Here is a 57671-nt window from a genome sequence, read left to right on the forward strand (position 1 = left end):
ATAAGCGGCGATCAGCAGGTGACACTTCACCAATAAGGAACATTTTTGAAGTATCGCCGTGGTAACCATCTTTGATTACTGTAATGTCAATATTGACGATATCACCATCTTTTAAAATGGCTGGTTTGTAGACGTTACCGTTCGCATCAAGTTCATCGGTATCGCTAGGAATACCATGACATACAACGTGGTTAACTGAAGTACAAATTGATTTTGGGAAACCGTGATAATTCAAAGGGGCAGGGATAGCGCCTTGCACTTCGGTAATGAATTTGTGACAGATCTGATCGAGCTCTTCTGTTGATACACCCACTTGAACATGAGGGGCGATCATTTCTAAAACGTCAGCAGCTAATTTACCAGCGACACGCATTTTTTCTATTTCATCGGCAGTTTTGATTTTGATAGACATATTTTTTTGGCCTGTATTAACTTTGCTATTAGTGTATTCAGTGATGCGTCTGATCGCAATTGAAATCCGTTTTCATTTGGCATCTTAGCGGAAGTTAATCAATACTTAGAAGGTTTGTTGATTAAAAGTCGAGTGAAAGGTGGCTGTTTTTCTGGTGTTTTGACATGCTTTTGTGGTATAAAGCGCACCGAAATCCATAACTCCTGTCTCTACTTGTTAGCGAAGTTGTGTGGGTTTCACATACTTATTTCTTAAATCACACACATTCCGACACGTGATCCGGGGTGCTCTTTTACGCTAATTTTATAGTGAAAGGGTCGGTATCATGGGGGGTGTGGAGGCCTAACCCCATATAGAGGATTATATAATGGCAACTGTATCAATGCGCGATATGCTTAAAGCTGGTGTTCACTTTGGTCACCAAACTCGTTACTGGAACCCAAAAATGAAGCCTTTCATCTTTGGTGCTCGTAACAAAGTTCATATCATCAACCTAGAACAAACAGTTCCTATGTTCAACGATGCACTAGCTGAGCTAGGCAAAATCGGTGAGCGTAAAGGTAAAGTACTTTTCGTAGGTACTAAGCGTGCTGCTTCTGAATCAGTAAAAGAAGCTGCAATTGCAAGCAACCAGTACTACGTGAACAACCGCTGGTTAGGCGGCATGTTGACTAACTACAAAACTGTTCGTCAATCAATCAAACGTCTTAAAGATTTCGAAGCTCAAGCTCAAGACGGCACTTTTGAAAAACTAACTAAGAAAGAAGCTCTAATGCGTACCCGCGATATGGATAAGCTAGAGAAATCACTTGGTGGTATTAAAAACATGGGTGGCCTTCCTGATGCATTGTTCGTAATCGACGCTGATCACGAGCACATTGCTATTAAAGAAGCAAACAACTTAGGTATCCCAGTATTTGCTGTTGTTGATACTAACTCTGACCCAGATGGCGTTGATTTCATTATCCCTGGTAATGATGATGCTATCCGTGCAGTACAACTTTACCTAAACGCTGCAGCTCAAGCTGTAACTGAAGGTCGTAACAAAGACGTAGTTGTAGCTTCAGATAAAGACGCTTTCGTAGAAGAAGCTTAATATCTTAGCTCCTTGTCACTTAGCTTGTCTGTCATCATTGAGTAGTCAAGCTAAGCTATAGTTACAAATAGGGGCCATGCTTTTAATGAAAAATTAGGCTGGCCCTTGTTTTTACCATTTTTGGAATCAATCGAGGATTAAACCATGGCAACAGTAACTGCTGCTCTAGTTAAAGAATTGCGTGAGCGTACTGGCGCAGGCATGATGGATTGTAAAAAAGCGCTTGTTGAAGCAAATGCTGATATTGAATTAGCAATTGAAAACATGCGTAAAAGCGGTGCAGCTAAAGCAGCTAAAAAAGCGGGTAACGTTGCTGCTGAAGGTACTATCTTAGTGAAAGAAGCTGAAGGTTTTGCAGCACTTCTAGAAGTGAACTGCCAAACTGACTTCGTTGCTAAAGATGCAAGTTTCCTAGCATTCGCTAACTCTGTTCTTGACGCAGCTCTAACTGAGCGTTTAGACGTTGAGGCACTTCAAGCTAAATTTGAAGAAGAGCGTATCGCTCTAGTTGCTAAAATCGGTGAGAACATCGGCATCCGTCGCGTAGTTTACATCGAAGGCGCTAAAGTAGGTTCATACCGTCACGGCGAGCGCATTGGCGTTGTTGTTGCGGGTGACGCTGACGAAGAAACAATTAAGCACGTTGCAATGCACGTTGCTGCTTCTCGTCCAGAGTACGTGAACCCTGAAGATGTTCCAGCTGACGTGGTTGCTAAAGAGAAAGCGGTTCAAGTTGAAATCGCAATGAACGAAGGCAAACCACAAGAAATCGCTGAGAAGATGGTTGTAGGTCGTATGAAGAAGTTCACTGGTGAGGTTTCTCTTACTGGTCAACCATTCATCATGGAACCTAAGAAAACAGTTGGCGAATTCTTGAAAGAGAAAGGCGCTTCTGTGACTAGCTTCATTCGTTTAGAAGTTGGTGAAGGCATCGAAAAAGCTGCTGAAATGAGCTTTGCTGATGAAGTTGCAGCGGTACAAAAAGGTTAATTCCTACTTTGTATAGCTAATCTAAAGGACCGTAGCCATGCTGCGGTCTTTTTGTGAATAAGGTCAGCGAGTCTCATTGTTTGAGCTATTCGCAACGTTAATTGTTATCAATAGATATTACACTCAATTTATTTAGAACCGTTCTTACTTGAGTAGCTAACTAAGTGTTGCTAGTAACAACAATCTAAGTAACGTCTATCCATAACAGTTAATCAAAAACACTTTTTGAAAGGTAATCCCCATGACAACAAATCCTAAGCCAGCATATCAACGTATTTTGTTAAAACTTAGTGGTGAGGCCCTACAGGGCGCAGAAGGTTTTGGTATCGATCCAACGGTCTTAGATCGAATGGCTCAAGAAGTGAAAGAGTTGGTTGAACTTGGTGTTCAAGTTGGTGTGGTTATCGGTGGTGGTAACTTATTCCGTGGCGCAGGTCTTGCTGAAGCTGGAATGAACCGTGTGGTTGGAGATCATATGGGGATGTTAGCAACGGTAATGAATGGTTTAGCAATGCGTGATGCACTACATCGTGCTTATGTTAATGCGCGTGTTATGTCTGCCATTCCATTAAAAGGTGTGTGTGATGATTATAATTGGGCGGATGCAATTAGCCAGTTACGTCAAGGTCGTGTTGTGATTTTCTCAGCAGGTACAGGTAATCCATTCTTCACAACCGATTCAGCCGCATGTCTTCGTGGTATTGAAATTGAAGCGGATGTTGTTTTAAAAGCAACCAAAGTGGACGGTGTTTATACTGCTGACCCAGTTGCTAACCCTGATGCGATTTTGTGTGATAAACTCAGCTACAACAGTGTGCTTGAAAAAGAATTAAAAGTGATGGACTTAGCTGCTTTCACTTTGGCTCGAGACCACAAAATGCCTATCCGCGTATTTAATATGAACAAGCCGGGTGCACTACGTCGCGTTGTAATGGGTGAGCAAGAAGGCACACTGATTAGCGACCAAGCTGAATAAGTTATCGTTAATAATTTAAGCTTGTTGATATTATGACTTCTTAGGTTATAACTATTGAATCATTCAAAGAGAGTTGGTTATGTTTACGCCAACTTCATCCAGACAATAAAACACAAGGTGATATTGTGATTAACGACATTAAACAAGACGCTCAAGAGCGCATGGCAAAGAGTGTTGATGCTCTTAAAACTAACTTGTCAAAAATTCGTACTGGCCGTGCACACCCAAGTATTTTACAAGGTATTTCTGTAGAGTATTACGGAGCACCTACACCATTAAGCCAAGTTGCTAACATTATTGCTGAAGATGCGCGTACATTAGCGATTACGGTTTTTGATAAAGAATTAACACCCGCTGTTGAAAAAGCCATTATGAAATCTGATCTGGGTTTAAACCCAATGTCAGCAGGTACGGTTATCCGTGTACCTCTTCCCCCTTTAACGGAAGAACGTCGTAAAGATCTTGTGAAAATTGTTCGCGCTGAAGCTGAAGGCGGCCGTGTCGCGGTTCGTAATATTCGTCGTGATGCGAATGCTGATTTTAAATCTCTTTTGAAAGACAAAGACATTTCAGAAGATGAAGATCGTAAAGCACAAGATGAAATCCAAAAAATCACCGATGCAGCAGTAAAAAACATCGATGAAATGCTTGCGGTTAAAGAAAAAGAGTTAATGGAAGTTTAATTTCATTTTTCTGATTAAAAACGCTGTGCTGGACAGCACAGCGTTTTTTTATGCAAATTTTCTCTACAACAATGAATACAATAATGCCTAACTCCCAATTCTCATCAGATTTTTTGCCACAACATATCGCCGTCATTATGGATGGCAACGGACGTTGGGCTAAAAAACAAGGTAAACCGCGTTTATATGGCCACCGAATGGCGGTTAAATCCGTCAGAGAAACCATTAGCACAGCAAGTCGCTTAGGCATTAAAGCGATAACCTTGTTTGCATTTAGTAGCGAAAATTGGAAGCGTCCTGAAGAAGAAGTTAATTTGTTGATGGATCTGTTCATCACTGTCCTGACTCGTGAAGTCAAAAAATTACATAAAAATAATTTAAAATTACGCATCATTGGCGATAAAACTCGTTTTGGACAAGTATTACAGCAAAAAATTGCAGCGGCTGAAGAGCTAACAAAAGAGAATACGGGTACTGTCATTAATATCGCCGCTAATTACGGCGGGAAGTGGGATATTACTGAAGCGGTTAAAAAAGTAGCCGCTCAAGTAGCCGATGGTGAGTTAACGCCAGAGCAAATAGGCGAAAATACCATTTCTCAGCATCTCTCAATGGCCGATTTACCCGATGTCGATTTGATGATACGCACCAGCGGCGAATGCCGTATTAGTAATTTTATGCTTTGGCAAATGGCATATGCTGAATTGTATTTTACGGAATTATTTTGGCCTGAATTTAATGAACAAGCGTTGTTAGATGCGATTACTTGGTTTATTAATCGGGAAAGACGATTCGGTTGCACCAGCGAGCAACTTCAATCGCTGATGAAACAAAAATAAAGGAAGAAAGTTTGAAACAAAGAATTATTACAGCGTTAATATTAGCCCCACTTGTTGTTTGGGGTGTGTTTGAGCTTTCAATCCCTTTTTTCATTATTGCGCTGACAGCGGTAACGGTTATTGGCTTTTGGGAATGGACCCAATTTGTTGAGCCAAAATCACGCCAAGTAAGTTTAATACCTTCTTTGTTGGTACTTGCGCTCAGTTTTCTGATTTTTCCTTTTGACACCCTTCATTTATCAATGGTCATGCAGAGTCACTTATGGGTTCTGGCTGCGGGTAGTATTTGGTGGGTTTGTGCCAGTATATTAGCTCTTACTTATCCTAAAACGATCAGTATATGGCATGGCCGTATATCATTAAGACATGCATTTGGTATGTTGTCCTTGATTCCCTTTTTGTGGGCAGTGTTCTTGTTAAGAGCACAAGATTACGCCATCAATCCCTATCACGGTGCTAAACTGGTTATGTTTGTATGTCTACTTGTATGGGCTGCCGATACTGGTGCCTATTTTACTGGCAAGGCGATTGGTAAACATAAAATGGCGCCAAATGTCAGCCCAAATAAAACGCTTGAAGGACTATTTGGTGGTGTCGTGTTAGCGATGATCGTTGGTTGGTTTGGCTCTCAACTACTAAATATTCATTTCTCTAGTTTATTCGCTATGCTGGCGATTACTTTTATTACGGTTGTGATTTCGGTATTAGGCGATTTGGTTGAAAGTATGCTGAAACGAGTTTCAAATATTAAAGACAGCAGTAACATCATCCCTGGTCATGGTGGCATATTAGATCGTATTGATAGTTTAATGGCTGCTTTTCCTGTTTTTGCGTTGTTGTATTTTATTTGCCAATAACACTATCTTTTCTATACGTTCAAATCTAAGTGGTTAATTTTATATGCAAAAGATAACGATTCTTGGCGCGACTGGATCTATAGGCGCAAGTACATTGTCGGTCATTGCGCAAAATTCTAATGATTTTTCTGTTTATGCTCTAGCCGCAAATTCAAATGTCGAAAAGCTGTATCAGTTGTGCCTTGAGTGGCAACCTGAATACGCTGCAATGGCAGATAAATCAGCTGCATTTCAACTGGAAAAGAAACTGGCTTTAGTAAATAGCACTACGTCGGTTTTAGCGGGTACAGAAGGTTTATGCGAGATATCTTCTGCTTCATCGGTTGATATGGTGATGGCGGCCATTGTTGGTGCATCGGGTTTGCTGCCTACTATGTCGGCTGTGAAAGCAGGCAAGCGTATTTTATTGGCTAATAAAGAGTCATTGGTGATGTCTGGCCAGTTCTTCATTGATGCAGCTAAAGAATATGGTGCGCAAATTTTACCCGTTGATAGTGAGCATAATGCAATTTTTCAATGCTTATCTCAAACAGTGCAAACCGATCTTGGTTATTGTGATTTGAAAGAAAATGGCGTGGAATCAATACTATTAACAGGATCAGGCGGCCCATTTCGATACACTGATATTTCCACGTTATCTCAAGTTACCCCTGAAATGGCGATAGCACACCCCAATTGGTCTATGGGGCCAAAGATTTCAGTTGATTCAGCGACTATGATGAATAAAGGGCTTGAATTTATTGAAGCTAAGTGGTTGTTTAATGCTAAACAAGAACAGCTTAAAGTGTTAATCCACCCTCAGTCGGTAATTCATTCGATGGTTCAATATGTTGATGGCTCGGTGATAGCGCAACTTGGTGAACCGGATATGTGTACGCCGATAGCACTTTCTATGTCTTACCCAGATCGAATTCCATCAGGTGTTCAACCATTAGACTTTACTAAGATCGCGGATTTGACATTTTTAGCACCTGATCTGTCGCGTTACCCTTGCCTAAAGTTAGCTATGGAAGCTTGCTATATTGGGCAGCATGCGACAACAGCGATCAATGCTGCGAATGAAGTGTCGGTAGAGGCCTTCTTAGAGCACAAATTGAAATTTACTGATATTGCGATAATTAATGATAGAGTAATGTCTAAAGTGTGTGGTTTATCGACTCTTAATACAGAGAGTTTGGAAAGCTTACTTGAGCTAGATAGAATAGCTCGAATCTATGCAGAAGAATTAGTAGCAGAGCGTACGTAATGACAAGCATATTATGGAATTTAGCTTCATTTATTGTTGCACTTGGTGTTCTGGTTGCCGTGCATGAGTTTGGTCATTTTTGGGTCGCACGTCGATGCGGCGTTAAAGTCGAAAAATTTTCCATTGGTTTTGGTAAATCACTATGGAGTCGTACAGGGAAAGATGGTGTTGAATATTCAATATCCATGATTCCTCTTGGTGGTTTTGTTAAGATGCTTGATTCTCGTGTGGATGAAGTCCCTGAAGATCAAAAGCACCTAGCCTTCAATCATAAAAGTTTATGGAAACGTAGCGCCATTGTTGCTGCAGGCCCTGCTTTTAATTTCTTCTTTGCTATTTTTGCCTATTGGCTTGTTTTTATGATCGGTGTGCCTGCGGTAAAACCGGTTATTGGAGAAGTGACACCAAATTCGATTGTTGCAAAAGCAGGAATTGAATCTGGCATGGAACTAAAAGAAATTTCGGGCATCCAAACCACAGATTGGGACTCGGTTAATATGGCCTTAGTTTCACATATAGGCGATGAATCGATTACTTTGAAAGTGAGTTCACCTCAAGATGTTGGTGTTCAGCGAACGGTCACTTTAGACACTAATGAATGGAAGTTTGATCCAGAAGTTGATTCGGCAATGGCGACATTAGGCTTTCAACCTTACCGGCCAGAAATCATTTCTATTATTTCAAACGTCAGTAAAGGCAGTGCAGCGGAAAAAGCTGGTTTTGCCGTTGGTGATAAACTTCTTTCTATTGATGGTAAAGAGGTCGACGATTGGCAAGAGTTTGTGGATGCAGTTAAAGCCAAACCGTCACAGCCACTTGATTTACAAATAGAACGAGACGGTAATGAACAAACCATTACATTGATCCCTGAGAGTAAAACTTTAAAAAATGGTGACACAATAGGGTTTGCAGGTATTGCACCATCAATGGGACAATGGCCAGATACCTATAGATTTGAACAAAAGTTCGGCTTTTTTGAATCAATACCTAAAGCAGTAGAAAAAACAGGTCAGATTATTAATTTAACACTGACCATGGTGAAGAAATTATTCACTGGTGATGTCGGTATTAAAAATTTAAGTGGCCCTATAACTATTGCAAAAGGCGCTGGTACCACAGCTGACTATGGTTTAGTGTACTTCCTCGGTTTTCTGGCTTTAATCAGTGTTAACTTAGGTATTATCAATTTGATGCCATTACCTGTTTTGGATGGTGGACATTTATTATTTTTTGCAATTGAAGCGATTATTCGTCGCCCAATACCAGAAAAAGTTCAAGAAGTCGGGTATAAGATTGGCAGTGCAGCTATCTTTTCACTGATGTTAATTGCAATTTTTAATGATTTTGCTCGTTTGTAATGCCCGCAGTGGTTTAACAAGACCAAGAAGTATAAAGGATTAATAAGAACATTTATGGCGATCAAGCGTTTATGGATTACGACCTTGCTGATGATCAGCTCGGTTGCACAGGCTGAATCTTTCGAAGTTTCAGATATCAAAATCGAAGGCTTACAGCGTGTTGCTCTTGGTGCAGTGCTATTAAAAATGCCTGTTCGAGTAGGAGATACCGTTGATGAGCAAGATGCTTCATCTATTATTCAAGCACTGTACGCTTCGGGTAATTTTGAAGATGTGAAAGTGTATCGTGATGGCGATGTTTTACTTGTTAAAGTGAAAGAACGCCCAACGATTGCCGATATTTCATTTTCTGGTAATAAAGCAATTAAAGACGAGCAACTTACACAAAATTTGGATGCTTCAAGCATTCGTGTGGGTGAAGCTCTTGACCGAACAAAGCTCAGTACTATTGAAAAAGGCTTAGAGGACTTTTACTACAGTGTTGGTAAATATAACGCGACAGTAAAAGCAGTGGTAACACCTCTTCCTCGTAACCGTTCAGACCTTAAATTTGTCTTTACGGAAGGCGTTTCAGCTAAAATCCAACAAATCAACTTTATCGGTAATACAGCATATACTGATGATGAACTCCTTTCTCGTTTTGATTTAAACGCTGATGTACCGTGGTGGAATTTCTTAGCTGATGAGAAATACCAAAAACAAGTTTTAGCGGGTGATATCGAAAAATTACGTAGTTATTATTTCGATCGTGGCTATTTGAAATTTCAAGTGACCTCGACCCAAGTATCGATTTCTCCGGATAAGAAAGGTGTTTATATTACCTTGAATCTAGATGAAGGCGAACCGTATACCGTTAAGTCTGTTAACTTCCGTGGTGATCTGATTGGCAAAGATGATGACTTTAAGGCAATGGTGCCTTTTCAGGTTGGTGATACCTATAACGGCTCTTTAGTTACAGGCCTTGAAGATAGTATTAAGAAAACGTTAGGTGAATCTGGATATGCGTATCCAAAGGTACAAACCATTCCTGAGTTTGATGACGTTAGTAAAGAGGTGAAATTAACGGTTCAGGTGGATCCTGGTAGCCGTATTTACGTACGAGATATTCGTTTTACTGGTAATAACATTACTAAAGATGAAGTGTTACGCCGTGAAATGCGCCAAATGGAAAGTGGCTGGCTGAACTCTAAATCAATTGAAACCGGTAAAGCTCGTCTAAACCGACTAGGCTACTTTGAAACGGTTGATGTTCAGACACAACGCGTCCCAGGAACGGATGATCAAGTTGATGTTATCTATAACGTTAAAGAAGCCAATTCGGGTAGTGTGAACTTTGGTGTGGGTTATGGCACTGAATCCGGTATTAGTTTCCAAGTCGGCTTGCAACAAGACAACTTCTTAGGTTCAGGTGATCGCATCGGTATTAATGCGATGACCAATGATTATCAAAAAAATATCAGTTTAGACTACCGAGATCCATATTGGACACTCGATGGTGTGAGCCTTGGTGGTAAAATATTTTACAATGAATTTGAAGCTTCAGAAGCGGGTATTGTTGACTATACCAACCAAAGTTATGGTACAGATTTAACGTGGGGCTTCCCGATTGATGAGCTTAACTTTATCGAGCTTGGTATTGGATACACTCACAATAAAATCTCTAACGTTGATCCCTATGTTCAGAACCAAGGGTTCCTAGATACACAAAAAAGTGCTGGGAATTATGACACTGAAACAGGTGAGTTAAATGTAAATGATTTTGATATTAACATCGCTTGGACACGTAATAACTTAAATAAAGGTTATTTTCCAACAGCGGGTAACCATCAACGTGCAACTTTTAAAATTACCGTACCTGGCTCTGACGTACCGTATTATAAAATGCAATATGATGCGAAACAGTATATCCCACTGACGAAGAAACAAGATTTTACACTCTTACTTCGCGGTCGATTAGGGTATGGTAATGGTTATGGTTCAACGAATGGCAATGATAATTTATTCCCATTCTATGAAAACTATTATGCTGGTGGTTTCTCTTCATTACGTGGTTTTGGGTCGAACTCAGCAGGGCCTAAAGCAGTGTATGATGAAGGCGGTGCTAATGGTGGTAATAATCCAAATTATGTTGCTACAGATGAATCTGTCGGTGGTAATGCAACTGCAACGGCAAGTGTCGAACTGATAGTGCCAACGCCATTTGCATCAGAAGAGTTGCAAAATTCATTACGAACCAGTGTGTTTGTGGATCTAGCAAGTGTTTGGGATACAGAGTTTAATTATCGCGAAGCTGATGCGAATATGGCTGGTAAGGATTATTACTATGATTATTCAGATCCGCTGACATACCGCTCGTCATATGGTATCGCGTTACAATGGGTATCGCCTATGGGGCCTTTAGTGTTCTCTATGGCAAAACCAATTAAAATTTATGAAGGTGATGATGAAGAATTCTTTACCTTTACGATTGGTCGAACGTTCTAATTTTAAGCCTTTTTTTGTAAGGAAATGATAGTGAAAAAATTTATTAAAGTCGCTGGTATCAGCTTAGTTATCTTAACGTCTTCTTTAGCTGCTACTGCAGCACAAGCCGCTGAAAAAGTGGGTTATGTAAATACAGCTAAAGTCTTCCAAACGTTGCCACAACGTGAAGCTATCGCTAAAAAGCTTCAATCTGAATTTAAAGATCAAAAAGCTCAATTAGATTCGATTCAGAAAAAAATTCAAACTAAGATGGATAAAGCTCGTCGCGACGGCCAACTTCTAAGTGAAGATGATATGCGTAAGCTGCAAATTGAAATCGGTACACTTCAAGCTGAATACAAAGTTAAAGGCCAAGCGTTAGAGCGTGATGCTCAGAAACGTGAAGGTGCAGAAAAGCAAAAGCTGTTTGTTAAAATCCAAGATGCAGTTAAAAAAGTATCTGAGCAGCAAGGTTACGACATGATTATTGATGCACAAGCACTTCAATATGCAAAACCTGGTTCAGATATCACTGATTCCGTAATCAAAGCACTTAAATAATAGAATTCAATGATGCCAAAACTTACTCTTGCTGAATTAGCAGCAATTACGGGCGGCGAATTGCATGGAAACGGTGATCTTACCGTTTCTACTATTGCTGCTATGGATAAAGCAAGTGAAGGTCAAATTACTTTTTTGACCAATGCCAAATACCGTAAGCATTTGAGCGAATGTAAAGCGACCGCTGTCTTGATTAAGTCAAGTGAGTTGGAACTTTGCCAAACCAATGCGATTGTGGTTGATGACCCGTATTTAGCGTTTGCTCTTGTAGCGCAAGCATTAGATACAACACCTGAACCGGCGAGTTGTATCGAAGCTTCAGCCTATATTGCTGAAGACGTCGTTCTAGGTGAAGGTGTTTGTGTTGGTCATAATGCAGTGATTGAATCTGGTGCTACATTAGGTGATAACGTCGTTATTGGCGCAGGATGCTTTATTGGTAAGAACACCACTATTGGTGCTAATACGAAAATGTGGGCGAATGTGAGCATTTATCATAATGTTGTGATTGGTGAGTCTTGCTTAATTCAGTCTAATACCGTTATTGGTGCTGATGGGTTTGGTTACGCCAATACCAAAGGTGAATGGGTGAAAATCCCTCAACTTGGCTCTGTTACCATTGGGAATCGTGTTGAGATTGGTTCTTGTACTACGATTGACCGTGGTGCCATTGATGATACTGTAATTGAAGATAATGTGATCATCGATAATCACTTGCAGATTGCTCATAATGTTCATGTTGGTTATGGAACGGCTCTTGCTGGTTCTACCACTATCGCCGGCAGTGTGAAAATTGGTAAGTACTGTATTATAGGTGGAGCATCTGTTTTAAATGGTCATATTGAAATTGCAGATGGTGTGACTATCACAGGTATGGGCATGGTAATGCGTAGCATTCCTGAGAAAGGCATTTATTCATCAGGTATTCCACTGCAAACCAATAAAGAATGGCGTAAAACGGCTGCTCGCACTCTTAAGATCGATGATATGCATAAGCGATTAAAAACGTTAGAAAAGAAATTTGAAGATTAAGTCGGTCTGACTTTTATAAAGGCCTGCCCATTGCAGGCCTTTTTCGTTTATAATCGGCATCGATGTTATTTTTAAGATTATTCATAGGATAATGATTTTGACTACAGAAAATAAAACACTAAATATTACTGAAATCAGGGAACTACTACCTCATCGCTACCCATTCCTATTGATTGATCGAGTAACAGATTACCAAGAAGGTAAATATCTTATTGGTTTAAAAAACGTTTCAGTAAACGAACCGCAATTTACCGGCCATTTTCCACAATTACCGATTTTCCCAGGTGTGCTTATTTTAGAAGCGATGGCACAAGCGACTGGTCTATTAGCATTTAAATCATTTGGTGCTCCGACTGAAAATGAATTGTATTATTTTGCCAGTATCGACAATGCAAAATTCCGTAAACCAGTAGTGCCAGGTGATCAACTGATTATCGAAGTCGAATTTCTAAAAGAACGCCGTGGTATCGCATTATTTAATGGTGTTGCAAAAGTTGATGGTGATGTTGTTTGTTCAGCAGAACTAAAATGCGCACGCCGCGAATTCTAAAGAGTTAATATGTCTATGATCCATGAAACTGCTCAAATTCACCCTGCAGCTGTGGTCGAAGAAGGCGCGATAATTGGCGCGAATGTAACCGTCGGCCCTTTTACTTATATCACTTCAACGGTAGAAATCGGTGAAGGTACCGAGATCATGTCACATGTGGTGATCAAAGGTCATACTGTTATTGGTAAAGATAACCGTATTTTCCCACAAGCTGTGATTGGTGAAGAAAACCAAGATAAGAAATATGGTGGAGAAATCACCAAAGTTATCGTTGGTGATCGCAATGTGATCCGTGAAAGTGTTCAGATCCACCGTGGTACCACCCAAGATAAAGCACAGACTGTTGTCGGTAATGATAATTTATTGTGTGTGAATGCGCATATTGCTCATGATGTTATTGTGGGAAATCATACGCATATTGGCAACAATGCCATTCTAGGTGGCCATGTAACGGTTGGCGATTACGCAGGTGTGATGGCTCTATCAGCTATTCACCCATTCTGTACGGTTGGTGCTTACGCTTATGTGGGTGGGTGTTCTGCTGTAGTGCAAGATATTCCTGCGTATGTTTTAGCTCAAGGTAACCATGCTTCTCCATTTGGCCTAAACCTTGTTGGTTTGAAACGTAATGGCTTTGAAAAGCCGGAAATTCGCGCCTTACAAAAAGCTTATAAAGAAATTTACCGTACAGGTAAAACACTTGAAGAAGTGAAGCCTATTTTAAAAGAAATGGCAAAAGAGTGGCCTTCAGTTGCTCGTTTCTCTGAGATGTTGGAAACAACTGAGCGCGGTATCATTCGTTAGAATTCAGGCTAGCGAGTGTGATACAGTTTGTCATTGAAAGGTCTAAATTGCTTAGGCCTTTTTTATTGAAGTGATTTTATTGATTAAGCCAAAGGTATGATATGTCTCGTCCATTAAGAATTGGTGTGATTGCTGGAGAATTATCAGGTGATACGTTAGGTGCAGGCCTGATCAAAGCGATCAAGGATCTTCATCCTGATGCAGAATTTGTTGGTATTGGTGGTCCACAAATGATGGCAGAAGGTTGTCAGTCGTTATTTGAAATGGAAGAACTATCTGTTATGGGCTTAGTGGAAGTGCTGGGTCGATTGCCACGTTTACTTAAAGTCAAAAAAACGATTGTTGAGCACTTTAAACAAACCCCACCGGATGTCTTTATTGGGATTGATGCACCTGATTTTAATCTGCGCGTTGAGTTAGACTTAAAGCGTGCTGGGATTAAAACCGTCCATTATGTTAGTCCATCCGTTTGGGCTTGGCGTCAAAACCGTATTCATGGCATCGCAGAAGCAACCAATTTAGTATTGGCTTTCTTGCCATTTGAAAAAGCTTTTTACGATAAATTTGATGTCCCATGTGAATTTATTGGGCACACTTTGGCAGATACCATACCACTTGAAACCGATAAAACTGCCGCGCGTGAAGCACTAGGTTTAGATCAAAGTAAAACATGGCTTGCTGTCCTTCCTGGAAGCCGTGGTTCGGAATTAAAAATGCTGTGTGAGCCCTTCATACAAACTTGTCAAAAGCTTGCACAGAAGCATCCTGAACTTGGCTTTGTCGTGGCGTTAGTCAATCAAAAGCGCCGTGAGCAATTTGAAGCCGCATGGCAATCTATTGCGCCAGAGCTTCACTTTGAATTGATTGATGGTACCGCTCGAACGGTTATGGAGGCTTCAGATGCAGTTATGCTAGCTTCAGGCACCGTAGCGTTAGAGTGTATGCTTGTTAACCGTCCAATGGTCGTCGGATATCGGGTGAATGCCTTAACCGCATTTATTGCAAGACGTATGTTAAAAACGCCTTATGTATCATTACCCAATATTCTGGCGGATAAAGAATTAGTAAAAGAACTTCTTCAAGAAAATTGTACACCAGAAAATTTAACTCAAGAAATAGAGCGTTTACTGTCGGAAGAAGGGCAAGAGATGCAAGCTGCTTTCCATGAAATGCATCAATGGATCCGTAAAGATGCCGATGTTCAAGCGGCACAAGCGGTATTACGTTTAATTGACCCGACATTAATTGCTACTGACCATGAGAATGCCCAATGAGTGTGATATTACCTGATTTTGAATACCCCCAAGGTTATCAGATTTTTGCTGGGGTCGATGAAGTGGGGCGTGGCCCGCTAGTCGGCGCAGTGGTGACCGCAGCTGTTATTTTGGATCCGAATAATCCAATTGAAGGATTAAACGATTCTAAAAAATTATCTGAAAAAAAACGTTTAGCCTTATTACCTGAAATAAAGGAAAAATCTTTATCGTGGTCTTTAGGTCGCTGTGAAGCTCATGAAATTGATGAGCTCAATATTCTGCAAGCGACCATGGTTGCAATGCAAAGAGCGATTGCAGGGCTGTCGATCTCTCCTGAGTTTGTGCTTATTGATGGTAATCGTGTCCCTGCACTTCCTATGCCAAGTTTAGCGGTCGTGAAAGGGGACTTACGCGTGGCCGAAATAAGCGCAGCTTCGATTATTGCCAAAGTGGCAAGAGATGAAGAAATGAAGCAATTGGATAGTAAGTACCCTGAGTTTGGTTTTGCTAAACATAATGGTTATCCTACCAAAGCACATCTAGCCGCCATTGAACAGCATGGTATTAGCGACCACCCTGAATTATTGGCGCAATATAGAAAAAGCTACAAACCCGTCAAAAAAGTGCTGGGTATAACTGAATAAAATATATCTCCAAGTTACTTGGAGATAAAAACATTAAAATGATTGTTGCACCTTCGTTTAGCCCTTACACTTTCACCAATAATGGTTAAAAACAGTAAATCTATGTCCGATCCTAAGTTTGTACATCTTCGCGTCCACAGTGATTATTCCATGGTTGATGGCCTGTCAAAAGTGCCGCCCTTGGTAAAAAAAGTTGCCGAATATGGCATGCCAGCGATGGCCTTGACCGATTTTACGAACTTATGTGGCTTGGTTAAGTTTTACAGTACAGCCCATTCATGTGGGATCAAGCCAATCATCGGGGCTGATTTTACCCTTCAATCACCAGATTTTGGTGATGAACTCACCAAAGTGACAATTCTGGCGAAAAATAACGCTGGGTATAACAACCTGACATTATTGATTTCAGAAGCCTATCAACGTGGTCATGTACAGCATCAACCTGTTATAGATAAAGAATGGTTAGTGAATCACAAAGAAGGATTAATCATCCTATCGGGTGGGCGTGTCGGAGAGGTCGGGCGTGCCTTACTGAAAGGAAATCAGCCTTTAGTTGAGCGTTGTATTGATTTCTATCAAGAGCACTTTCCTGAGCATTTCTATCTTGAGCTTACCCGTACGGGGCGTGCCGATGAAGAAAGTTATTTGCATTTCGCCCTTGATGTTGCTGAGCAATATGATTTACCTGTGGTGGCGACCAATGAAGTGGTTTTCTTAACCCCTGATCAATTTGATGCGCATGAAATACGTGTCGCTATTCATGATGGATTTACTCTTGAAGATCCAAGGCGGCCTAAAAACTACAGTGCTCAGCAATATTTACGCACTGAAGATGAAATGTGCGCACTGTTCAAAGATATTCCAGAAGCGCTACAAAATAGTGTTGAAATAGCAAAACGCTGTAATGTTACGGTTCGTTTAGGCGAATACTTCTTACCTAACTTCCCAACGGAAGGTCTTTCTATAGAAGACTTCTTGGTGAAAAAATCACAAGAAGGTTTAGAAGATCGTCTTGAATTTTTATTCCCAGATGAAAAAGTGCGTTTAGAGCGTAGACCCGATTATGATGAGCGTCTGCAAATTGAACTCGACGTGATTAACCAGATGGGGTTTCCCGGCTACTTCTTGATCGTAATGGAATTCATCCAATGGTCTAAAGATAATGATATTCCAGTTGGCCCAGGCCGTGGTTCTGGTGCGGGTTCGTTAGTCGCTTATGCGCTAAAAATCACCGATCTTGATCCATTAGAATATGACTTACTGTTCGAACGCTTCTTGAACCCAGAACGTGTTTCCATGCCCGATTTTGATATCGACTTTTGTATGGATAAGCGTGACCGAGTTATAGACCACGTTGCTGAAATGTACGGTCGTGATGCGGTATCGCAGATCATCACATTTGGTACCATGGCAGCAAAAGCGGTTATTCGTGATGTTGGTCGTGTCCTTGGTCATCCTTATGGCTTTGTTGATCGTATTTCAAAGTTAGTGCCGCCTGATCCTGGCATGACGCTGGCTAAGGCATTTGATGCCGAGCCGCAGCTACCTGAAATTTATGCTGCTGATGAAGACGTTAAAGAACTCATCGATATGTGTCGTATTTTGGAAGGTTGTACCCGAAACGCGGGTAAGCACGCTGGTGGCGTGGTGATTTCACCCACCACTATTACTGACTTTGCGCCTATTTATTGTGATTCGGATGGTAACTTCCCGGTAACACAATTTGATAAAAATGATGTAGAAACTGCTGGTTTAGTTAAATTCGACTTCTTAGGGCTTCGTACTTTAACCATTATTGATTGGGCCTTGGGGCTGGTGAATCCAAGATTACAAAAAGAAGGGAAAGATCCAATTCGAATTGAATCGATTCCTTTAGATGATCCTGCGTCATTTCGAGTTCTACAAAATTCTGAAACCACTGCGGTATTCCAACTTGAATCACGCGGTATGAAAGACTTGATTAAACGTCTTCAGCCGGACTGTTTTGAAGATATCATTGCACTGGTGGCATTATTTCGCCCAGGCCCCTTACAGTCAGGCATGGTAGATAACTTTATAGACCGTAAACATGGTCGAGAAGAGGTGTCTTACCCTGATTCCACTTGGCAACATGAGTCACTAAAAGAAACGCTGGAACCGACTTACGGCATCATCCTGTACCAAGAACAGGTTATGCAAATTGCTCAGATTCTTGCCGGTTATACCTTAGGTGGCGCTGATATGCTGCGCCGCGCAATGGGTAAGAAAAAGCCAGAAGAAATGGCTAAACAGCGTTCTATATTCAAATCGGGCGCTGAAAGCATTGGTGTTGATGGCGAGTTATCGATGAAAATCTTTGACTTGGTGGAAAAATTTGCCGGTTATGGATTTAACAAATCACACTCAGCAGCTTATGCACTTGTTTCCTATCAAACCTTATGGTTAAAAACTCACTACCCGGCTGAGTTCATGGCAGCAGTAATGACCGCCGATATGGATAACACTGAAAAAGTCGTCGGGTTGGTGGATGAATGTTTACGCATGAATTTAAAAGTGCTGCCACCGGATGTCAATTCAGGTTTATACCGCTTTAACGTGAATGAAGATGGTGCCATTGTTTATGGTATCGGTGCGATTAAAGGGGTGGGTGAAGGTCCGATTGAAAATATTATTGCTTGCCGTGAAAAAGGTGGTCATTTTAAAGATTTATTTGATTTTTGTGCCCGTGTTGATCTAAAAAAATGTAACAAACGGGTAACAGAAAAATTAATTCAAGCTGGAGCACTTGATCGTTTAGGTCCACATCGAGCTGCCATGATGGCATCTTTAGATGAAGCGGTAAAAGCGGCTGGGCAATTTCACCAAGCGGAATCTTTTGGTCAGTCGGATATGTTTGGCGTATTAACGGAAGCACCGGAAGAAGTTGAACAAGCGTATGCTCAAGTGCCGAAATGGCCTGAAAAAGTATGGCTAGAAGGTGAAAGATCAACCTTAGGTCTATATTTAACAGGGCATCCAGTGAATGCGTACCTGAAAGAGTTAGGCAAATACACTCAGTGCCGTTTAAATGATTTACAACCAACTCGCCGTGATCAATCGATGACGGTTGCCGGTTTAGTGATTGCTTCTCGGGTTATGACCACCAAACGTGGGACTCGAATTGGCTTAATGACATTAGATGATCGCTCTGGTCGTTTAGAAGTTATGCTGTTTTCAGATGCCTTAGACAGGTATGCTGAATTGCTAGAACAAGATAAAATTGTGGTGGTTTCCGGACAGGTCAGCTTTGATGACTTCAATGGTGGGCTTAAAATGTCGGCCCGTGAAGTCATGAGCTTAGCGGATGCGCGTGAAAAGTATGCCAGAGGATTGTCGATTTCCATTGATGAGTCTCAAATTGATGGTAAGTTTTTTGAAAAGTTTGGCCGTATTTTAGAGCCTTATCGTGCAGGAACTGTCCCTGTAAATATTTATTATCAACGCCAAAACGCGAGAGCAAAACTAGCGTTAGGGGTTGAATGGCGGGTAACGCCAGAAGATGATTTAATCGACGAATTGAAACTTCTTATTGGTTCTAAGCAAGTAGAACTCGAATTTAACTAAAGAACAGGGCATTATTAGACGTTATTATTCATGGAATTGATTGTCGTTGTGTTGACACAACCTATATCAATGTTCATTTAGAATATTTATTCGCCATGCTCTGAACTGCTTTTTATTGCACCTAATCTGCGATGAAAAATTAAAATGATATAAAGGATCCATTGATGAGCCTAGATTTTCTTGAATTTGAAAAACCCATTGTTGAACTTGAAGCTAAAATTGAAGCTTTACGTGAAGTTTCACGTCATGGTGGTGATACCTCTGTTGATTTGGGTAAAGAGATCAGCCAATTAGAAGCCAAAAGCTTAGAGCTGAAGAAAAAAATCTTTGGTGATTTAGGCGCATGGCAAGTTGCCCAATTAGCACGTCACCCAAAGCGTCCATATACGCTTGATTACATTGAGCATGTTTTTACTGAGTTTGATGAATTAGCGGGTGATCGAGCTTATGCCGATGACAAAGCGATTGTTGGTGGCCTTGCACGCTTAGAAGGTCGTCCTGTAATGGTGATTGGTCATCAAAAAGGTCGTGAAACCAAAGAAAAAGTACGTCGTAACTTTGGCATGCCTCGCCCTGAAGGCTACCGTAAAGCTTTGCGACTCATGGAAATGGCAGAGCGCTTTAATATTCCTATTATTACTTTCATTGATACTGCTGGTGCTTACCCTGGTGTGGGTGCAGAAGAGCGTGGGCAATCTGAAGCGATCGCACGCAACTTAAAAGTAATGTCTGGCCTTAAAGTACCGGTGATTTGTAACGTTGTTGGTGAAGGTGGTTCAGGTGGTGCGCTGGCAATAGGCGTGGGCGATTATGTCAACATGTTGCAATACTCAACCTATTCAGTTATTTCACCAGAAGGTTGTGCCTCTATTTTATGGCGTGATTCGGATAAAGCACCACAAGCGGCAGAAGCGATGGGCTTAGTTGCACCTCGTCTAAAAGAGCTTGGTTTGATTGATTCGATCATCGAAGAGCCATTAGGTGGCGCTCACCGTGATTATATAGGTATGGCTGCTAATATGAAATCGACTCTACTCGCTCAACTTGAAGAGCTAGAACCGTTAGATAACGATAACTTGCTTGAGCGTCGTTACCAGCGTTTAATGAGTTACGGTTACTGCTAAGCTCAGAAGTTTAATGCCATCGTTTAAGTGAACTTATCTAAGTGAACTGAATAGGCGAGTAAGATAAAGCGGGCTGAGGCTCGCTTTATTTGTTTTTGTTTTCCGCATAATTGTTTTATACCAATATCTTTATGATCAGCCGTTGGCTGGAACTGGTATAACACTTGCAAATAGGAACCACATGCTCTATCCATTTTTTTCTCAGCAATTGAATCAACATGCCTCTGTAGGTACGCATTTTGTTGTGGCGTTGAGTGGTGGGTTAGACTCGCGTGTGCTACTGCATCTGTTAGGACGCTTTAAACAAGAACATCCTCAGTTTACCTACCAAGCGGTACATATTCATCATGGTTTAAGCTCTAACGCTGATCACTGGCTTACATCTTGCCAAAAATGGGCAAAGCAAGCCGACATTCCATTTTCTTATGAAAAAGTGAAGGTAGAACAGGGATCCAGAGTGAGCCTTGAGCAAGCGGCTCGTAACGCTCGCTATCAAGCCTTAGATAATTATATTGATGATAATAGTATTCTACTTACTGGGCAGCATGCGACGGATCAGCTTGAAACATTCTTGTTGGCACTAAAGCGAGGAAGTGGCCCTAAAGGTTTATCCGCCATGCCAAAATTTTCATCATTTTCCAATGGGTATATTATGCGACCCTTCTTGAGTATCCCTCGAAAAGAGATGGAAACTTATGCTCAACAAATTGGATTGCAATGGGCCGAAGATGAAAGCAATCAAGATACTCGGTTTGATCGAAACTTTATTCGACATCAAGTGACTCCTATTTTACAAGAACGCTGGCCAAATATAGAAAAAACCATCGCGAGAAGTGCGTCGTTATGTGCAGAACAAGAGTTATTGCTGCAAGAGCTTCTAAATGAGCGTTACAGAGGCATGATTGCAAATGATGGGTCGATATCGATTGATAAGTTAAAGAACCAATCAGAGGCGGCTAAAGTCGCTTTAATTCGAATGTGGTTAGAGGAACAAGATCAATTGATGCCGAGCGCTAAGCAAATGGAACATATTTGGCAAGATGTTGCGTTAGCAAAAACAGATTCTGCTCCTGTTTTTCGGTATGGGCAAACCCAAATTGGCCGGTTAAAAGAACGACTGTATGCTTTTAAGCAAACCCAAGATCTGTCTTCAGTGACCTTAGAATGGGATATTCAAACCCCACTGAATTTACCTGATAATTTAGGGCAGCTTGTTTTAAAACCGGTTACTAAAGATTGTGTATTTTCAGCTGAGCATTTATCGGCAAAAAGTATTCAAACTTTGTCTTTGCCTTGCGAAGTTCATACGGTGTTGGTGATATTTAATGCCGCGGGAATTCACGCTCACCCAGAGTCTCGCACACATGGACGAGCATTAACGAAATTATTAAAAGAGCATCCTATTCCAACGTGGTTGCGTCATCGTATTCCATTTATTGTAGATGGCAGTGAATTGATTGCTGCTGCTGGTCTTTGGGTTGGGCAGTCTTATTCTGGCAGTCAATACCAGTTAATTTGGTTAGATAAGAAGCCACAGCGATAAAATTCTCTTCTCAATAATCTTAGGTTAGAAGCAGAGGCTTTTCTCAATCTGAGTTGAGGGGTATACTCAGATTAATTTCAGTGTTTTAGGGATAGGAACCAATGAAAAAAATAGAAGCAATTATCAAACCATTCAAGCTCGATGATGTACGTGAAGCTCTTGCCGAAGTGGGTATTACTGGCATGACAGTCTCTGAAGTGAAAGGTTTTGGTCGTCAAAAAGGCCATACTGAGCTTTATCGTGGTGCAGAGTATATGGTGGATTTCTTACCTAAAGTAAAATTGGAAATTGTCGTGTCTGATGATGTGTTAGATGCTTGCATTGATTGCATTATGCAAACCGCACAAACTGGCAAAATCGGCGATGGTAAGATTTTCGTTAGTGAAGTGGAACGCGTTATCCGAATTCGTACTGGTGAAGAAGACGACGAAGCGGTATAAATCACGTCAATTGAAAGGAGGCTTCGGCTTCCTTTTTTGTTGGTGACAATCGTCAGGATCATGCATGAAAATAAAGCACTATTCATTCCTCTTACTTGCGATCATTGCAGGTTTAACTATTGGTTACTTTAGCGTGTTTACGGTTCCGAAAACGCCTGAACTTATCTCAATTAATCAATCAGACATTCAAACCGATTGGTATTGTCGCCAACCATCTAATATCACTTCAGAGCCTATTGATAAGAATGGAGAGTTCAATCTGGTTGTTTGGAATATTCATAAACAAGGCGATGCTGGTTGGCAATCCACTTTGGAAGATTATGGTAAAAACACGCAGTTATTGATGTTACAAGAAGCCACCTTGACGGAAAGCTTTCAAAAATGGTTGGCGAGTCAAGAGTGGGTAGCCAATCAAGTGAATGCGTTTAAAGTCTTTGGTGAAAGCGCTGGTGTGCTGAATCTTTCGAGTGTTTTACCTAATAGAGCGTGTGCTTATACGGCGGTAGAACCATGGATTTTACTGCCTAAATCGGCTTTGTATGCTCGTTACCGTTTATCGAATGGGCAAGAACTTGTGACAATTAACTTACATGCTATTAATTTCACGTTAGGGACAGAAGACTTTCAAACTCAGATTAATCATTTAGAGCGAGCAGTTAAAAAACATGAAGGCCCAATGATTATTGCTGGTGATTTTAATACATGGAGTGAAGGGCGGTGGCAGGAGGTTCGTTATATTATGGCGAAACTCTTCATGCAAGAAGTGACGTTTAAGCCCGATCACCGCCGTCGCTTTATTAATGACTTAGCCTTTGATCATGTGTTTTATCGTGATTTGAATGTTTTGGAAGCTTCCTCACTAGTAACGACCGCTTCTGATCATAACCCTATGATGGTGAAGTTTAGCCTATAAGTAATGACTTCGTCTTCGAGCGTAAACAAAAGAGCCTCTGATTTATCATCAGAGGCTCTGTTATTTTCGGGTTATTCATTAAAGACTAAGCAACGAAACATAAAAGCGTTAAGCATTTGTTTCAGACTCGTTGATATACAACTTTAATTTTTGCCCGGGCTTTAAGTAATCTTTATGGCTTAAATCATTCCAACTTAATACATCAGCGGTTTTTACTTTGAATTTTTGAGCAATTGCACCCACTGTGTCACCAGATCGAACGTTATAAAATACAGTGCGAAGTGTTGAGCTGTTTTTGCTATCCGTCCAAATAACGAGCTTTTGGCCAATGCGCAATGAGTCTTTTGATGACATGCTATTCCAGCTTGCTAATGTATTTGTCGAAATATGATTCTTTTTCGCGATACTCCACAAGCTATCACCACTTCTTACCGTGTAAGAGGATTTAGCTTTATTACTTGGCGTCGATTTCGCTAAACGAGTATTAGAACTACGCCCATAAGACGGATTCTGTTGGGCCGATTTTGGCACCATCAAAAGCTGTCCAATACGAATATTGGTGGATTTAAGGCCATTCGCTTTTTGGATAACTTGTGAGGTTGTTTGATTGTTTCTAGCAATCACGCTTAATGTATCACCCGCTTTGACTTTATAGCGGATCAGCTTAATGCCTTTACCTCTGTTTTTAGTCGCCTGCTGCTCAAAATGTTCAGCTTTATCGATAGGGATAAGGAAGCTATACGGACCAGTTGGTGAAGTCGCCCACTTTTTGAAGCCTGGATTATAACTTTGCAATTCTTTAACAGATATTCCAGCATACTGGGCTGCTATCGTTAAATCCAGTTGCTCTTTAGGGTTTACCGACGTTAATACTGGTTTATTGGCAATAGTGGGTATTTCAATACCATAGGCTTTGCTGTTTGCGATAACATCAGCCAGTGCCAACAATTTTGGTACGTATTGACGAGTTTCTTTTGGTAAATCTAAAGAAAAGAAATCGGTCGGCTTGCCCGCTTTCTTGTTTTTTCGAATAGCGCTTGATACTCGGCCACCGCCACTGTTGTAAGCTGCGATTGCATTATCCCAACTACCATCAAAACGTTGCCCAAGTAAAGACATATAATCTAACGCGGCATCAGTAGATGCACTGACATCGCGACGGCCGTCATACCAATAATTACGTTCAAGACCAAAACGCTCAGCAGTTACAGGCATAAATTGCCATAACCCAGCTGCACTGCCTCCGCCATAAGAATAAGCAAATGGGTCAAAAGAACTTTCCACAACAGGAAGTAGCGCTAACTCCAATGGTAAGTTACGCTCTTCTATACGAGTCGTTATCATATAAAGAAAAGGTGCAGCCCTCTCAGATACTGTTTTTAAATGTTCAGGGTGTTTTAAATACCAAGTTCGATAATAATCAACTTGTGGATCATCTGGGACTTCAAGTTTAAATTGCATGGAAATCCGGTCCCACAAATTTTCTTGTTGCTGTGGTGTGAGTTCGGCCGGTTTTGAACGAGTAATTGGTTTTTTAACCGATTTAGTTGGGGCTACTTTCGGAACTGGAGCTACTTCAGGGGTAACTGATACAGTTTGGGTAGCTTCCGATCCATCGGTTTTTGATTCTGTAGATGTCGGTGTATTTTGGCAACCAGCGAGTAGAAGCGCCAAAACCCAAATGTATTTTGAAGTCATTTATGCAGCCTTTGTTAAAATCAGCTGCGAATAATACTGGTGAAATGGAAGGGCTGGCAAGCAACAAATAGTCTAAAACCGCTAATAAAGCACCCAAAAGTAAGGCTTAAAAGACAGTTTTAGAAAAATTTATCAGTGATTTTATTGTTTTAGCTGTATTTTTTTTATACAAATAAAACGTAACAATTCGTTAAAAATCATTCTTCCACTCTCGAAGCGCCGTAAATACCGATAATTCGGACAGTTCATCGGTTCGTGTTGCCACAGCTTTCATCACACTTGGTTCTTGGCAGCGTAGAAACGGATTGATCCATTTCTCTTGGCGTATAGTTGTTGGAATGGTAGATTTTTCTTGTGCCCTTAAGCGATTCACTTCATCTCTATATTCATGTAGTAACTCGTTATCTGGTTCAACCGCTAAAGCAAAAGATAAGTTGGCAGATGTGTATTCATGGGCGCAGTACACCTCTGTTTCTTGCGGAAGTGAGGCGAGTTTTTGCAGAGAATCAAACATTTGTTGGTAAGTGCCTTCAAATACACGGCCACAACCAGCAGAAAATAATACGTCGCCACAAAATAATTTACCATCACCTACATAGGCAATATGACCTTTGGTATGACCTGGGACATCAATAACTAAGAAGTCTTCACCAAATATTGTAATGTGATCACCGCCCATGACAGATTGGCTTAACATCATCACTGGGTCGTTGCTTGGTCCAATGACTTTTGCTTTTGGGTAGTGTCGAAGTAACTCTGCCACGCCGCCAACATGGTCAGCATGGTGATGAGTGATTAAAATAAAGTCTAACTCCAGTTGATCTTGTTGTAATCGTGCGAGAACTGGCGCCGCTTCACCCGGATCAACCAAGACACAATGCTGGCAATTATTTTGGATCAGCCAGATGTAATTATCATTAAATGCAGGTATGCTTTTTACCGTTAATCCTGAAGTGTTTTTATCAGTTAACATTATGGATCTCCAATCCGACCGCGAGAGATAGTTAAGCTATGAAGCCAGCTCGAATTCAAAAAACATTTGTTCAACCCCATTCTTGGCAGCAATTGAAAAATGGTCAATGGGTTTTTGAATCGATTCAAACTCGCCTTGATGAGTGGTGCCCTAAATTATTTGGTTACCACATGCTTAAACTCGGTGGTTTAAGCTGTGAGTTAGTGACACATAACTGCAATATCAAACATCAAGTCAATGTGGATACTCTGAACCCATTACATAATGTTATTGCTGATGCTTATGACCTTCCGTTTGTCGAAAAAAGTATTGATACCGCATTAGTGTGTCATCAGCTTGACTATTGTAGCGATCCTCATCGCTTGTTGCGAGAAGTAGATAGAATAATTATTGATGACGGTTACATGATTTTGACGGGCTTTAATCCAGTGAGTCTAACCGGTATTTCAAGCCTTATGCCTTGGCGAAAAAATAATTTACCGTGGAGTGGGCGCATGTTTAGCCCGTATCGCATTAAAGATTGGCTTGGACTGCTTAATTATGAAGTGATGCATTGTGATACTTATGCGCTCTTTCCTGTCAAAAAGGGGAAGGCGATCACCACTTGGCTTGAACACAGCCTTGGAGGGTGCGCTTCTGCCTTTGGAAGTGTGTATTTTATTGTTGCAAAGAAACGGACTTATCCATTGCGCCCGATAAAGCCACACTGGAAACTAAAGCGAGGCAATTTATCACCTGCCAGTGTCGGCTTTAACAAGCAAGCGTCAGAGAAAACCAATAAACAAGCCAGTTCCAAACTAAGGTAAAGTTTTGCCTTTTATTTGGAACTGGATGCAAGGCAAGTTTTAGATACTTACTTCAATGTATTTTACCCTTCAAATCCTTGATCATCTCGGGTTGGTGATTCGGCAGCAGTGCGAGCTAAATCATCACAGATCTCATTTTCACGGTGCCCTGCATGGCCTTTTACCCATTTCCATTCGACTTCATGGCGCGCGGTTTCAGCATCGAGCTGTTTCCATAAGTCGACATTTTTGACTGGTTTTTTCGCCGAGGTTTGCCAGTTTTTCTTTTTCCAGCCATGAATCCATTGTGTGATGCCTTGGCGCACGTATTGGCTGTCTGTGGTCAGTACAACTTGGCAAGGTTCAGTTAACGCTTTTAAAGCGACAACTGCGGCCATCATTTCCATTCGGTTATTAGTCGTTAGATTAAAGCCTTCAGATAAATACTTTTCTTTGCCTTTATAGCGAAGCACAATACCATAGCCACCAGGTCCCGGGTTGCCTAAACACGAACCATCCGTGAAAATCTCAACTTGTTTTGCCATCATTTGGTACTATTACCTTAATTCTTTACTAACATCTCATTAGTCTGACATAGAGTTTATTATGAATACCACCAATTCTTCTCATGATCGCATCATTGTACTCGATACTGAAACCACCGGTATGAACCGTGAAGGTGGCCCTGTGTATATGGGGCATCGAATTATTGAAATTGGTGCAGTGGAAATTATCGACCGTAAACTGACGGGGAAACATTTTCATGTGTACATCAAACCTGATCGAGAAATCGATCCAGAAGCGATTGCAGTTCATGGTATTACGGATGAATTTTTAGTTGATAAACCTGAATATAAGGCAGTACATCAGGAGTTTTTAGATTTCATTAAAGGCGCTGAGCTGGTGGCTCACAACGCATCGTTTGATGTGGGCTTTATGGATTATGAATTCCAGCTAGCTTCACACAGAGTCAAAACATCGGAAATCTGCAAAATTACCGATACCTTAGCGATGGCGAAGAAAATCTTTCCGGGTAAACGAAATAACCTTGATATTTTATGTGATCGCTATGGAATAGATAACTCTCACCGCACCTTGCACGGCGCATTACTCGATGCCGAAATACTTGCCGATGTTTACTTGTTAATGACAGGTGGACAGACGGCAATGCAATTTAATGCAGGGCAAGCCAAAGAAGGCGAGACAGGTGAAACCATTAAACGCGTTCAGGGCCGAAAAGCATTAAAGGTATTAAGAGCTAGCGATGAAGAATTGCAGCAACATGAAGATCGATTAGATGTGTTTGCAAAAAAAGGGACTTGTTTGTGGCGTTGTGATACTGAGTCAGTATAACCATCATTTCATTTATAGATAAAAAAGCCCGACTTCATTGTTGTGAAGTCAGGCTAAACTTTGCCTATAACCTAGAATTAAGCCACTTTACTTACTTGAGCGTCTGACTTCTTTACAATAAGCTCGTTTGGGTCAAAGTCATCAACATTGATGGTTTCTAAACGATAGAATTCGGCATCACGTAGAATCGTAGCTTCTTCCTCGCTAATCCAACCATTTTCTAAGCCAATTTCAGCCACTTTGTCTAATTGTACAAATGGGCGACGTTTTTCTAGCTTCTTACAAATCTCATTGAAAATAGGTTCAGCTTTTAGAATGACGTCTAAAGCGCGTTCTATTTTGCCTGCCGGATTGTGCTCTGTTGGGGCTAGGTACTGATTACGACCTAAGCGTGAACGAGTCTCTGAAGGGGTTTGAAGAATAAGAGCCACTTCATTGTCTAGTTGATCACTTGGTGCTTTACGCACTGTGCCAAATGGCAGCATTACGATACGAAGCATACGAGCCACACCACGAGCAGGGAAGTTCTGCAATAAATCATCAATGGCTTCTTCAGCTTGGCGTAAACTGTCTTGAAGTCCCCAATGGACTAATGGTAAATCCGCTTCTTGGTAGCCTTCCATTTCAAAACGTTTTAGCGTTGCTGAGCTTAAGTATAACTGACTTAGCACATCACCAAGACGAGCGGATAAGCGTTCTTTACGTTTTAAAGAACCACCCAATACCGCCATCGATACATCCGATAACAATGCAATGTTGGCGCTATAACGGTTTAGTTTTTGGTAGTAGCCTTTAATTTGATCATGAACGATACCATTGAAGTTTGGATCATTAGGAACAGCATAGTCTGAACCACGGCCATCGGTCATCCCAAGCCAGAAACTGCGAACGGCGTTACTCATGCTAAAACCAATGTGGCCGAAAATAGCGGAATCAAAACGTTCAAGAGCATTGCTATCTGATGAATGCGCGGCATCCATTTCTTCAAGAACAAAAGGATGACAACGAATGGCACCTTGACCATAAATGATCATAGAGCGTGTTAAAATGTTGGCACCTTCTACCGTAATGGCAATAGGTGAACCTTGATAACCACGAGCAAGGAAGTTCGCAGGCCCCATACAAACACCTTTACCACCAACGATGTCCATCGCATCAATTACGCAACGTTGACCACGATGGGTACAGTGGTATTTTACAATAGCTGAAATGACCGATGGTTTTTCACCTAAGTCGATACCGGCAACCGTTAACTGGCTTGCTGCATCCATTACATAAGTATTACCGGCAATGCGTGCAAGAGGCTCTTCGATACCTTCCATGTGTCCAATAGGTTGTTTAAATTGACGACGAATACGTGCATAAGCACCGGTCGCAAGAGCTGCCGATTTTGTGCCGCCAGTTGAGTTTGACGGTAAGGTAATGCCCCGACCAACAGAAAGACATTCCACCAGCATGCGCCATCCTTGACCAGCCATGCTTGGTCCACCGATGATATAGTCTAAAGGAACAAAGATGTCCTCCCCTTGAGTCGGGCCATTTTGGAACGGGATATTCAGTGGAAAGTGTCGACGACCAATTTTCACACCGTCCGTATCTGTTGGGATCAACGCACAAGTGATCCCAATATCTTTTTTATCACTGCCATCTTCGGTTTTAAGGCCGAGCAATCCATCAGGATCTTGCAGTTTAAATGCTAACCCTAGAACGGTAGCAACAGGAGCAAGAGTGATATAACGTTTATTCCAAGTTAAGCGCATACCAAGTACTTCTTCACCTTGCCATTCGCCTTTACAAACGATACCAAAGTCAGGGATAGCACCCGCATCTGAACCAGCTTCAGGGCTAGTTAAAGCAAAACATGGGATTTCTTTACCTTCAGCAAGGCGAGGTAAGTAATGATCTTGTTGTTCTTTGGTGCCGTAGTGTTGCAACAGTTCACCTGGGCCTAATGAGTTCGGTACGCCGACGGTTGAAGACAAAACACTCGATACGCCGGTGAGTTTTTGCAAAACAATCGATTGAGCGTAAGCAGAAAACTCTAGACCGCCATATTTCTTCTTAATGATCATCGCGAAGAATTTGTGATCTTTTAGATATTGCCAAATTTCAGGAGGTAAATCGGCCAACTCATGGGTGATTTCAAAATCATTTGCCATTGCACATACTTCATTAACAGGGCCATCAATGAAAGCTTGTTCTTCTGCGCTAAGTGTTGGCGCTTCGATATCCGACAGTTTTTTCCAATCAGGCTTACCTTTAAATAGTTCTGCTTCCCACCATACGGTACCTGCATCGATTGCTTCTTTCTCTGTTTGTGACATTTCAGGAAGAATTTTTCTAAACACTTTCAGCGCCGGTTGGCTGAAAAGAGGACGACGAATCGCAGGGACTGCAATTAAAGCAGAAATAATAACAAACAGCCCGAATAAGATAATGGAAAAACCACCTAGTAATGTTGAAAGCAGCATTATCCCAGCCATTGTGCTGAGAGTGATTGTTTGTGAATAGCGGTGGTATAAACAGAAACCGAATACGACAAGCGTAACGATTATGGTTAACAGGATGGTCATCTTTGTCTTCCTTATTATGATGGGTGATATGACGACGTTTTTTTGTTATAGCCCATGTTGTTATCAACAGAGTTGCGATGACACAAAAACAAGTGGTCGTACCAGATTGATTCATTGTAATCGGCTTGTTGTTCAATTGTAAAACAGCAATGTAGTTGAAAAGTGATCTCAAGCATAAAATTAGTCTTTTATTTAACCATTCTATTTTTAAAGATAGTTGTTTTGTCATTGCAATGGCAAAGAATCCATCAATGAGAGAATATTTACATCGAATTGGTCGACAGGCTTTTAGATTTATAGGTACACTCATTGTCTGATAACTCTCAAAAAATAGGGAACTCCCATGTATCAAGATTTGATTCGAAGTGAATTGACGGAAGCGGCTCAAGTATTAAATGCTTTTTTAAGTGATGATAAGAATCTTCAAGATATTGAATCAGCAGCAAAAATGATCGCTGATTCTTTTAAGCAAGGTGGCAAAGTTCTATCTTGTGGTAATGGGGGATCTCATTGTGATGCTATGCATTTTGCTGAAGAGCTTACCGGACGCTACCGTGAAAATCGCCCTGGATATCCAGGGATTGCCATTTCAGATCCAAGCCACTTGTCTTGTGTGAGTAATGATTTTGGTTATGAGTATGTCTTCTCTCGTTATCTAGAAGCGGTTGGTAGCAAAGGTGATGTGTTATTTGGCTTATCGACTTCTGGTAATTCTGGCAATATTTTAAAAGCGATGGAAGCGGCCAAAGCAAAAGGCATGAAGACGATTGCGCTGACGGGTAAGGATGGCGGTAAAATGGCAGGTATTGCCGATGTGGAAATTCGTGTTCCTCATTTTGGTTATGCTGATCGCATCCAAGAGATCCACATCAAAATTATTCACATTGTTATTCAGTTAATTGAAAAAGAAATGGAAGCTTAATTTTTCTGTTCGTAAAGTGACCATTTTAAGATGATGTTGTAAGCAAGAAAGGATAGTTGAATGTGTGAACTACTCGGTATGAGTGCAAATGTCCCCACCGATATTTGTTTTAGTTTTACTGGTTTAATTCAAAGGGGGGGCAAAACAGGGCCTCACCGAGATGGTTGGGGGATCACCTTTTATGAAGGTAAAGGATGTCGTAATTTTAAAGATCCAAAACCAAGCTGCCATTCTAAAATTGCCGAACTAGTTCAAAACTATCCGATCAAAAGTTGTGCGGTGATTAGTCATATTCGCCAGGCGAACCGTGGCGAAGTGAACCTTGAAAATACCCATCCATTTACGCGTGAGCTATGGGGTAAAAACTGGACGTTTGCTCATAATGGTCAACTCAGTGATTATCAAGATTTAGACACCGGACGACACCGACCGATTGGCGAAACCGATAGCGAACTTTCATTTTGTTGGATCTTAAAGCAGTTAGAAGACCGTTATCCAGAGCCTCCGCATACAAGGCAAATGCAAGAAGTGTTCGAGTACATCGCACAATGTTGTGATGAGCTAAAGAAGCTTGGTGTATTTAATATGCTATTAAGCGATGGTGAGTATGTGATGATGTACTGTACCAATAATTTGCATTGGATTACTCGCCGAGCGCCATTTGGTAAAGCGTCATTAATTGATGAAGAGGTTACGATCGACTTTCAAGAAGAAACCACTCCTAATGATGTGGTGTCAGTGATTGCAACTCAACCGCTGACCGATAACGAGCGTTGGCATAAAATGAAACCAAGTGAATACGGTGTATTTCAATTTGGTGAGTTGATTTTAGATAACAGCTTGTCGTTGATCGATGAGCCGTTTGCAAAATAGACGTTAGAACGCTTAGTGAACCAAAAAGGCTCGATCATAAGATGATCGAGCCTTTTTCTTGTAACGAGTTCCGTTTTTCCGAACCTCGAATTTTTAATCTTCCGCATACCCATGCATGCCCAACGGCTTACCATCTAAATAAGCTTGTTGGTTTCTCATATCTAATCGCCCTTCAATAAACCACTGAGTGACAATTGGGTAAATACTGTGTTCTTGTACTAATACTCGCTCAGCTAAGCTAGTTGCATCATCATCTTCAAATACGGGCACTTTGGCTTGCAAAATAACGGGGCCTCCATCGAGCTCTTCAGTCACAAAGTGCACACTGGTGCCATGCTCACTATCACCTGCATCAATCGCGCGTTGATGAGTATGTAAACCCGCGTATTTAGGTAATAAAGAAGGGTGGATATTTACCATTTTTCCTAAATAGTGGGCTACAAATGAAGGGCTGAGAATTCTCATGTAACCAGCAAGGATCACTAAGTCGGGTTGATATTTATCGATTTGTTTCATTAAGTGGGCATCAAAGGCTTCACGATCTGGTTTGCCTTGCGCGTCTAAAAACATATGGGCAGAAATAGAATGGGCGTTGATATTGTGGCTTCTTGCTCTTTCAAGGCCATAAGCATCCGCTTTATTGGAGAAGACAGCGGTAATTTTTGCGTTAATATGTTTTTTTTCACAAGCATCGATAATAGCTTGTAAATTACTGCCGCTACCTGAAACAAGTACAACAATATTTTTCATGATAAAAACCTTGAACCAATTAAAATGAGCAGATAAAAAATAGGCCCCTAGTTAATTACTCTAGAGGCCAAATTGCAAGACAATTAGTGACTAAGCTTAATCGTTAATAACGACTTGCTCTTCGCCTGCTTCTGCGCTTGCGACAGCACCGATAATCCAAGCGTTTTCGCCTTCAGCGTTCAGTAGGTCAACAGCGGCTTGCGCTTGATCTTGCGGCAATGCCACAATCAGACCAACACCACAGTTGAAAGTACGGTACATTTCGTAAGTTTCAACATTACCTTTTTGTTGTAACCAAGAGAAAATAGCCGGCCATTCCCAACTGTTACCATCGATAACCGCTTTGGTGCCTTCCGGTAATACGCGAGGGATATTTTCCCAGAAACCACCACCTGTGATGTGTGAGATTGCATGAATGTCATGCTGCTCAATCATTTTTAGGGCTGATTTAATATAGATTTTAGTCGGTTCGATCAAGTGCTCGCCAATCGTGCGGCCATTTAAATCTTCTTGTAAATCTGCTTTTGAGACTTCAAGGATTTTACGAACAAGTGAGTAACCATTGGAGTGAGGGCCACTGGAACCTACTGCGATCAAGGCATCGCCAGCCGCAACTTTCGTCCCGTCAATCACGTCTGCTTTTTCAACAACACCGACACAAAAGCCCGCTACGTCGTAATCTTCACCTTCATACATACCCGGCATTTCAGCTGTTTCGCCACCAATGAGTGCGCAACCTGCTTGAATACAGCCTTCACCGATACCTGTAACCACTTCGGCTGCAGTATCCACATCAAGCTTGCCTGTTGCATAGTAATCTAGGAAGAAAAGAGGCTCTGCACCTTGTACGATCAAATCGTTTACACACATAGCAACTAAGTCGATGCCAATGGTGTCGTGTTTTTTCATATCCAACGCAAGACGTAACTTTGTGCCGACCCCATCAGTACCAGAAACGAGAAGAGGCTGTTTGTATTTGGTTGGCAGTTCGCATAAAGCACCAAAACCACCGATACCACCCATGACTTCAGGGCGGCGAGTGCGCTTAACAACACCCTTAATTTTATCGACTAATGCATTACCTGCATCAATATCAACACCAGCGTCTTTGTAGCTTAGAGATGAATTGTTACCACTCACGGGGAAATCCTCGTTTTTAATTAGATTGCCTTTGAAATAGATTCAAGATGAAAAACGGCGTTATTCTAACAGGGGATGGAATGAAAAGGAAAACGTTTGCGTGAGTTTTTTCAGTCAATTTTTTAAACGGTTCTGTTCCCAGACAAATTAGATGATATCCATCAATACATTTTGAGTCAGTTTGGGTATAATTAACAGGTTTGAAAAAATAAAGCACGGAGCTAGACATGAAAGTCGTAGAAGTAATGCACCCACTAGTAAAACATAAACTTGGTTTGATGCGAGAAGCTGACATTAGCACTAAACGTTTTCGTGAGTTAGCTACGGAAGTGGGAAGCTTGTTAACGTACGAAGCAACGTCCGACTTCGAAACAGAAAAAGTAACCATTAAAGGCTGGAATGGTCCGGTTGAAGTGGATCAAATTAAAGGTAAAAAAGTAACTGTGGTTCCTATCCTTCGTGCAGGATTGGGGATGATGGACGGTGTATTAGAGCATATGCCTAGTGCACGAATTTCTGTAGTCGGTATTTATCGTGATGAAGAAACGTTAGAACCAATCCCATATTTCAATAAATTGACTACAAAAATTGAAGAACGTATTGCTCTGGTTGTCGATCCTATGTTGGCAACTGGTGGCTCAATGATTGCTACCATCGATCTTTTAAAAGAGAAAGGTTGTCAGCAAATCAAAGTATTAGTGTTAGTTGCTGCGCCTGAAGGGATTGATGCTCTTGAAAAAGCACACCCAGATATAGAGCTTTATACCGCGGCTATTGATGAAAAATTAGATGACAAAGGCTACATTATTCCGGGTTTAGGCGATGCGGGTGATAAGATTTTTGGCACACAATAATTTTCATTACTGATGGAATTAATTTTCAAGAAGCGACTCTGATTATAGAGTCGCTTTTTTTATGTGAGCGCAAAAAACGGCTAGCATGTCGTTAATTGAATTATTGGTGTATTATTCACCAACTTTTTGAGTGGTTTTTCTGCTCGTGAATTATTTTGCATTGATATCGATTGAATAATGAATGCCTAACAATCAATGCGCGATTTCAAAACAGGTTTATTATGCGTTATACCCTCATTTCTATTTTATGTTTGCTATCTGCCTTGCCTTTTGGTGTGTCTGCGAAAACAAATGTTGATATTTTTCATACGGAAGTTCCAATGCCGGCAGAAAAAAATGCTCAATCTATTGCATGGGGGCAAGGGTTAGAACAAGTTCTAATTAAAGCTTCTGGCAATAAAAGTATTGCGAGCAACAGTATCATTAAGAAAGCATTAAATAATGGTTCGGATTATCTTTCTCAATTTAACAATAGTACGTTAAATGGTGAACAGAGCATGGTCATGGACTTTAATTCAGAACAAGTGCAATCTCTTTTGTCACAAGCCAATGCGTTGTACTGGCCAGAAAGTCGTGAGAATGTATTAGTATGGCTGGTGGATGATGATGGTTCAGAGCGTCAAATAGGCTGGGAGCAATCGGGATTAGAATCGGTTGGTGATTTACAAGCGGCTTCAAATCAATCCGGTTTACCGATTACTTTACCGTTAGGCGATATGGACGATCTAACGACCATTTCTGCTACCGACTTATGGGGCAGTTTTGCCGATCCACTTTCCAAGGCAAGTCAACGTTACCCTTCAGATGCAGTGTTACTTTTAAAAGTGGAACGAGAAGGTCAACAAGTGCAATTAACTTGGCAGCTTTATGATATCGCTCCAGAAAAAATTGCCAGCAATCCAGAAGCTGCTTTAACGGGTACAGAAAGTGGAACGGTTGCTGAGGCTATCGATAGCGCAATTGCTAAAGTGAGTTTGTATTATGCTAAGCAAAATAAATTAGCGCTTAACCAAGAGCCTGATGATTCATTACAAGCTCATTTTTCTGGTATCAGTAATGCGAAAGACTTTTTTGCTCTAGAGAGAATGTTAAAAAGCTTTAATAGTGTTGCATCGGTTCAAGTTCACCGCATTCAAGGTGACAGTATCGATTTTTCAGTGCAACTCTTTACTAGCGTGGAAGATTTTGAAAAGGAAGCGGCTAAAAAGCGTGGTATAGCACAGACTGAAGCGCCTACAGTATCTCAAGATGATCTTACCTCAAGCCCAGAAGCCGATATCACTTCTGCGGATAAAGTCGAACCAGTCAATGATGACAATCAAGTCTGGTTTGATTTGAAATAAAGAGAAATAGTGCGGCCTCAATATTAGTGGATGGACCGTGCTCACTTTTTGAATATGAATTTAGTTAAATAGGGAGCATTTCGCTCCCTTTTTTATTTCTTATCGTATTCTCTTTCTAAGGTTTGTGCTTTTTGAGCCGCTGGTCGCTGATGCAAAGCCGATAAGTATTTTTGCAAAGCGGGGTAGCTTTCGATCAATTCTAATTGATGCGCCATTTCAACGATAAAAGAAAGTAAGATATCTGCGGCAGTAAATTGCTCTCCAGCCAACCATGCATTCTTCTCTAAATGATCATTTAAGTAACCTAAAACTAACGTTAATTCTTTTTGGCTATAGTTAGTGAGAAATTGAGGTCGACTGCCATCAATTTGGACAAAGTAATGAAGTAATAAAGGTAAAGCTGCTGAGCTTTCTGCAAAATGTAACCATTGCAAATACAATGCATATTCTGGTGTGTTTTTAGCTGGAACTAAAACATTAGATGCGTATTTTTCAGCAAGGTATTCTGTAATTGCACCCGATTCTGCTAATACTAAACCATCTTCTTGAATGACTGGTGATTTACCAAGTGGGTGAATTGCTTTTAACTCTGGTGGTGCTAAATGAGTTTGAGTGTCACGTTGGTAAGCTTTCACTTTATACGGTACGTCAAGCTCTTCAAGTAGCCATATTATACGTTTAGATCGAGATTGATTAAGATGATGTAAGGTAATCATTTGGGCATCCTTTTCATGTTAGAACGTTGTAAGCTAAGTATTTAAACTAAAAATAATACGACAATTCTGTTTAGACGAGATGATAGCTTAAAAGTAACGAGCGCTTGGAAGGAACCTCTCTTACTGTTTGGGGGGAAGGGCAGCAAGCTCTTGGTGTCGTAAGAGAGGTTTATTTTTAAAAAGCGGAGTGTTATTCCGCTAATTATTGTCTTTGCTATTTTTATTGATTTTTTATAGCGCAGTTTCGTAAATTTTACGTGAACGAGCAAGGTCGATAGACCCATTCTCACCCAGCTTTGTCATTCCATGTGCTTCTAAGCTTGTCATTGCGGTATCAATATCAGCTGCAGTTAAATCAATTTCGCTTAATGATACTGGAGTGTTCATTTGGCTAAAGAATTGCTTAGTTTTTTCGATAGCGGCATCAATACGAGCATCATCACAACCTTCTGTGATGTTCCAAATACGCTCAGCGTATTGAAGTAACTTCGCTTTCTTCTCTTCACGACATACCTGCATTAATGCAGGGAGAACGATAGTTAGGCTGCGACCGTGATCGACGCCAAAGTTACCTGTGAGTTCGTGACCAATCATGTGGGTTGCCCAATCTTGAGGAACACCAACACCAATTAAGCCGCTCAGTGCTTGAGTCGCTGCCCACATAACATTGGTACGAGCTTCCATATCTTGAAGATCAGCTATCAGTTTTGGACCTTCTTCGATAAGGGTCAGTAAGATACCTTCAGCGAAGCGATCTTGGATTTTGGCATTAACAGGGTAAGTTAAGTACTGTTCCATGACGTGTACAAAGGCATCAACTACGCCGTTTGATGTTTGACGTTCAGATAAGCTTAATGTTGTTTGAGGGTCTAAAACCGCAAACTGTGGGCGTACTAATGGGTTCATAAAAGCAAGTTTATCTTTACCACGAGTTACCACTGCGCCAATATTGGTTTCAGAACCAGTAGCTGGTAGCGTCATGATACAACCTAATGGAATCGCTGACTCAACAGAGGCTTGCTTAGCTAAAATATCCCAAGCTTCTTCGCCTGCAAAGTTAACCGCTGCGGCAATAAATTTAGTGCCATCAACAACCGAGCCACCGCCAACAGCTAGAAGATAATCAAAGCCTTCAGCACGAATACGTTCAACCGCTTTCATCAATGTGTCGTATTGTGGGTTTGGCTCAATACCTGAAAACTCATCCCAGTTGTGTTCGCTTAATGCAGCAACTACTTGATCATAGACACCGTTACTTTTGATTGAACCACCACCATAAGTAACCAGTACTTTTTTGTCTTTAGGAATGCTGTCAGTAATGGCGGCGATCTGATCTGCGCCAAAATGGATAGCAGTTGTATTTTGATAAGTAAAGTTGTTCATGTATTGCTCCTGTGTATTGAAGCGGTGCTCTTTAACGGCCCGCTACAATGATGTTATTTTTTAGTCGTGACGAAATAGAAAAGAAAGCTATCGTTGCGTATGAATTTTATATTTATGTAAACTACAGCTGGATCAGCATTTTTCCGATATTTTCACCCTTAAATAGCCCTAAGAATGCTTCTGGTGTTGACTCTATGCCATGACGAGTCGTTTCTTTCCAATGAACCTTACCCTCGGCTGCCCATTGAGATAATTGGGCAACGTAGTTAGGGTAATGTTCCCAATGATCTGAAACGATGAACCCTTGAATTTTCAGGCTCTTTTTAACAATGTTAGCGAGGTTATTCGGTCCAGCCTTAGCATCGGCTAAATTATAAAGGTCAATCATTCCACATACTGCCATTCGACCATATCGATTCAGTAGGTTTAATGCCGCTTCTAAGTGGTCACCCCCGACATTTTCATAACACACATCAACACCATTTGGGCAATGTTCAGCTAATGCCGCTTCAAGCTCTGCAGCATTGCGATAATCTTTGTAGTTAATGACGGCATCAACGCCTAATGACTTGAGCCATTCAACTTTCTCAGTACTACCAGCATTACCAATGACTCGACAACCTTTTAGTTTAGCAAATTGGCAGACTAAGCTACCCACTGCGCCAGAAGCTGCTGAAACCAATACCGTTTCTCCTTCTTTTAGCTCAGCGATGATATTTAAGCCAACCCAAGCGGTTAAGCCTGGCATACCCGCTACCCCTAAGAAGCTTTGTTCTGGTAATGAGGTTTCAGGTAGTTTTTGTACCATCTCACCATTTGATACCGCGTATTCACGCCAGCCGAGCATGCTATTCACTTTATCGCCAACGTTAAACTCAGGGTGTTTTGATTCAATCACTTCACCAATTGCTGAACCTTGCATTATTTCACCTAATTGAAAGGGTGGAACATAGCTTTCAGCGTCGCTCATTCGCCCACGCATGTATGGATCAACAGAAAGCCAAAGGTTTTTGATGATGATCTGACCGTCATTAATTTCAGAGATGATTTCGGTTTTTAATTCGAAACAATCTAATGTCGGTGTCCCTGCTGGACGTTGTTTGAGAGCGTAACCTTTACTTTGAATATTCATGTTAAACCTCGTTAATATGTGGGTTTGGTGAATTCTTGCTTGCTAGATTAGACCTTAAAGTAATATATTTCTAATGCATAATAATAATTATCAAAATGAGTCTGAGTCATATCATGAATAAATTGAGCCAAGTTGATCTTAATTTGCTGGTGGCACTACAAGCATTAATTCGTACGAAGAGTGTTACCAAAGCTGCGTTACAATTGAATGTCACTCAATCCGCAATGAGTCGAACACTTCAACGATTACGTCATCAATTTGGCGATCCTTTGTTTGTTAGAACGAAAGGAGGATTAATGCCCACCGAAAGAGTGATGGGCTTATCGACCGATTTGGATTGCTTGTTGCAACACGCAGAAACATTGTTAAGCCCCGCAGTATTTGACCCACAAGAAACGCAAGCCGACTTTACCTTGATGATGAGTGATTTCTTTGCTCAAGTATTTATGCCTCCGGTGTTTAAAACCTTATTTACTCAAGCGCCGAACATTAAAATTAATTGTTTGAATCGTCAGCCTGATCTTATGGGTAAGTTAGCTTTAGGGGAGGCTGATTTAAGCTTTAGCAGTATGGGACAACCGGTTCAAGCTGACATTTATGCCCAACCGTTAGGTAATGACAGATTGGTCACCATTATGCGTAAAGGGCACCCTCTAGCGAAAACCACTCTGACTTTGGATGATTATTGTCAAGCTTCTCATGCGCTTATTACCATGGGAGGTGATAGATTAGGTGCGATTGATGTTGCATTAGCGAAGATCGGGCGTAAACGGCATGTCGCGTTAAGGTTGCCACATTTTACGGCAGCGCCTTATGCCATTGAACAAAGTGATTTACTGCTGACTTTACCTGAGTGTTTGGCGAAAAGCATGGCAGGGCATTTGGATATTGTGATTATGGAACCACCGTTAGAGGTTGAACCGTATCAATACTTTATGGTGTGGCATGCAAGGCAACATAATAACCTTGCACACCGTTGGTTACGACAAGAAATTCAACGAGTTATTTCAATGTCGCTCAAGGCATAAGCGTAGTTTTTTATTTGTGTCGGCGGGCAATACCCATATTCAAGTTATTTGAAAATGGGCTACTTCTTGCCTTCAAAACGTGCTTTTTCTTGCTTTTCTACTTCAGATAGTCGGGTGAGCTTTAACCCCATCTCTTTCCCTTTTTGGCGTGCATATAGAATATTTCCCACGAAGTTTATTGTCGTCAGGATGAGTTCCACAACGGCTAACCAACGTTCTCCGCCATCGATATATAAAATGGTTAGGGAATGCAGAAAGTAAAACATTAAAATGAAATTTGCCCATGCGTGGGTGTAAGCTTTGCCTTTTATAATACCGATAAACGGCAATAATAAAGGAATACACCACCCGATGGTGACAGCCAGTGGGTTTAGATCGGGATGAGGCGAAATAAAGGCATGCCACACCACGACCCAGGTAAGCAATAAAAGATAGCTAGAGAGGGATAAATAACGTGCTTGGCGAAGTGAAAGTATCGATGTATCCGTCATATTGAGTAATTCTTATGATGTTTGAGTGGTATTGGATAACTGAAGGGCTAGGGCCGTTTTCGCAAGCCTTTGTCCTTGAGAAAATGCCAGTTCAGAAACTTGTTTATCTAAACTTGCATGACCTTCCTTGGATACTGAACTTGCCCCATAAGGGGTTCCACCTTTAAAGCTGGTGTGTAAGTTGGGTTCAGAATAAGGGATCCCCATGATCAACATGCCGTGGTGAAATAAAGGCAATGTCATTGACTGTAAGGTAGTTTCTTGGCCACCGTGAGGCGATGACGATGATGTGAATACGCAAGCGGGTTTATCAATTAAACTTCCTGCAACCCATAGCGAGGTGGTTTGATCCCAAAAGTGTTTCATTGCCGCGCTCATGTTACCAAACCAAACTGGGCTTCCAACCGCAAGTCCATGACATTCTTTTAATTCTTGAAGATCAATGATGGGATCGTTAGGTGTTGCTGATGGGGTAGCTTCTATTTCTGCCACCGTTCGCAGCACGGCTTGGCAATGAGGAATGGAGGCCACTCCTCTTGCTATATGGCGTGCAAGTTGCTGAGTTGTACCATGTCGGCTGTGATACAACACGACGATCTTAATGGCTTCTTGTACGGAGGGAATCATAAGATCTCTAATACTTGCTCTGGTGGGCGCCCCAGACGAGCTTGACCATTGGCTATTACGATTGGGCGTTCAATTAATTTAGGGTGGTTATGCATGGCTTCAAATAACTGCTCGTCGGTCACAGAGCTGTCGTTAAGGTTTAGCTCTTTATAGGTATCTTCTTTAGTGCGCATCATGTCACGAACATTTGCCAAGCCTAATTGTTGAAATACTTCCTTTAAGCTTTTCACGCTTGGGGTGTCATCTAAATACTTCACCACGGCAGGTTCAATACCTTTTTCTTTTAATAATTCAAAAGTTTGACGACTCTTTGAACATCTTGGGTTGTGATAAATAACAACAGACATGAGCTTTCCTTTTATTGATAAGTGGTGATTCCAATGCCAACAATCACTTAGTAATCATTGGTATTGGTTTTATTTAAGAGCAGAGAAGCGTTGCTGCTCCAATCGAAGTTGGTCGATTCTTGCATCGTATCTTGCTTGTTGGAGACTACCTAATTTAGCTAACTGGCTTGATCTTGTGTAGTTACTGATAGCCTTATTCCAATTAGCACGTAGTGCAAATAACTCCGCTTGTGCAGCCAGTTGCTCTGCTTCATCAAGCAGCTTTGCATTGGCATCGGCTAGCAATGACCAACCAACGGTTTCATCGGGGTGATCATGAGTGAAACGTTGCAAAATAGGAAGCGCTTCTTTACTTCGATTCGCTTCCATTAGGACGTTGGCATAATTGACCGTGAGTACTGGATTATTAGGCTTACGTTGTAGAGCTTTTTTGAGTAAGTCTAAAGCTTTGTCATACTGCTTTTTATTGATGTATAAGTCAGATGCGGCATCTAAATAAAAATTGTTGTATGGGTCATTGGCCAATAGCTTGGTTAAAATTGCTTCAGCTTGTTCAGGCTTCTTATTATCGATATAAACTAAGGCTTGCCCATACTCTAAGGTCGGCTTGATAATCGGGGAAGCTTTCTTTAAATGACGAGCAAACCAATCGAGAGATTGAGTGGAATCGATCCCGGCATAACGCGCGATGACTCGTGCTTGTGCAAGATGAAAATCTAAAGAAATGGGCTTGTTGACTTTAGGGTATTGAGCAGCACGGTTTTTTGCTTCAGTCAGACGTTCTTTAGGTAACGGGTGACTTAATAGCATAGGTGGTGGCGTGCTAGCGTAGCGATATTGATCAGCAAGATGGCCAAAAAAGTCAGGCATCCCTTCTGGGTCATATCCAGCCCGAGCTAAAGTAGCAATACCGAAGCGATCTGCTTCTTGTTCATTTGAACGGGTATAGTTAATAGTGGCTTGCATAGAGCCTGCTGTCGTTGCATTGACGGCGGCAATCCCTGCTTCTGGCGAGGCAATAGCGAGTAGCAATGAACCGACTAAGGCGGCGATCGTTAATGGCGTTCTTCTTGCCTGATCTTCCATGTGACGAGCCAAGTGTCTTTGGGTGATATGCGAAATTTCATGAGCAAACACCGATGCTAATTCACTTTCATTGTTGGCGTGTAAAAATAATCCGGTATTCGCAACAACATAACCGCCAAAGAAAGCAAAAGCGTTAACACTTCGATCTCGGATAAGATGAAAGTGAAAAGGGGTTTTTACATCGTTAGCATTGGCAACTAGCTGATGACCGAGCGAAGTAATATATTCGTCAAGTACAGGATCGCTGATGATTGGACTACTGCTTCGCAGAATCCGCATATAAGCATCGCCATATTCTAACTCTTGAGCAATAGTCAGTGTACCAGCTGCGGCAGTTCCAATATCTGGTAAGTCTTGATCTGCATAAGCAACGGGTTGTATGCAAAGTAATGTCGAGAGACAAATACATGCGGTAGTACGTAAAAATTGGCGCATATCAGTTAAGCAACATCCATTTTAAATTTACCGTAAGATTAAGACCCTAAGGTGTATGCTTTGTTTCTTTTTAATATAAAGTATTTACAATGATGACTCTATCATAAAGATTGAATGGAAAAATGAAAGTAAACCCTCTGGATTTGAGATCACAGCGTTGCCCGATGGCATTGTTACTTGCCAAGCGACAGTGTGCGCAACTCTCTGTTCAAGAGACATTAACCATTTTGTCTATGGACAGAGCATCGATTAACGATATGGTTCGATATTTCAACCAGTCACCATTTTCTGTCGAAGTGCTTACTCTGCCGGAATACAGCTCTTTGTTGGTTACTAAAAAGGAATAGCTTCAATGTTTGAAATGATCGTACGCTGGTACAAGCGGCGTTTTTCTGATCCTCATGCGGTCAGCTTGGTCGCTATATTATTATTTGGGTTTGTTACTATTTATTTCTTTGGCCATTTAATTGCACCGTTATTGGTCGCAATTGTATTGGCGTATTTGCTTGAATGGCCAGTGAATCGTTTGTCTAAGTTAGGTATTCCTAGAATAGTGAATGTTGTCATTATTGTGGCATTGTTCATAGGGCTAATGTTACTTGCATTCTTTGGGTTAGTTCCAACGATCTGGAAACAAGTCGCCAGCTTGCTTAATGATTTACCAAGCATGTATACCATGTTTCAACGTTATATTGCGAGCCTACCAGAGCGCTATCCCGATTTTGCTAATGTTCAGATTATTGAAGTGATCATGAATAATGCTCAATCAAAAATATTGGGTATGGGGGACGCTTTATTAAGAGGTTCAATGACGTCTTTACTAAGTATTGCGACGCTAGCGGTTTATTTAGTTTTGGTACCCTTACTGATTTTCTTTTTACTAAAAGATAAATCTGAGCTGATGTGCATCTTAAGTGGCGTACTGCCTAAAAACCGTAAATTAGCGACCAAAGTATGGGATGAGATGCATACCCAAATCTCTAACTACATTCGCGGTAAAGTGGTCGAGATAGTCATTGTAGGTGTGGCGACATATGTGGTGTTTGCGGTATTAGGCCTAAGATACCCAGTGCTTTTAGCTGTTGCTGTTGGTTTCTCTGTACTGATCCCATACATTGGCGCCGTTGCGGTCACCGTCCCGGTTGCGTTAGTTGCATTATTCCAGTGGGGGCTTGAGCCTCAGTTTTATTGGTTGATGATCGCTTACGGTATTGTACAAATGCTAGACGGTAACGTTTTAGTGCCGGTATTGTTCTCTGAAGCAGTGAACCTGCACCCTGTTGCCATTATTGTTGCCGTATTGGTTTTCGGTGGGTTGTGGGGGTTTTGGGGAGTGTTCTTTGCCATTCCACTTGCCACATTGGTAAAAGCGGTATGGAATGCCTTACCGAGCTCTGATGCTAATGTTGAAGAAGTTCAAGAATGAGCCAGTAATCAGTAAAGTGAGTTTTAGAAAAGCCTAGTGAGATCAAAAAGAACCCTCAATTGTTGAACGCCAGTTTATGTGGCGAACGTTGAGGGTTCTTTGTCTTTTGATCCATTCAATCTTTGGAGGTAAGACTAAGCTTTATCTTGGAAATAACTTAACACTACTTCGTGATGATCTTTGGTCTTAAATTTATTGAAAACATGTTCAATCATGCCATTTTCGTCAATTAAGAAACTGATGCGGTGTAATCCATCATAAGTTTTCCCCATGAATTTCTTTTCGCCCCAAACGCCAAACTGTTCTGCCACTGCGTGGTCTTCATCGGAAAGAAGGGTGAAGTTTAAATTGTCACGTTCGATAAACTTACCTAAGCGTTTCACAGGATCGATACTGACGCCCAATACGGCGACATTCAGTGCATCCAGTTGTTCTTTCACATCTCGTAAACCTTGGGCTTGAACTGTGCAACCCGGTGTCATGGCTTTAGGGTAAAAATAAAACAATACTTTTTGACCTTTAAAATCACCAAGTGATACGTTTTTACCATCCTGATCTAAAAGTGAAAACGCAGGCGCTGGAGAGCCAGCCGTTAATGTTTGCATGATTTTTCCTTAATAAATGGCGGTTAATTGGGGGTAAATGTCAGTGTGAATTAGCGATAACCTCAATACTTCCTGTCGCTGATTGGCTAATACACAACGCATTAAATTTCGTTTGTAATGATTCAACGTCAAAATCCACTTCGGACAATCCAGACATAGTCATGATGAATCGATTGGTCTCGTTGTTTGGTGTTTTTGATGGGGAATCATTTGATTTGACGCAAAGCGTTTGTGCGCTCAGTTCAGCAATGCTGATATCATGATCGGAGAAAAACTGAGTAAAAGCATCGGTTAAGCCTAGCTTATCATCCGATTGCACGGAAACATCGATTTTATAAGTGTATAGCGGTGGCTGATGGGGCGCTGTGCGTTTCATGATGACCATCAGATCATGTTCTGAACTGATTGACGGCAATAAGGTTTCTGTTTTGGTAATGGCGTTCATATCGCCGGATACCAGCATGATTAACGTAAACTCTTTACCAAATAGTGCCCATCGACTGTCGATAATATTGCAGCCAGAATGCGTGACCGCTTTCGTTAAACGGTTACCGATTCCTGGCCTATCCGAGCCAACCGCAGTAATCACTAAATGGTGAATCATAATTCATTACCCATGTTGAAAAATAAACACTCCATAAAGGTTAACACAATTCATAAGTTACTTACGGGTTCTCTTTAAAATTGTCCCAGGGTTTGTTGTTATTTGTGGTGTGTAAAGAGTGTGTTATCGCTTGAAGTGAGAGTTATGTAATTATTTCGCGGTAAATAGTCAGAAAGGGAGCTTGAACCCTTGTTTTTATTACTTTGGTTAAAGTAACATGCTAGAAGAATTCTATAAGGAGATAAACATGTTCTCAGGAAGTATTGTTGCACTAGTTACGCCTTTCAATCATAGCGATGAAGTGGACTATGATAGCCTTAAAAATCTAGTGGAATACCATATCAAGTCGGGTTCAAGTGGCATTGTTGCTGTTGGAACGACGGGTGAATCAGCCACATTAACCGTAGAAGAACATGTTAAGGTTGTGAACAAGGCAGTCGAGTTTGCTGCGGGTCGCATTCCTATTATTGCTGGAACCGGCGCTAATGCAACACATGAAGCGGTGACATTTAGCCGTTTATTGAATAACTCTGGTGTTGCTGGGTGTTTAAGTGTCACGCCTTATTACAATAAACCGACTCAAGAAGGTTTATATTTGCATTACAAAGCGATTGCGGAAGTTAGTGAAGTGCCGGTTATTTTATATAACGTACCGGGGCGTACTGCAGTCGATTTACTACCAGAAACGGTAGGTCGTTTATCTCAGCTAGATAAAATCGTTGGTATTAAAGACGCTACAGGTGATCTTTCACGAGTTGAAAAATTTCGTGAACTTTGTGGCGAAGAATTTATCTTACTAAGTGGTGATGATGCTACTGGTCTTGATTTTGTTAAGCTTGGCGGTAATGGTGTAATTTCTGTAACCAATAACATTGCAGCGGCTGAAATGGCTGAAATGTTTAAACTTGCCGCTGAAGGCAAGTTAGAAGAAGCCGATAAAATCAACCAGAAACTCATGCCTTTACATAAACATTTATTTATTGAATCAAGCCCAATTCCAGTGAAATGGGCAGCACATCAACTTGGCTTGATAGCACAAGGCGATTTACGTTTACCTTTAACCGAATTGAGTGATAAAGGTAAAGTGATTGTTGCACAAGCACTTAAAGATGCGGGTATTCAATAATGAATTTGAGCTTATTGGCTCAGATTGATTTTCAGGAGTTGTAATTGATATGAAATTTTCTCATCAGCTAGTTGTTAGTACTCTAGCTGTTCTAGTATTGTCAGCGTGTGCTGGGGATCCGGAAAAACGCCGACAAGCTAAAGATGATTTTGCTTATTTAGATACAACTTTAGATCAGCAATGGGTTATCCCATCTGATGCACAGCCTCAGTTCTACCCTCAATATAGAATTCCTAAAGGAAATTATACGGGGAATACTGGGCCTGATGTTGATATTAGACCACCACAACAAGTGTTGGAGCTGATCCCTGGAGCTCGCGTTGAAAAATCAAATAATGATGTAACGTTATGGCTGATTAACCAAGATGAGCTAGATAAAGTATGGGATCTTATTCATACCGTTGCTAATGAGAAAAATATTACACTTAAGACCGATACCGCAACCACGATTGAAACGGATTGGGTTAATTTAAGTGCGGAAGATGAATCATTTCCTATTGCTGGCCGTTATCTCATTAATCGTTTAGAGCCAGCTGGTCGATATGGCTTTAAAGTCTCGCTTATTGAGTTTCGTGAAAACAATAAGAATGTTGAACTGACTCCTGATATTAAAGATCGTTATTCTAGTAATATGGTGAACTACATTACGAACCAATACGATAAGCAAGTGACAGAAGAAGCTCGTATTCGCGCATTAGAGTTAGTCAATAAAGTACCAGTAACGATGGGATTAGATCGTAGCGGTTTACCGGTTATTATTGCGCGAGCACCTTACAATCTTGTTTGGTCAAGGTTAGATGATGTATTACCACAAATTGGTTTTGCTATTGAGGATAAAAACAACTCTCAAGGCACGATTGAAACCAAATATGAATCACCAGATGATGAAGTTTGGCAAAAATTGGATGTTGAGCCTCTAACGATCGAGAACCGTAAATATACGTTCTTAGTCGGGGATTTGGACAACCGAACTTCGATTAACGTAACAGATGCGGATGGTAAACCAATTTCACAAGAAGAATTGAATAGCCTAAGTCCTGTGCTTCAAGCCATGTTTGATACAACAAATAAGAGCAGCTCAGCTCAATCAAACTGATAAAAGTTAAAGTTTGCTTTAGATCAAATAAAAAACACCGCAAAATGCGGTGTTTTTTTATGGATAAATTTTATCGTTACTCTCTAGGAGTCAGTTCTTAGTGTCATCTTCTTTTGTCGACGTTTCATTTTCAGACTTTTTTTGAGCTGAAGAAGCCTCGGATGAATCTTTTTCTTTATATATTTCAATTAATCTATCGAGATCGGATTTTTTGTTTGGATCTTTTCTCACTAAGTGCGATTGACCCAAATATTTCATTGAAGCGATATTACCCACGATAAACACCACAATAATGATGCTGATTACCCACGGGTTTAGTAAAAAATCAAAGTCCATATTGCCTACTTATGTTATGAGGCTGAAGGAAAGGTAATGTTTGTTATGAAACGATTATAAAGTGTTTCGATATTGTCTAGAACCGTTTCAACGCCCAAGAATGGATATTGCTTCCAAATAAGTGCTAATTTTTCTTCGGTCATTTGAGCAAGCATATTGGAACTCACAGTTTGATGGCTTATGTGCCAGGGTTCTATTGCTACACCACCCAAATCTTGTTGATAAGGCAGATAAAACTCAAATGTTGACAGCGCTTGTGTTAACCATTGTGAAAACTCCGCTTGATGGCCGCTTTGATATTCCCAAGGTTCTAGCTGTAATGTGACATCTTTTGGCAGGCAGTTTCTTGCATAGACATCCAACTCACAACCCCAGTGGTGGCGACTGGCACCTGGCAAGGCAGACCAACGCATAATTGCGATTGTTTTTTCTAAATCCGTCAATAAAACAGGATTGAGTGGTTGACTGTTGCTATCAAGAATGGCTCTTTGCCCACTGAATTTATTGTTCCAAATCTCTGCTTGTCTATCGTAATCACGAAAGCTGCTGGCTATGGAGAACTCAAATCCATTCACTCGAGCATCTTGAATTAAACCTTCAAGAGCAGGTTTGATCGCTTTATGGATCAAAAACGTTTTCTCACCTACCAACACTGAGGTTAGGTGGGTTTGGGTTAATCCTGTAAGTTGCTCAAGTGAATAGCGTTCCATTATAACAAGCTATTTTCTAATGTTTTTTGGTACATATCGGTCAGTTTTTCCAAGTCGGCAATTTTGACACACTCGTTAACCTTGTGAATGGTAGCATTGACAGGACCTAACTCAACGACTTGACTACCCATTCGAGCAATAAAACGCCCATCAGAAGTGCCTCCAGTGGTTAAAAGCTGGGCAGGTTGATGGTTGACAGCTTTTACCGCCGCAACAACAGCATCAATCAGTGGGCCTTTATCTGTCAGGAATGGGTGACCGCTTAAGGTCCATTTTAAATCGTAGTCTAATCCATGAGCATCCAGTACTGAGTGAACTCGACGTTTGATTTCAACATCGGTTAGCTCCGTGCTAAAGCGGAAATTAAACTGAACATGGAATTCACCAGGGATCACATTGGATGCGCCAGTACCTGAGGATAAATTTGGGATTTGAAAACTGGTTGGTGGGAAGAATTCATTGCCGTTATCCCACGTTGTGGAGGCAAGCTCAGTTAATGCCGGTAATGCATGATGAACTGGGTTATTGGCAAGGTGAGGGTAAGCCACATGACCTTGCACCCCTTTCACGGTTAAGTCACCCGTAATCGAGCCACGACGACCATTTTTAATTACATCACCGACTTGGTTTGTGCTTGATGGTTCGCCCACAATACACATATCAATGATTTCATCACGCGCCATTAATGCATCAACGACTCGAGTCGTGCCGTTAATGAATGGGCCTTCTTCATCAGAAGTGATAAGGAAAGCAATCGAACCTTTATGATTCGGGTGTTCTGCTAAAAAACGCTCAACAGCAACAACCATGCAGGCCAATGAACCTTTCATATCAGCCGCGCCACGAGCATGTAAGTAACCATCGATGATAGTCGGCTCAAATGGAGGTGTATGCCATTGTTCAAGCGGGCCTGAAGGCACAACGTCAGTATGTCCAGCAAAAGCAAATAAAGGCGATTCAGAGCCGCGACGAGCCCAGAAGTTGGTAGTATCTTCAAATACCATCACTTCAATTTCAAAGCCAAGTGCTTTTAAGCGTTGAATCATAAGATCTTGGCAACCTGCATCTTCAGGTGTTACTGATTGACGTTGTAATAAATCTTGCGCGAGAGCAAGTACTGGGCTGTCTGACATCCGTGTAATTTCCTTATTTTAAAAATTCTTCGTATTGTGCGGCTTTAAATCCAATTAAAGCGATGTTGTCACTAAGTAGAATGGGGCGTTTAATCATCGCCGGTTGTTCTATTAATAATGTAAGAGCTGTCTCTTCACTTAGGTTAGCTTTCTGCTCATCTGTCAGTTGACGGAAAGTGGTACCACGTTTGTTTAACACGGTTTCCCAATCAAATTTATCAAAAAATGTGCTGATTAGAGCGTCATCAATGCCTGATTTACGGTAATCGTGAAACTGATACTCAATTCCTTCAGCTTCAAGCCACTTTTTCGCTTTTTTAATGGTGTCGCAATTTGGGATGCCATACATGGTCAGCATGCTTTGATTCCTTTTTTATCAGTACGCTGGTTACTTAATCTCGTTATCCCTGAATCCTACACAATTCATACAATGAGATAAACATGATACTAACAAAAAGGATTCATTGCTTTTGATCCTACGCAAGATGGCAAGGACACTTTTTATAGATAATGGTAATAATATTTCATTTGACCTAGGAACCCGTGGTGGAATTAAGCCCAATTTTTGCGAGACGATTATATATAGCTTTATTAATTGAACACTTGGAGCGACCGAATGTTCCGCTGTTAATTGAGTGTACTGGATGGCCGAGAAGAACTATCCAAGACTCACTTAAAGCTTTACCCTTAATAGGAATATGCTTGTCTTTTATTCAAGATGGTCGTCGGCATAATGATGGTTACTACCAAGTAGAAAACTGGGGACCTTTTGATTTGAGGGTGTTGAATCAATGGCTGCAAAAACTCGAAAAGCAGCTTGGCCTTAGTGCGTCGATAATAATAGATACGAAATAAACCCGATCCAACTGGCCGCCAATAATAACCAAGGCAATGCAGAATTTGATCTTGTTGCTGGTTGAGGTGCAATTCTTGTATCCTCAATTTTGGATTCAAACGGTTTACTTGCTTGTTTTTTTCTTAGTTTATCTGCCTCTCGTTGCTTTTCTTTTTGTTGTTTTTTATACAAGGTAATCCCTTTCTCTATTCCTTGCGCAACGAGCTTTGTTTGTTCTTTAGTCTGGTTTGGTTTCTGTGTGGCTTTTGCAACCGCTAGTGCTTCTTGTTGAGTTTGCGGTGAGATGGTATTTTTTTGTGATTTCATGGTTTTTATGCCACCAGAGTTTGGTAAAGTAGAAGAAATAGCCAAGCTATATAACGGCCATTAGATTAACATATACCCTGAGTACTTGAAGCTACAATTCCAATGATTCGGGTTTTGTTGTTAAATGACTAGAAAGACAAAAAAGGGCTAATCATTGCGTTACGCTATCGAAGAATATGATAAAAATGGCTTCTTAAAGCCGTGTTTTTGGCTGTGGCTAGGATGGCTTTTTTTGGCTAAAGCTTGGATTGTTTTTATTATTGCCAGCGCGAGCCGAGATTTAGGGGCTCGTTTGTTGTCTATTATATATCCAGTGAACAATACTTTATATTTAGGGCTTGCATTGAGCCTACCTGTGGTGATTCTTGTGTGGTCTATTTCCTTGAGAACGCCAGAGCGACAGTGGTTAAATAAGATTGTCGCGTTAGGTCGAGGCTATACCATCTTTGTTGCAGTGGCTCAGTTTATGGTTACGCTTTATCATTTAACACAAACGCGTTGGATGTTTAATTGGAGCGATGCATTAACCATGCTTGGATTGATTTGGCTGCTTCTTTTTTTATTTCAATCACAACGAGCTAAAGATACCTTTATCGCACCAAATGTGACCTGATGATATACAGGTTTAGCGAATTAGTTACTAATAATTATTAAATGAGAATATGAATAAGGAAGTATTAATGTCACACCCACAAACGGCGATTACGCCAGAAGCGAATCCTTTTTCTTTGCATTGCTTATTCAAGATTAAATCAAACCATGAGCAAGTACTTGCACAATTTAAAGCTCTGCCAACGTTAATAGAAGAATTGAACACGCATCAAGCTGGGGCTAATTTAGTGTTGTCCACAGCATTTTCTCATCAATTCTGGGCTAAAACGAATCAAAGTATGCCTGAAGAGTTAGAACCATTTGTGGCGCTAGGCCAAGGCGATATTACAGCCCCTGCTACGGATGTTGATGTCCTTTTGCATTGCCATTCTACTCGCCATGATTTGCACTTTTATGTGTTACGTCAGCTTATGAATAGCATTGTTAATGATGTTGAAATTGTGGATGAAACGTATGGTTATCGTTATCTTGATTCAAGAGATATGACGGATTTTGTTGATGGTACCGAAAATCCTAAAGGCAATGATCGTTATGATGTCGCTATTATCCCTGAAGGTGAGTTTGCTGGTGGTAGTTATGTGATGACACAGCGCTTTCTTCATGACATTCCTGCTTGGAATCGTTTGTCGGTTGCCGCGCAAGAGAAAGTGATCGGCAGAACAAAGCCAGATTCGATTGAGTTGGATGACGTCCCACCCACATCGCATGTTGGACGTGTCGATATTAAAGAAGAAGGGAAAGGCTTGAAAATGGTGCGCCACAGTTTACCGTACGGTTCGGTATCAGGTGAGCATGGTTTGTTCTTTATTGCTTATTGTAATCGCCTGCATAATTTTAAAGTGCTACTTAATAGCATGTATGGCGAAACGGATGGTAAGACGGATACATTGTTGAGATTTACCACTGCAGTAACCGGTGCGTATTTCTTTGCACCTTCCGCTCAAATGTTATCTGACTTATCGATGGCATAAATAAATACAGCTTCAGGTTTGGATAACCTAAGGGTTGTCTGAATCTGTTCTAGAGTTTAATGCATTTTAATTGAGACATAAAAAAACGCTGCCTGAGAGCAGCGTTTTTTTATCCGTCACTAAGTTAAGTTATTACTTAGTGATACGGATAACTGGAGTTTCACCAACAACAACGTTACCAGAAAGCTTGTTTAGCTCTTTGATTTCGTCCATGTTAGAAATAACAACAGGAGTCAGTGTTGATTTTGCATTCTCTTGTAAGTAAGCAAGATCAAATTCGATTACTGTATCACCAGCTTTAACCGATTGTCCTTCTTCAGCGATACGCGTAAAGCCTTCGCCTTTAAGTTCAACAGTGTCGATACCGAAGTGAACAAATAGCTCAATGCCATCGTCAGATTCGATAGAAAAAGCATGGTTGGTTTCAAAGATTTTGCCGATTGTACCATTTACAGGTGCAACCATTTTGTCGCCATTTGGCTTGATAGCAATACCGTCACCAACAATTTTCTCTGCGAATACTACATCAGGCACATCTTCGATGTTTACAATTTCACCAGAAAGTGGTGCGATGATTTCAATCGCGCCTACATCAGCTGTGTCGTCAGATACTAGCTTTTTAAGTTTGTCGAACAGACCCATGTTGTGCTCCTAAGCAGTTAATTTTTAATCTTTAGTGAAAAGATTATATTCTTAATTCGATTTTTCTGCGATAAATTTATCTACGCATGCTTCGATTTCAGCGGCAGTTGGTAGAGCAAGAGCTTCTTCAGCCATTGCTTTTACTTCTGCAAAGTTTGAGTTACGGATGATTTTCTTAACGCGAGGGATAGAAATACCACTCATGCTGAACTCGTCGAGACCCATACCCAGTAGTAATAGAGTAGCACGTTCATCACCTGCAAGCTCACCACACATACCCGTCCATTTACCTTCTTTATGAGAAGCATCAATAACTTGCTTAATCACAGTAAGAACAGCTGGTGATAGTGGGTTGTATAAGTGAGAAATTAGCTCATTACCACGGTCAACCGCAAGAGTATATTGGGTTAAATCGTTTGTGCCAATACTAAAGAAAGAAACTTCTTTTGCAAGGTGGTGAGCAATTGCAGCAGCAGCAGGGGTTTCAACCATAACACCAATCTCGATGTTTTCGTCAAATGCTAAGCCTTCATTACGTAATTCAGCTTTATATTCTTCAATAGCGGCTTTTAGTTCACGGATCTCTTCAACAGAAATGATCATTGGGAACATGATGCGTAGTTTGCCGTGTGCTGAAGCACGTAGAATACCGCGAAGTTGATCTTTTAAGATATCACGACGATCTAAGCTGATGCGGATTGCGCGCCAACCAAGGAATGGGTTCATTTCTTGTGGCAGATCCATGTATGGAAGGTCTTTATCACCACCAATATCCATAGTACGGATAATCACAGCTTGACCTTCTTCCATCGCTGCTGCGACATCTTTATAAGCTTTGTATTGCTCTTCTTCTGTAGGAAGCGCATCACGGTCCATAAATAGGAATTCTGTACGGTATAGACCAACACCTTCACCACCGTTACGTAGAATACCGTCACAGTCTTTTACTGTACCGATATTGCCACACACTTCAACGTGATGGTTATCTAGAGTTACTGCTGGTAGGTCTTTTAATTTTGCTAATTCTTCTTTTTCAGCAAAGAAGTTGTCACGAATTTGTTTCGCTTCTGCTAGCTCAGCTTCAGATGGATTAACAATGACTTTATTGTTGATCGCATCAAGAATTAAAGTATCACCGTTCGATACTTGTTTAGTAATGTCGTTCGTTCCCACAATCGCAGGGAGCTCTAAAGAACGAGCCATGATAGATGTGTGTGAAGTACGGCCACCGATGTCACAAACAAACCCAAGTACGTACTGTAGGTTGATTTGCGCCGTTTCTGATGGTGTTAAGTCGTTCGCAACAAGAATCACTTCTTCGTTGATAGAACTTAATGAAACAATGTTAATGCCTAACGCATTTTTAACAAAACGTGCACCAATATCACGGATATCGGTAGCACGTTCTTTAAGGTAGTCATCATCAAGAGACTCAAGGGCGACGGCTTGCTCTTCAATTACAGTATAAATGGCAAGATCAGTCGACATTTTGTCATTTTTGATGAGGGCTAAAATCTCTTCTTCTAGCTCTTCATCTTCAAGCAACATGATGTGGCCTTCGAAGATTGCTTCCTTTTCTTCGCCAAACGTTTCAAGTGCTTTTTGTTTAACAGCTTCTAATTGCTCAGAAGATTTATTACGAGCATCAAAGAAGCGTTGTACTTCAGCTTCAACTTGACTGTCCGAAATAGGTGTTTTATTTAGGACAATTTCATCTTCTTGAAGAAGTAATGCTTTACCGAAAGCAATACCAGGAGATGCTAGAATTCCAGAAATCATAGCCTTACCTTAATTTGTTCAAATGTAAAAAGTAAAATTCATTTAATCACAGGTGTGATTAGTGCAGCTCATCCATTAGAGCTACTAGGTGGTCAACAGCGGCTTCTGCTTGAGCGCCTTCTGCTGAGATAGTAACAACTGTGCCTTTTACTAGACCAAGAGTTTGTAGTTTGAAAAGGCTCTTAGCACTTGCACTTTTACCATTTGAAGTCACAGTAATGTCAGCATCGAATGCTTTTGCTTCTTTAACAAATTGCGCAGCTGGACGAGTGTGTAGACCGTTCTCTGCAGTGATTTCTACTTGCTTCTGATACATGTGTGTTACCCCGATTAATTTGCTTTTTGTTAGAAACTGAAAAAGTTTAGCTTACCTTGTTATTTATTGCTTCGCTAGCAGACAAATAACACGTAAGAATACTTTGCTTTCAGTCATCACTGTTATGATTATTTATTGTATAAAATAAATAATTGACTATTTAATAGGCTTCTTTATTTTGAAGCTTAAAATAAAACATACTGATTATCACCAAAGGCGTGTTTGGGATCAACAAAAAAGCCCCAATAAGGAGCTTTTTTAAAAGAAAAATTGATTTGAACCCTATTTATTGTTCGTTCTCTTTCTCTGTAAAGATGCCAGCAAACAAAGCTGTGCTTAAATAGCGCTCGCCGGAACTTGGCAATACGGTAACGATTGTTTTACCTTCAAATTCAGGAAGTTCGGCGATTTTGTTAGCAGCAACAACTGCTGCGCCAGAAGAGATTCCAGCTAAAATCCCTTCTTCTTCCATTAGGCGACGAGCCATTTCAATCGCTTCTTCTGAAGTAACAGAAACAACTTTATCAATAAGCTCTAAATCCAAGTTTCCAGGGATAAATCCAGCGCCAATCCCTTGGATTTTGTGTGGAGAAGGCTTAATTTCATCACCTGCAAGTGCTTGAGCGATGACTGGAGATTCCGCAGGCTCAACAGCAACGGTTGTGACTGCTTTACCTTTTGTTTGTTTAAAGTAACGGCTTGTGCCGGTTAATGTACCACCGGTACCAACACCAGATACAAACACGTCAACTTCACCATTCGTTGCATCCCAAATTTCAGGACCAGTGGTTTTTTCATGAATGGCTGGGTTAGCAGGGTTGTTGAATTGCTGAAGTAATAAATACTTGCTTGGGTTACTTGCTACGATTTCTTCTGCTCTAGCGATAGCACCTTTCATGCCTTTGGCCGCTTCTGTTAACTCAAGGTTTGCCCCTAAAGCTTTCAGTAATTTTCGGCGCTCAAGGCTCATTGATTCAGGCATCGTCAGAGTTAACTTGTAACCACGAGCCGCTGCAACGTAGGCCAGTGCAATACCAGTATTGCCACTGGTTGGCTCAACAAGTTCAACACCAGGCTTTAAAAGGCCTGCTTTTTCAGCTTCCCATACCATGTTGGCACCAATACGGCATTTAACACTGAAGCTTGGGTTACGAGCTTCGATTTTTGCCAATACGTTCCCTTTACTTACGCGATTTAAGCGAACAAGTGGTGTATTACCAATGGTTTGTGAATTATCTTCGTAAATCTTTGTCATGTTGATGTTCCTTCATTACA

Annotated in this window: 59 protein-coding genes (1 of these 59 only partly in view); 34 read left to right on the forward strand and 25 right to left on the reverse strand. The window is 41.0% G+C overall.

The window, feature by feature from the left end:
* Window positions 1-412, reverse strand: the 5' portion of a protein-coding gene (gene map / locus A1QC_RS11080) for a type I methionyl aminopeptidase (protein WP_017025879.1). Its footprint begins 422 nt before the window's first position; 412 of the gene's 834 nt are visible here — the first part of the coding sequence; the start codon lies at window positions 410-412; its stop codon lies off the left edge, out of view.
* 367 nt (window positions 413-779) lie between these two features.
* Between map and rpsB the strand changes: the two genes are divergently transcribed.
* The 20 genes from rpsB to A1QC_RS11180 all read left to right on the forward strand — a co-directional run bounded on the left by rpsB (window position 780) and on the right by A1QC_RS11180 (window position 23369).
* Entirely contained in the window at window positions 780-1508 is a 729-nt protein-coding gene (gene rpsB / locus A1QC_RS11085; protein ID WP_017025880.1) for a 30S ribosomal protein S2, read from the forward strand.
* A 144-nt stretch (window positions 1509-1652) separates the two neighbouring features.
* Complete coding sequence (gene tsf / locus A1QC_RS11090) at window positions 1653-2498, forward strand: translation elongation factor Ts (RefSeq protein WP_017025881.1); 846 nt, start codon at window positions 1653-1655, stop codon at window positions 2496-2498.
* A 241-nt stretch (window positions 2499-2739) separates the two neighbouring features.
* Window positions 2740-3474: a UMP kinase gene (gene pyrH, locus A1QC_RS11095; RefSeq protein ID WP_017025882.1), complete on the forward strand. Its 735-nt coding sequence runs from the start codon at window positions 2740-2742 to the stop codon at window positions 3472-3474.
* 125 nt (window positions 3475-3599) lie between these two features.
* Window positions 3600-4157, forward strand: coding sequence for a ribosome recycling factor (gene frr / locus A1QC_RS11100; protein WP_017025883.1), 558 nt, complete (start codon window positions 3600-3602; stop codon window positions 4155-4157).
* 83 nt (window positions 4158-4240) lie between these two features.
* Complete coding sequence (locus tag A1QC_RS11105; protein WP_017025884.1) at window positions 4241-4996, forward strand: isoprenyl transferase; 756 nt, start codon at window positions 4241-4243, stop codon at window positions 4994-4996.
* 11 nt (window positions 4997-5007) lie between these two features.
* On the forward strand, window positions 5008-5853 hold the full coding sequence (locus A1QC_RS11110; RefSeq protein ID WP_017025885.1) for a phosphatidate cytidylyltransferase: 846 nt from the start codon (window positions 5008-5010) through the stop codon (window positions 5851-5853).
* 43 nt (window positions 5854-5896) lie between these two features.
* The gene (gene ispC / locus A1QC_RS11115) at window positions 5897-7099 is read left to right on the forward strand and encodes a 1-deoxy-D-xylulose-5-phosphate reductoisomerase (protein WP_017025886.1); all 1203 of its coding nucleotides are present in this window, start codon (window positions 5897-5899) and stop codon (window positions 7097-7099) included.
* Window positions 7099-8457: a sigma E protease regulator RseP gene (rseP, locus tag A1QC_RS11120; protein WP_017025887.1), complete on the forward strand. Its 1359-nt coding sequence runs from the start codon at window positions 7099-7101 to the stop codon at window positions 8455-8457. Before ispC ends, rseP begins: the two co-directional genes overlap by 1 nt.
* Window positions 8458-8511: 54 nt before the next feature.
* Window positions 8512-10941: an outer membrane protein assembly factor BamA gene (gene bamA, locus A1QC_RS11125; RefSeq protein ID WP_017025888.1), complete on the forward strand. Its 2430-nt coding sequence runs from the start codon at window positions 8512-8514 to the stop codon at window positions 10939-10941.
* 30 nt (window positions 10942-10971) lie between these two features.
* Window positions 10972-11481 carry an OmpH family outer membrane protein gene (locus A1QC_RS11130; RefSeq protein WP_017025889.1) on the forward strand — a complete coding sequence of 170 codons (510 nt, stop codon included), beginning with the start codon at window positions 10972-10974 and terminating at the stop codon, window positions 11479-11481.
* A 12-nt stretch (window positions 11482-11493) separates the two neighbouring features.
* A complete protein-coding gene (lpxD, locus tag A1QC_RS11135) occupies window positions 11494-12513 on the forward strand; it encodes a UDP-3-O-(3-hydroxymyristoyl)glucosamine N-acyltransferase (protein ID WP_017025890.1) in 1020 nt (339 codons plus the stop codon).
* A 91-nt stretch (window positions 12514-12604) separates the two neighbouring features.
* Window positions 12605-13063 (forward strand): 3-hydroxyacyl-ACP dehydratase FabZ, encoded by a 459-nt coding sequence (gene fabZ, locus A1QC_RS11140; RefSeq protein WP_017025892.1) that lies wholly within the window; start codon window positions 12605-12607, stop codon window positions 13061-13063.
* 15 nt (window positions 13064-13078) lie between these two features.
* The gene (gene lpxA / locus A1QC_RS11145; protein ID WP_026025923.1) at window positions 13079-13867 is read left to right on the forward strand and encodes an acyl-ACP--UDP-N-acetylglucosamine O-acyltransferase; all 789 of its coding nucleotides are present in this window, start codon (window positions 13079-13081) and stop codon (window positions 13865-13867) included.
* Between the two features lie 101 nt (window positions 13868-13968).
* The gene (lpxB, locus tag A1QC_RS11150; protein ID WP_017025896.1) at window positions 13969-15141 is read left to right on the forward strand and encodes a lipid-A-disaccharide synthase; all 1173 of its coding nucleotides are present in this window, start codon (window positions 13969-13971) and stop codon (window positions 15139-15141) included.
* The gene (gene rnhB, locus A1QC_RS11155) at window positions 15138-15767 is read left to right on the forward strand and encodes a ribonuclease HII (protein ID WP_017025897.1); all 630 of its coding nucleotides are present in this window, start codon (window positions 15138-15140) and stop codon (window positions 15765-15767) included. The genes lpxB and rnhB overlap by 4 nt, the downstream gene beginning before the upstream one ends.
* Before the next feature lie 102 nt (window positions 15768-15869).
* Entirely contained in the window at window positions 15870-19349 is a 3480-nt protein-coding gene (dnaE, locus tag A1QC_RS11160) for a DNA polymerase III subunit alpha (RefSeq protein ID WP_026025924.1), read from the forward strand.
* A gap of 164 nt (window positions 19350-19513) precedes the next feature.
* A complete protein-coding gene (gene accA / locus A1QC_RS11165) occupies window positions 19514-20473 on the forward strand; it encodes an acetyl-CoA carboxylase carboxyl transferase subunit alpha (protein ID WP_017025899.1) in 960 nt (319 codons plus the stop codon).
* Between the two features lie 181 nt (window positions 20474-20654).
* The gene (tilS, locus tag A1QC_RS11170; RefSeq protein WP_017025900.1) at window positions 20655-22016 is read left to right on the forward strand and encodes a tRNA lysidine(34) synthetase TilS; all 1362 of its coding nucleotides are present in this window, start codon (window positions 20655-20657) and stop codon (window positions 22014-22016) included.
* 101 nt (window positions 22017-22117) lie between these two features.
* Window positions 22118-22456 carry a nitrogen regulatory protein P-II gene (glnB, locus tag A1QC_RS11175; protein WP_017025901.1) on the forward strand — a complete coding sequence of 113 codons (339 nt, stop codon included), beginning with the start codon at window positions 22118-22120 and terminating at the stop codon, window positions 22454-22456.
* 64 nt (window positions 22457-22520) lie between these two features.
* Window positions 22521-23369 carry an endonuclease/exonuclease/phosphatase family protein gene (locus A1QC_RS11180; protein ID WP_017025902.1) on the forward strand — a complete coding sequence of 283 codons (849 nt, stop codon included), beginning with the start codon at window positions 22521-22523 and terminating at the stop codon, window positions 23367-23369.
* Between the two features lie 108 nt (window positions 23370-23477).
* Here A1QC_RS11180 and A1QC_RS11185 read toward each other — a convergent pair whose 3' ends face one another.
* On the reverse strand, window positions 23478-25067 hold the full coding sequence (locus tag A1QC_RS11185) for a lytic transglycosylase (protein WP_017025903.1): 1590 nt from the start codon (window positions 25065-25067) through the stop codon (window positions 23478-23480).
* 190 nt (window positions 25068-25257) lie between these two features.
* The gene (gene gloB, locus A1QC_RS11190; RefSeq protein WP_017025904.1) at window positions 25258-26040 is read right to left on the reverse strand and encodes a hydroxyacylglutathione hydrolase; all 783 of its coding nucleotides are present in this window, start codon (window positions 26038-26040) and stop codon (window positions 25258-25260) included.
* Window positions 26041-26078: 38 nt separating this feature from the next.
* Here gloB and A1QC_RS11195 point away from each other — a divergent pair, with 38 nt between their 5' ends.
* Window positions 26079-26846: a methyltransferase domain-containing protein gene (locus A1QC_RS11195; RefSeq protein WP_017025905.1), complete on the forward strand. Its 768-nt coding sequence runs from the start codon at window positions 26079-26081 to the stop codon at window positions 26844-26846.
* A 62-nt stretch (window positions 26847-26908) separates the two neighbouring features.
* Here A1QC_RS11195 and rnhA read toward each other — a convergent pair whose 3' ends face one another.
* The gene (rnhA, locus tag A1QC_RS11200; RefSeq protein WP_026025925.1) at window positions 26909-27370 is read right to left on the reverse strand and encodes a ribonuclease HI; all 462 of its coding nucleotides are present in this window, start codon (window positions 27368-27370) and stop codon (window positions 26909-26911) included.
* 61 nt (window positions 27371-27431) lie between these two features.
* On the opposite strand from rnhA, the gene dnaQ reads away from it, so the two are divergent.
* Complete coding sequence (gene dnaQ / locus A1QC_RS11205) at window positions 27432-28178, forward strand: DNA polymerase III subunit epsilon (RefSeq protein ID WP_017025907.1); 747 nt, start codon at window positions 27432-27434, stop codon at window positions 28176-28178.
* Window positions 28179-28255: 77 nt separating this feature from the next.
* Here dnaQ and fadE read toward each other — a convergent pair whose 3' ends face one another.
* A complete protein-coding gene (fadE, locus tag A1QC_RS11210) occupies window positions 28256-30751 on the reverse strand; it encodes an acyl-CoA dehydrogenase FadE (protein ID WP_017025908.1) in 2496 nt (831 codons plus the stop codon).
* Between the two features lie 343 nt (window positions 30752-31094).
* Here fadE and lpcA point away from each other — a divergent pair, with 343 nt between their 5' ends.
* Together lpcA and A1QC_RS11220 are read left to right on the forward strand one after the other, a co-directional pair.
* Entirely contained in the window at window positions 31095-31673 is a 579-nt protein-coding gene (gene lpcA, locus A1QC_RS11215; RefSeq protein WP_017025909.1) for a D-sedoheptulose 7-phosphate isomerase, read from the forward strand.
* A gap of 60 nt (window positions 31674-31733) precedes the next feature.
* Window positions 31734-32546 carry a class II glutamine amidotransferase gene (locus A1QC_RS11220; RefSeq protein WP_017025910.1) on the forward strand — a complete coding sequence of 271 codons (813 nt, stop codon included), beginning with the start codon at window positions 31734-31736 and terminating at the stop codon, window positions 32544-32546.
* 93 nt (window positions 32547-32639) lie between these two features.
* Here A1QC_RS11220 and purN read toward each other — a convergent pair whose 3' ends face one another.
* Window positions 32640-33296 (reverse strand): phosphoribosylglycinamide formyltransferase, encoded by a 657-nt coding sequence (purN, locus tag A1QC_RS11225; RefSeq protein WP_017025911.1) that lies wholly within the window; start codon window positions 33294-33296, stop codon window positions 32640-32642.
* Between the two features lie 96 nt (window positions 33297-33392).
* The gene (gene purM / locus A1QC_RS11230) at window positions 33393-34436 is read right to left on the reverse strand and encodes a phosphoribosylformylglycinamidine cyclo-ligase (protein ID WP_017025912.1); all 1044 of its coding nucleotides are present in this window, start codon (window positions 34434-34436) and stop codon (window positions 33393-33395) included.
* Window positions 34437-34663: 227 nt separating this feature from the next.
* Between purM and upp the strand changes: the two genes are divergently transcribed.
* A complete protein-coding gene (upp, locus tag A1QC_RS11235) occupies window positions 34664-35290 on the forward strand; it encodes a uracil phosphoribosyltransferase (RefSeq protein ID WP_017025913.1) in 627 nt (208 codons plus the stop codon).
* A gap of 221 nt (window positions 35291-35511) precedes the next feature.
* Entirely contained in the window at window positions 35512-36633 is a 1122-nt protein-coding gene (locus A1QC_RS11240; protein ID WP_017025914.1) for a DUF2066 domain-containing protein, read from the forward strand.
* Window positions 36634-36725: 92 nt separating this feature from the next.
* Here A1QC_RS11240 and A1QC_RS11245 read toward each other — a convergent pair whose 3' ends face one another.
* From A1QC_RS11245 to A1QC_RS11255, 3 genes are all read right to left on the reverse strand, one after another.
* Complete coding sequence (locus A1QC_RS11245) at window positions 36726-37349, reverse strand: glutathione S-transferase family protein (protein WP_017025915.1); 624 nt, start codon at window positions 37347-37349, stop codon at window positions 36726-36728.
* 231 nt (window positions 37350-37580) lie between these two features.
* Window positions 37581-38732 (reverse strand): iron-containing alcohol dehydrogenase, encoded by a 1152-nt coding sequence (locus A1QC_RS11250; RefSeq protein WP_017025916.1) that lies wholly within the window; start codon window positions 38730-38732, stop codon window positions 37581-37583.
* 121 nt (window positions 38733-38853) lie between these two features.
* Window positions 38854-39864: an NADP-dependent oxidoreductase gene (locus tag A1QC_RS11255; protein ID WP_017025917.1), complete on the reverse strand. Its 1011-nt coding sequence runs from the start codon at window positions 39862-39864 to the stop codon at window positions 38854-38856.
* A 113-nt stretch (window positions 39865-39977) separates the two neighbouring features.
* Here A1QC_RS11255 and A1QC_RS11260 point away from each other — a divergent pair, with 113 nt between their 5' ends.
* Window positions 39978-40892, forward strand: a complete 915-nt coding sequence (locus A1QC_RS11260; RefSeq protein WP_017025918.1) for a LysR family transcriptional regulator — start codon at window positions 39978-39980, stop codon at window positions 40890-40892.
* A gap of 59 nt (window positions 40893-40951) precedes the next feature.
* Here A1QC_RS11260 and A1QC_RS11265 read toward each other — a convergent pair whose 3' ends face one another.
* The 4 genes from A1QC_RS11265 to A1QC_RS11280 form a co-directional block, all read right to left on the reverse strand.
* Window positions 40952-41383: a DUF2069 domain-containing protein gene (locus A1QC_RS11265; protein ID WP_017025919.1), complete on the reverse strand. Its 432-nt coding sequence runs from the start codon at window positions 41381-41383 to the stop codon at window positions 40952-40954.
* A gap of 12 nt (window positions 41384-41395) precedes the next feature.
* A complete protein-coding gene (gene wrbA / locus A1QC_RS11270; RefSeq protein ID WP_017025920.1) occupies window positions 41396-42010 on the reverse strand; it encodes an NAD(P)H:quinone oxidoreductase in 615 nt (204 codons plus the stop codon).
* Complete coding sequence (arsC, locus tag A1QC_RS11275) at window positions 42007-42357, reverse strand: arsenate reductase (glutaredoxin) (RefSeq protein ID WP_017025921.1); 351 nt, start codon at window positions 42355-42357, stop codon at window positions 42007-42009. Before arsC ends, wrbA begins: the two co-directional genes overlap by 4 nt.
* 69 nt (window positions 42358-42426) lie before the next feature.
* Window positions 42427-43878: a beta-barrel assembly-enhancing protease gene (locus tag A1QC_RS11280; RefSeq protein ID WP_017025922.1), complete on the reverse strand. Its 1452-nt coding sequence runs from the start codon at window positions 43876-43878 to the stop codon at window positions 42427-42429.
* Between the two features lie 122 nt (window positions 43879-44000).
* On the opposite strand from A1QC_RS11280, the gene A1QC_RS15385 reads away from it, so the two are divergent.
* Together A1QC_RS15385 and A1QC_RS11285 are read left to right on the forward strand one after the other, a co-directional pair.
* Window positions 44001-44225 carry a sulfurtransferase TusA family protein gene (locus A1QC_RS15385; RefSeq protein WP_084021881.1) on the forward strand — a complete coding sequence of 75 codons (225 nt, stop codon included), beginning with the start codon at window positions 44001-44003 and terminating at the stop codon, window positions 44223-44225.
* A 5-nt stretch (window positions 44226-44230) separates the two neighbouring features.
* On the forward strand, window positions 44231-45304 hold the full coding sequence (locus A1QC_RS11285) for an AI-2E family transporter (RefSeq protein ID WP_017025923.1): 1074 nt from the start codon (window positions 44231-44233) through the stop codon (window positions 45302-45304).
* Between the two features lie 134 nt (window positions 45305-45438).
* On the opposite strand, the gene bcp is transcribed toward A1QC_RS11285, so the two are convergent.
* A complete protein-coding gene (gene bcp / locus A1QC_RS11290; protein WP_017025924.1) occupies window positions 45439-45909 on the reverse strand; it encodes a thioredoxin-dependent thiol peroxidase in 471 nt (156 codons plus the stop codon).
* Window positions 45910-45949: 40 nt separating this feature from the next.
* Window positions 45950-46513 carry a glycine cleavage system protein R gene (locus A1QC_RS11295; protein ID WP_017025925.1) on the reverse strand — a complete coding sequence of 188 codons (564 nt, stop codon included), beginning with the start codon at window positions 46511-46513 and terminating at the stop codon, window positions 45950-45952.
* A 247-nt stretch (window positions 46514-46760) separates the two neighbouring features.
* Here A1QC_RS11295 and dapA point away from each other — a divergent pair, with 247 nt between their 5' ends.
* Together dapA and bamC are read left to right on the forward strand one after the other, a co-directional pair.
* A complete protein-coding gene (gene dapA / locus A1QC_RS11300; protein WP_017025926.1) occupies window positions 46761-47639 on the forward strand; it encodes a 4-hydroxy-tetrahydrodipicolinate synthase in 879 nt (292 codons plus the stop codon).
* A 49-nt stretch (window positions 47640-47688) separates the two neighbouring features.
* On the forward strand, window positions 47689-48735 hold the full coding sequence (gene bamC, locus A1QC_RS11305; RefSeq protein WP_017025927.1) for an outer membrane protein assembly factor BamC: 1047 nt from the start codon (window positions 47689-47691) through the stop codon (window positions 48733-48735).
* 90 nt (window positions 48736-48825) lie between these two features.
* On the opposite strand, the gene A1QC_RS15635 is transcribed toward bamC, so the two are convergent.
* The 4 genes from A1QC_RS15635 to A1QC_RS11325 are packed head-to-tail and all read right to left on the reverse strand — an operon-like array spanning window position 48826 to window position 51272.
* A complete protein-coding gene (locus A1QC_RS15635; RefSeq protein ID WP_017025928.1) occupies window positions 48826-49071 on the reverse strand; it encodes a hypothetical protein in 246 nt (81 codons plus the stop codon).
* Window positions 49072-49085: 14 nt separating this feature from the next.
* The gene (locus tag A1QC_RS11315; protein ID WP_017025929.1) at window positions 49086-49781 is read right to left on the reverse strand and encodes a M15 family metallopeptidase; all 696 of its coding nucleotides are present in this window, start codon (window positions 49779-49781) and stop codon (window positions 49086-49088) included.
* Window positions 49781-50914, reverse strand: a complete 1134-nt coding sequence (gene dapE, locus A1QC_RS11320) for a succinyl-diaminopimelate desuccinylase (protein WP_017025930.1) — start codon at window positions 50912-50914, stop codon at window positions 49781-49783. The genes A1QC_RS11315 and dapE overlap by 1 nt, the downstream gene beginning before the upstream one ends.
* A 13-nt stretch (window positions 50915-50927) precedes the next feature.
* Complete coding sequence (locus A1QC_RS11325) at window positions 50928-51272, reverse strand: ArsC family reductase (RefSeq protein WP_017025931.1); 345 nt, start codon at window positions 51270-51272, stop codon at window positions 50928-50930.
* Window positions 51273-51460: 188 nt separating this feature from the next.
* On the opposite strand from A1QC_RS11325, the gene A1QC_RS11330 reads away from it, so the two are divergent.
* On the forward strand, window positions 51461-51769 hold the full coding sequence (locus tag A1QC_RS11330; RefSeq protein ID WP_017025932.1) for a helix-turn-helix domain-containing protein: 309 nt from the start codon (window positions 51461-51463) through the stop codon (window positions 51767-51769).
* On the opposite strand, the gene A1QC_RS11335 is transcribed toward A1QC_RS11330, so the two are convergent.
* Complete coding sequence (locus A1QC_RS11335; RefSeq protein ID WP_017025933.1) at window positions 51738-52076, reverse strand: DUF2956 domain-containing protein; 339 nt, start codon at window positions 52074-52076, stop codon at window positions 51738-51740. The genes A1QC_RS11330 and A1QC_RS11335 overlap by 32 nt on opposite strands.
* Window positions 52077-52230: 154 nt before the next feature.
* Here A1QC_RS11335 and A1QC_RS11340 point away from each other — a divergent pair, with 154 nt between their 5' ends.
* Window positions 52231-52689: a DUF2919 domain-containing protein gene (locus A1QC_RS11340; RefSeq protein WP_017025934.1), complete on the forward strand. Its 459-nt coding sequence runs from the start codon at window positions 52231-52233 to the stop codon at window positions 52687-52689.
* Between the two features lie 67 nt (window positions 52690-52756).
* Entirely contained in the window at window positions 52757-53659 is a 903-nt protein-coding gene (locus tag A1QC_RS11345; RefSeq protein WP_017025935.1) for a Dyp-type peroxidase, read from the forward strand.
* Between the two features lie 132 nt (window positions 53660-53791).
* Here A1QC_RS11345 and crr read toward each other — a convergent pair whose 3' ends face one another.
* From crr to cysK, 4 genes are all read right to left on the reverse strand, one after another.
* Window positions 53792-54301: a PTS glucose transporter subunit IIA gene (gene crr / locus A1QC_RS11350; protein WP_017025936.1), complete on the reverse strand. Its 510-nt coding sequence runs from the start codon at window positions 54299-54301 to the stop codon at window positions 53792-53794.
* Window positions 54302-54352: 51 nt separating this feature from the next.
* Window positions 54353-56080, reverse strand: coding sequence for a phosphoenolpyruvate-protein phosphotransferase PtsI (gene ptsI, locus A1QC_RS11355; RefSeq protein ID WP_017025937.1), 1728 nt, complete (start codon window positions 56078-56080; stop codon window positions 54353-54355).
* 58 nt (window positions 56081-56138) lie between these two features.
* Window positions 56139-56396, reverse strand: coding sequence for an HPr family phosphocarrier protein (locus A1QC_RS11360; protein WP_017025938.1), 258 nt, complete (start codon window positions 56394-56396; stop codon window positions 56139-56141).
* Window positions 56397-56682: 286 nt separating this feature from the next.
* On the reverse strand, window positions 56683-57651 hold the full coding sequence (gene cysK / locus A1QC_RS11365; protein ID WP_017025939.1) for a cysteine synthase A: 969 nt from the start codon (window positions 57649-57651) through the stop codon (window positions 56683-56685).
* Between the last annotated feature and the right edge of the window lie 20 nt (window positions 57652-57671).

This window comes from Vibrio rumoiensis 1S-45 (assembly GCF_000286955.2).
In the GTDB taxonomy this organism is placed as follows: Bacteria; Pseudomonadota; Gammaproteobacteria; order Enterobacterales; family Vibrionaceae; genus Vibrio; species Vibrio rumoiensis_A.

What these genes read in the sequence shown, in the direction of transcription:
- rpsB (WP_017025880.1), top strand. Translation starts at nt 780, where the DNA reads ATGGCAACTGTATCAATGCGCGATATGCTTAAAGCTGGTGTTCACTTT.
- tsf (WP_017025881.1), top strand. Translation starts at nt 1,653, where the DNA reads ATGGCAACAGTAACTGCTGCTCTAGTTAAAGAATTGCGTGAGCGTACT.
- pyrH (WP_017025882.1), top strand. Translation starts at nt 2,740, where the DNA reads ATGACAACAAATCCTAAGCCAGCATATCAACGTATTTTGTTAAAACTT.
- A1QC_RS11105 (WP_017025884.1), top strand. Translation starts at nt 4,241, where the DNA reads ATGCCTAACTCCCAATTCTCATCAGATTTTTTGCCACAACATATCGCC.
- ispC (WP_017025886.1), top strand. Translation starts at nt 5,897, where the DNA reads ATGCAAAAGATAACGATTCTTGGCGCGACTGGATCTATAGGCGCAAGT.
- rseP (WP_017025887.1), top strand. Translation starts at nt 7,099, where the DNA reads ATGACAAGCATATTATGGAATTTAGCTTCATTTATTGTTGCACTTGGT.
- bamA (WP_017025888.1), top strand. Translation starts at nt 8,512, where the DNA reads ATGGCGATCAAGCGTTTATGGATTACGACCTTGCTGATGATCAGCTCG.
- lpxD (WP_017025890.1), top strand. Translation starts at nt 11,494, where the DNA reads ATGCCAAAACTTACTCTTGCTGAATTAGCAGCAATTACGGGCGGCGAA.
- fabZ (WP_017025892.1), top strand. Translation starts at nt 12,605, where the DNA reads ATGATTTTGACTACAGAAAATAAAACACTAAATATTACTGAAATCAGG.
- lpxA (WP_026025923.1), top strand. Translation starts at nt 13,079, where the DNA reads ATGATCCATGAAACTGCTCAAATTCACCCTGCAGCTGTGGTCGAAGAA.
- lpxB (WP_017025896.1), top strand. Translation starts at nt 13,969, where the DNA reads ATGTCTCGTCCATTAAGAATTGGTGTGATTGCTGGAGAATTATCAGGT.
- rnhB (WP_017025897.1), top strand. Translation starts at nt 15,138, where the DNA reads ATGAGTGTGATATTACCTGATTTTGAATACCCCCAAGGTTATCAGATT.
- dnaE (WP_026025924.1), top strand. Translation starts at nt 15,870, where the DNA reads ATGTCCGATCCTAAGTTTGTACATCTTCGCGTCCACAGTGATTATTCC.
- accA (WP_017025899.1), top strand. Translation starts at nt 19,514, where the DNA reads ATGAGCCTAGATTTTCTTGAATTTGAAAAACCCATTGTTGAACTTGAA.
- tilS (WP_017025900.1), top strand. Translation starts at nt 20,655, where the DNA reads ATGCTCTATCCATTTTTTTCTCAGCAATTGAATCAACATGCCTCTGTA.
- glnB (WP_017025901.1), top strand. Translation starts at nt 22,118, where the DNA reads ATGAAAAAAATAGAAGCAATTATCAAACCATTCAAGCTCGATGATGTA.
- A1QC_RS11180 (WP_017025902.1), top strand. Translation starts at nt 22,521, where the DNA reads ATGAAAATAAAGCACTATTCATTCCTCTTACTTGCGATCATTGCAGGT.
- A1QC_RS11185 (WP_017025903.1), bottom strand. Translation starts at nt 25,067, where the DNA reads ATGACTTCAAAATACATTTGGGTTTTGGCGCTTCTACTCGCTGGTTGC.
- gloB (WP_017025904.1), bottom strand. Translation starts at nt 26,040, where the DNA reads ATGTTAACTGATAAAAACACTTCAGGATTAACGGTAAAAAGCATACCT.
- A1QC_RS11195 (WP_017025905.1), top strand. Translation starts at nt 26,079, where the DNA reads ATGAAGCCAGCTCGAATTCAAAAAACATTTGTTCAACCCCATTCTTGG.
- rnhA (WP_026025925.1), bottom strand. Translation starts at nt 27,370, where the DNA reads ATGGCAAAACAAGTTGAGATTTTCACGGATGGTTCGTGTTTAGGCAAC.
- dnaQ (WP_017025907.1), top strand. Translation starts at nt 27,432, where the DNA reads ATGAATACCACCAATTCTTCTCATGATCGCATCATTGTACTCGATACT.
- fadE (WP_017025908.1), bottom strand. Translation starts at nt 30,751, where the DNA reads ATGACCATCCTGTTAACCATAATCGTTACGCTTGTCGTATTCGGTTTC.
- lpcA (WP_017025909.1), top strand. Translation starts at nt 31,095, where the DNA reads ATGTATCAAGATTTGATTCGAAGTGAATTGACGGAAGCGGCTCAAGTA.
- A1QC_RS11220 (WP_017025910.1), top strand. Translation starts at nt 31,734, where the DNA reads ATGTGTGAACTACTCGGTATGAGTGCAAATGTCCCCACCGATATTTGT.
- purN (WP_017025911.1), bottom strand. Translation starts at nt 33,296, where the DNA reads ATGAAAAATATTGTTGTACTTGTTTCAGGTAGCGGCAGTAATTTACAA.
- upp (WP_017025913.1), top strand. Translation starts at nt 34,664, where the DNA reads ATGAAAGTCGTAGAAGTAATGCACCCACTAGTAAAACATAAACTTGGT.
- A1QC_RS11240 (WP_017025914.1), top strand. Translation starts at nt 35,512, where the DNA reads ATGCGTTATACCCTCATTTCTATTTTATGTTTGCTATCTGCCTTGCCT.
- A1QC_RS11245 (WP_017025915.1), bottom strand. Translation starts at nt 37,349, where the DNA reads ATGATTACCTTACATCATCTTAATCAATCTCGATCTAAACGTATAATA.
- A1QC_RS11250 (WP_017025916.1), bottom strand. Translation starts at nt 38,732, where the DNA reads ATGAACAACTTTACTTATCAAAATACAACTGCTATCCATTTTGGCGCA.
- A1QC_RS11255 (WP_017025917.1), bottom strand. Translation starts at nt 39,864, where the DNA reads ATGAATATTCAAAGTAAAGGTTACGCTCTCAAACAACGTCCAGCAGGG.
- A1QC_RS11260 (WP_017025918.1), top strand. Translation starts at nt 39,978, where the DNA reads ATGAATAAATTGAGCCAAGTTGATCTTAATTTGCTGGTGGCACTACAA.
- A1QC_RS11265 (WP_017025919.1), bottom strand. Translation starts at nt 41,383, where the DNA reads ATGACGGATACATCGATACTTTCACTTCGCCAAGCACGTTATTTATCC.
- wrbA (WP_017025920.1), bottom strand. Translation starts at nt 42,010, where the DNA reads ATGATTCCCTCCGTACAAGAAGCCATTAAGATCGTCGTGTTGTATCAC.
- arsC (WP_017025921.1), bottom strand. Translation starts at nt 42,357, where the DNA reads ATGTCTGTTGTTATTTATCACAACCCAAGATGTTCAAAGAGTCGTCAA.
- A1QC_RS11280 (WP_017025922.1), bottom strand. Translation starts at nt 43,878, where the DNA reads ATGCGCCAATTTTTACGTACTACCGCATGTATTTGTCTCTCGACATTA.
- A1QC_RS15385 (WP_084021881.1), top strand. Translation starts at nt 44,001, where the DNA reads ATGAAAGTAAACCCTCTGGATTTGAGATCACAGCGTTGCCCGATGGCA.
- A1QC_RS11285 (WP_017025923.1), top strand. Translation starts at nt 44,231, where the DNA reads ATGTTTGAAATGATCGTACGCTGGTACAAGCGGCGTTTTTCTGATCCT.
- bcp (WP_017025924.1), bottom strand. Translation starts at nt 45,909, where the DNA reads ATGCAAACATTAACGGCTGGCTCTCCAGCGCCTGCGTTTTCACTTTTA.
- A1QC_RS11295 (WP_017025925.1), bottom strand. Translation starts at nt 46,513, where the DNA reads ATGATTCACCATTTAGTGATTACTGCGGTTGGCTCGGATAGGCCAGGA.
- dapA (WP_017025926.1), top strand. Translation starts at nt 46,761, where the DNA reads ATGTTCTCAGGAAGTATTGTTGCACTAGTTACGCCTTTCAATCATAGC.
- bamC (WP_017025927.1), top strand. Translation starts at nt 47,689, where the DNA reads ATGAAATTTTCTCATCAGCTAGTTGTTAGTACTCTAGCTGTTCTAGTA.
- A1QC_RS15635 (WP_017025928.1), bottom strand. Translation starts at nt 49,071, where the DNA reads ATGGACTTTGATTTTTTACTAAACCCGTGGGTAATCAGCATCATTATT.
- A1QC_RS11315 (WP_017025929.1), bottom strand. Translation starts at nt 49,781, where the DNA reads ATGGAACGCTATTCACTTGAGCAACTTACAGGATTAACCCAAACCCAC.
- dapE (WP_017025930.1), bottom strand. Translation starts at nt 50,914, where the DNA reads ATGTCAGACAGCCCAGTACTTGCTCTCGCGCAAGATTTATTACAACGT.
- A1QC_RS11325 (WP_017025931.1), bottom strand. Translation starts at nt 51,272, where the DNA reads ATGCTGACCATGTATGGCATCCCAAATTGCGACACCATTAAAAAAGCG.
- A1QC_RS11335 (WP_017025933.1), bottom strand. Translation starts at nt 52,076, where the DNA reads ATGAAATCACAAAAAAATACCATCTCACCGCAAACTCAACAAGAAGCA.
- A1QC_RS11345 (WP_017025935.1), top strand. Translation starts at nt 52,757, where the DNA reads ATGTCACACCCACAAACGGCGATTACGCCAGAAGCGAATCCTTTTTCT.
- crr (WP_017025936.1), bottom strand. Translation starts at nt 54,301, where the DNA reads ATGGGTCTGTTCGACAAACTTAAAAAGCTAGTATCTGACGACACAGCT.
- ptsI (WP_017025937.1), bottom strand. Translation starts at nt 56,080, where the DNA reads ATGATTTCTGGAATTCTAGCATCTCCTGGTATTGCTTTCGGTAAAGCA.
- A1QC_RS11360 (WP_017025938.1), bottom strand. Translation starts at nt 56,396, where the DNA reads ATGTATCAGAAGCAAGTAGAAATCACTGCAGAGAACGGTCTACACACT.
- cysK (WP_017025939.1), bottom strand. Translation starts at nt 57,651, where the DNA reads ATGACAAAGATTTACGAAGATAATTCACAAACCATTGGTAATACACCA.